Genomic DNA, 57,671 nt, shown 5'->3' with positions numbered 1-57,671 from the left:
CCGGCGAAATTACTGCCGCACAGCGCGAGCGAGTTGTCGCCGAAGAAGTACGCGTTCGACCCCGAATCGAAGAACGCCTGCACGGTCGTGCCGTTAAAAACGCTGTTGTTCATGTTGCCGTAGGCATCGGTGGCGAAGGTCTGCGTGGCCGCCAGCGCATTGTTCGACTGCGTGCCGATCCCGAACACCAGCGTGCCGGTGGCCGACGACGCACCGGTGTTCGATACCGGTGGCATCTGCACGATCACGCCGTTGTTGTCGGCTGCGAAGTTGGCGACCGGATTGGCGACCTGCTGGTTGAGCGGCACCGCGGTGCGGGCGCAAGAGGCGCCGCCCGGACACGCGAAATAATTGCTGTAGTTAGCTGCGGTTGCCGCATTCGCGCACGTTGCGCCGCAATCGGTGGGCGACGTGCCGATGCCGAGAATGCCGTTGGCGCCGAGATCGCTGACCGTGTTTTCTGCCGACCCACTGCCGCAACCGGGCGACGGCACCGTGCTCGACGCCTTGTCGCCGATGACCTGTATCGGGATGGCCCCAGCCGTCGTTTCACCGCCGATCTGGACAGTCGCGGTGCGCACCGTGCCCCAGGTGTAGCCGTCGGCGAAGGTCGCGCACTCGGCGAGTTGTGCGCCGCTGGCCAGGGTACTGATCGGCAAGCCACCATTGAGCAGCGAACTATTCAGCACCGAGCTGACCACACGCAGCCCGAACGAACCCGTATCCACCTGGATATTGTTGATGGTCTGACAGTTGGATGTCGTACCCGGCGGGCATAAGGTCACGCTAACCGTCGGAATATTGATGACGCCATTCACACCCTGCCCAACCGCAATGGGCACGGTGTTTGCCGCCGTCGCAGCGACCGGCTGCTGGGTCGGGCTGGCCGGCAGCGAGCCGCCATTCAGCGTGGTCGACGAATTGTTGCTGGAACTGGAACTGTCGCCGCCGCCCCCACCACCGCAGGCGGTCACCACCGACACCAGCGCCACGGCTACGACGGCCTGCATCCAGCCCCTGAACTTCCCAGCAATATGACTTTGCATGGTTCGCATCGTTCGTCCTCGCCCTTACTGGATGTCGGAACCGCTGACGCCGGCCGGCAATGCCGGCGGCAACCAGGCCTGACCGCTGAACGCGCCCATGTGTCCGCCGGAACGGACCACGAGACTGCTCTGATCGACCGCAACGGGGCCACGGCCGCCGCCGCGCGCCGCGCGTGCGGCTTTCGCGCCGGCGACGTACTGCGAGAAATAGCTGCCGAGCAGATCGTTCAGATCCGGCATTTGCGGGCCGCGCCATGCGATGCCGAAGACCGAACCGTCCGCGGCAAGGTATTCGCGCACCACCGTACCGTTGCCGAGCGTAGTCTCACGCACGGTGTAGGACGCCGAAGCCGAAGGGGAAGAAGCAGCGCTGGATGCAGAGCGCATCACGCTTTGAGCCGCCGTTGCCGAACTGGTGGCGGGCTGCACAGTGCGGGAAGAAACCGACGCATCCGTAGGGGGTGTCATCGGAGCGCCGCCCAATCCCGCATAAGCGGACTGCACGGCTGACATCGAACAAGGTAATGCAAGCGCCATAACGAACCCGGCGCGGCGTACGCGACTCCACATGACGAGGCTCCTCCCGAGCTGCTGCTACTCGGCTCGCACCTCGTGCGAGCCGGCTGCATGTATGCAGATCATACGGCACCGTTGCGGTAGCACGCCGGAGGATTGCCTCACCGTGCCGCCGACCAGCGACTGTTTCTCACCGGAAAGCCGTGCCGTTGCTTGAGTTCGTAGTATGCCTGTGGTTTGTGTCGGCAGACAGCAAGCACACGCCGGAGCGTGACTTGCCACTCATACCGGGTCGGCGGGTCCGCGGCCCAGCCTCGCACCCTTGCAGGCGGACGGCCTGCCGGTCAGAAGCCGAGGCTTGCCAGCAGATCGTCGACCTGCGACTGGTCCTGCACCACATCCGTCTTGCCTTCCGGATTGATCTGCGGACCGTTCAACAGATGTTCGGGGCTGCCGGTAGACGACGGCTCGGCCGCCAGCGCCGCCGCGTTCGCCGCGAACTGCTCGCGCCGCTCGAGCGCGATGTTCTCGACCAGCACGCCGAGCAGCTGCTGCTCGATCAGGTACACGACATCCGTGATCTTCTTGATGACCTGGCCGGTCAGATCCTGGAAGTCCTGCGCCAGCATGATCTCCATCAGCTGCGCATTGGTCGCGGTCGTCGCCTCGGGCACGCCGCGCAGGAAGGTGCGCGTGTCGTTCATCAGGGCGCGCACTTCCTCGCGCTCGATCGGCGCCGCGTACCACTGCTCCCAGCGCGCATCGAGTTCGCCGGCGTCTTTCTGCAGCTGCTCCTGAATCGGCTTGGCGACGTCGATCGATGACAGCACGCGCTCGGCGGCCTGCTCGGTCATGTTCGCGATGTACTTGAGACGGTCGCGAGCATCGGGCACGGCTTCCGCCGCGCGCTCGACATGCTTGTCGATCCCGAGCTCACGCATCGAGTCACGCAGCGTGCGCGTCAGTTGTCCGATACGGGCGAGGATGCGGTCTGACGCGAGGTCGCCGCTCTCGTTCACCGCTTCGGCGCCTTGCGCGTTGGTCGGCAGAGTCACATCAGCTCCCGGCTTTCGCCATCTTCTCGAGAATCTTGTTGAGCTTCTCGTCGAGCGTCGCGGCCGTAAACGGCTTGACGACGTAACCGCTCGCGCCGGCCTGAGCCGCCGCGATGATGTTTTCCTTCTTCGACTCGGCCGTCACCATCAACACCGGCAGATGCGTCAGATGGGCGTCGGCGCGGATTTCCTTGAGCATGGCCAGACCGTCGAGGTTCGGCATGTTCCAGTCGGAGATCACGAAGTCGTACGTACCGCTGCGCAAACGCGCGAGGCCGGCCTGACCGTCTTCCGCTTCGTCGACGTTCGAGTAGCCGAGCTCTTTGAGCAGGTTGCGAACGATCCGGCGCATCGTCGGAAAGTCGTCAACCACCAGAATCTTCATTCCCTTATCCATTTCATTCCCTTTGCTTGATCCATGTGCGGCGCATGACCGCCAGTTCTGTCAGATCCGTGTCGACCGGAGTTAGCGCTTTAGCGCTTACTCCGGTCCCATGCAAGGCTGTCGACCGGAGTTAGCGCTTTAGCGCTTACTCCGGTCCCATGCAGGGCTGTCGACCGGAGCTGGCGCTTTAGCCCCTACTCCGGTCCCATGCCTGGCGCTCGGCGTCGAGCCCGCGCATCATACCCGCTGTACGCGATCACCCATCGACGACAGACGCGCCATCACGCGACGGCTCATTTCCGCCAGCGACGCAATTTCGTCCGCGGCGCCGAGCGCAATGGCTTCGCGCGGCATGCCGAACACGATACAGCTCGCTTCGTCCTGTGCAAGGGTATACGCCCCGGCTTTTTTCATGTCCAGTAGTCCGGCGGCGCCATCGCGCCCCATTCCGGTCAGAATTACGCCCACCGCATTCTTGCCCGCATGCTGCGCAGCCGAACGGAACAGCACGTCCACCGACGGACGATGCCGGTTCACCGGCGGTTCGTCCGACAGATGCGCAATATAGTTCGCGCCGCTGCGGGCCAGCAACAGGTGAGCGTGGCCGGGCGCGATATACGCATGTCCCGGCAGCACGCGTTCGCCGTGCTCTGCCTCTTTAACGGTAATCCGGCACAAACCATTAAGGCGTTGCGCAAAAGATTTTGTAAAACCCGGCGGCATATGCTGTGCGATCAGCACGGCGGGGGCATCCGGCGGCAGCGGCACCAGCACTTCGCGGATCGCTTCGGTGCCGCCCGTCGACGCCCCGACAATGATCAGCTTCTCGGTACTGAGCAGCGGATTGTTGAAGAGCGGCGCGGCGGCAACGGGTGCATGCGCCGCCTGCGTGGCCGCGTGCTGCACCGGCGCGGCCTGGCGCACGCGTGCGCGGGCCGCGGCGCGAACCTTGTCGGCGAGCTTTTCCGCGTAGTCGAGCATGCCGTCACGAATGCCGACCTTCGGCTTGGTGACGAAATCGACCGCGCCCAGTTCCAGCGCGCGCAAGGTGATTTCATTGCCGCGCTCGGTCAGCGACGACACCATCACAACCGGCATGGGTCGCAAACGCATCAGCTTCTCGAGGAAGTCGAGACCGTCCATGCGCGGCATTTCGACGTCGAGCGTCAGCACGTCCGGATTGTGCTGCTTGATGAGATCGCGCGCGACCAGCGGGTCGGGTGCGGTCGCCACGACGGTCATGTCCGGCTGGCCGTTGATGATTTCCGTCATCAGGCTGCGGATCAGCGCCGAATCGTCGACGCACAGTACTTTGATCTTTTGCACAGCGCTCACGCCTCCTCTGTAGTTCTGGCGTTGTTTGAATTAATCGGGCGCGGGCTGGCGCCGAACAGTTCGATGCGCGGCTTCGCTGCGCCTGCGCCCGCACTGCCGCCCGCGGTGCCGAACAATTCAAGCTTGGGGCGCGTAGCGGCCGGCGTCGAGAACAACTCAACCCGTTTGCGTGCCGCCGCGAGCCGCTCGGCACGCGCTTCGGTGCTTTGCCGCACGAGCGCCTGTTCGCGCTCGGCCACGCCCGCTTCCTGCTGCAGACGTAATTTCTTCACCATCACCTGGCCGGTGCGCGGCATGAAAGCGACCTTGCGCGGATAGTTACCCTGCAAATCTTCTGCGACGATGCGGATCTTTTCGAGCGCCAGATAGCGGCGCACGAATTCCGAATTGCGATCGCCGATGTTCATCGTCGTCATGCCGGCCAGCACAGCGCCGCCGCCGAACACCTTGGCTTCGAAGCGCTCGCGCCGGCCGCCGGCCTTGATCAGTTCGTTGATCAGCACTTCCATTGCATAGGCGCCGTAGCGCATCGAATCCGACGCGGGCTGGCCGGCGTCCGCGCCGTCGTCGGGCAGCATGAAATGGTTCATGCCGCCAATGCCCGCCGTGCGATCCTGGATGCAGGCCGCAACACACGAACCGAGCACGGTGACGAGCACCATGTCTTCCTGGGTCGTGTAGAACTCGTTCGGCAACAGCTTCACGCCGGGGCGCTGAAAGTGATTGTCGAAGTACAGATTGGTGGCGATCGGCAGGCTGCTGCTCATGCGCTCACCCCGCTCGCCGTTGCGCTGCCGGCGTGGCTCGCGGTGCGCGCCGGCGTACGTGCGACGGCGCCCGCATCACGCGTCAGCTCATAGACGGTCTGGCCGCGCAGCTTGAACGCCTGCGTCACATAGGTGAAGTTTTCCGAGTGGCCGGCAAACAGCAAGCCACCGGATTTCATCAGCGGCTCGAAGCGCGCGAGCACCTGCGCTTGCGTCGGCTTGTCGAAATAGATCATCACGTTGCGGCAGAAGATCGCGTCGAACTGCGAGCGCAACTGGTAATCGCGGTCAGTCAGATTCAGTTGTTCGAAGCGCACCATTGCGCGGACTTCCGGACGCACCTTCACCATGCCGGTGTGCGCGCCGGTGCCCTTCAGGAAGAAGCGTTTGAGCCGCTCGGGCGACAGGTGCTTCACCTGGTCGAACTGATACATGCCGGCTTCGGCTTTCGCCAGCACCTGCGTGTCGATGTCGGTGGCGAGCACGGTGGCCTGACGCGCACCGCTGTCGCCGAGCGCTTCGATCAGCGTCATCGCGATCGAATACGGTTCTTCACCGGTCGAGGCCGCCGAGCACCACACCGAAACCGGCTGCGCGCGGCGCGGCACGAACTCGGCAAGGATCGGAAAGTGATGCGCTTCGCGGAAAAACGCGGTCAGGTTGGTGGTCAGCGCATTGGTGAACGCTTCCCACTCGGCCGGATCGTTTTCCGCTTCGAGCAGATCGAGATACTGTTTGAAGGTCTCCAGACCACGGGCGCGCAAGCGGCGCGCCAGACGGCTGTACGCCATATCGCGCTTGTGATCCGACAGCGAAATGCCGGCGCTGCGATGAATCAGATCGCGAATGCGAGCGAAATCCGCCGACGTGAATTCGAAATCCCGTCCTTGCTCGCCGGCTCTAGCCGGCTCGGCCCGGTCGGGACGTGCCGCTTGCGGAGGTGCCGCTTGCGGAGATGCCGCTTGCGGACGTTGCTGTGCGCGCGTTGCCATCATGTGAGTTCCTGCTTGCAATACGAGCCATCCCGCTTTTCGCCGGAAGGATTGCTTCTGGCGAAAGGGATTGTGTTCGCGGGGTCGCGCCCGCCCGCGAGTTCTGCCAACACGCAGTCGGCCCGCGACACGCCTGGTAAGCGTGTTTCGATGATTCGCCCCTCATGGAGCGAGATGCCGAATGACTGCATGTCTCTGTGCCACTTTCCTAGAACGTTTCCCAGTCCGCGTCCGATCCTGCCGCCGCGGCGCCTGTTGCGGCGGGACGTACAGCGGTTTCGGATACGGCGCGGGCCGTCTTCGGTTTGAGAGCCGGTTCGACACGCGCGGTGTCGGCCCCGTGGGTCGCCGAAGCTGGTGTTGCATGCGTTGCCGTGCTTGCTGCCTTGTTTGCTGCCGGGTGCGCCGTGATGTGTGCGGATGTTTGCGGCGCGGCCTTCGCTGGCTGCGCCTGCTGGCTGCCGCTCTTCCTGCCGTTCGCGCGTGCTGCCGCTTGCGAGGGACGCGCTGCAGCCGCCGTACCGCGCGCCTGGCCGCCGGCTACTTTCCAGACATTCACCACCGCTTGCAACTGGCGCGTCTGCTCTTCGAGCGACGCTGCGGCAGCCGCTGCCTGTTCGACCAGCGCGGCGTTCTGCTGCGTGACTTCGTCCATCTGCACGACGGCGCGATTCACCTGTTCGATGCCGCCCGACTGCTCTTCGGAAGCGGCGCTAATCTCGCCCATGATGTCGGTCACGCGGCGCACCGCCTGCACGATCTCGTCCATCGTAGTGCCCGCCCGGCCAACCAGCGTCGAGCCGCTTTGCACCTTGTCGACCGAGTCGCCGATCAGTTCCTTGATTTCCTTCGCGGCGCTGGCGCTGCGCTGCGCGAGGCTGCGCACTTCGCCCGCGACCACCGCGAAACCGCGGCCCTGTTCGCCTGCACGCGCAGCTTCGACCGCCGCGTTCAGCGCGAGAATGTTGGTCTGAAACGCAATGCCTTCGATCACGCCGATGATGTCGACGACCTTGTTCGAACTGGTCGCGATGTCCTGCATCGTCGTCACGACCTGGCTCACCACGTCGCCGCCGCGCGTCGCGATATCCGACGCATTGACGGCCAGCTGGCTCGCCTGACGCGCGTTCTCGGCGTTCTGCCGCACGGTGCCGGTCAGCTGCTCCATGCTCGAGGCGGTTTCCTGCAACGAAGCGGCCTGCTGTTCGGTGCGTTGCGAAAGATCGGTGTTGCCCATGGCGATTTCGCGCGCGCCGGTGTCGATCGATTCGGTGCTGCTGTGAACCGCCGTCACCATCGTCGCCATGCTTTCCTGCATGCGCTTGATGCCGGCGAACAGGCGGCCGATTTCGTTACGGCTGAACACGTTGATCTGTTCGGACAGATCACCCGAAGCGATCCGCTCGAAGCACGCCGTCGCATCGTGCAGCGGCTGCACGATCAGGCCGCGCAGCGCGAAGCGAATGCCCACCACCAGCAGCAGCGCGATGACGGTGACGCCGATAATCAGCGTGGTCATCAGCGAGATGTTCGATTGCGCGCTTGCCTGCTGGTCCGCTGCAAGCTGCTGCAGTGACTTGACGACGGCGGACGCGGCGTTGTCGTAGGAAACGAACCACGGGCTGATTTTCGTATCGGCGATGGCGTGATAGGCGGCCAGATCGTTCGCCCGCAGTGCGGCGAATTCAGGTTCCATGCCGTCGCGCATCAGGCTCGTGCGACGGGCCACCAGTTCGTCCAGTTGCGCCTGGTCGACACCGGTCTTCGGCGTGTCGAGATAGGTCTGCCAGCTCTGGTTGCCCTTGCCGTACAGCTCCTGCGCGCGATCGAGGACCTTCTTCGCCTGCTCGGTGTCGCCGGAAGCGCTCAGCGCATTGAAGCGGTCCAATGACACGCGCGAACGCAGCAGATACGAAGAAGCATCGTCGAGCGCGTGAATGGCGACCAGATCGCCGCGCGCGATCCGGTCGAGCGACTGGCTCGCGCCGTTCAGCGCGGTTAGACCAAGCGCGCCGACCACGACGGTCAGCGCAACCAGAATGACCCCCACCATCGTTAGCGATGTGCGAATCGACCACCTGCTCAGCATCTCGATGCTCCCTGTTCGATCTGTCTTTCGTACTGGCGCGTAACGATGCTTACGCGCTCAGCGTTTCGATCAGCGCCATTTCGCGGCTGGTCATCAGCTTTTCGATGTCCATCAGGATCAGCATGCGGCCGTCGACGGTACCCAGGCCCGTCAGGTATTCGGTCGTCAGCGTCGCGCCGAATTCCGGCGCCGGCATGATCTGGTCGGTGGCGAGCGTCAGCACGTCCGACACGCCGTCCACCACCATCCCGACCACGCGATGCGCGACGTTCAGGATGATCACCACCGTCTGATGGTCGTACTCGACGCGGCCCAGATGAAACTTGATGCGCATGTCCACGATCGGCACGATGATGCCGCGCAGATTGATCACGCCTTTGATGAACTCAGGCGCATTGGCGATCCGCGTCACGTTGTCGTAGCCGCGGATTTCCTGCACCTTGAGAATGTCGATGCCGTACTCTTCGGCGCCGAGCGTGAAGACGAGGAATTCCTGACCGCCGGCGTCTGCCTGCTGCGCGTCGCGGCGACCATTCGTCGCGTTCGCGACGCTCGAATTGATGGATTGGACTTCTGCCACGTTAGCCCCCAAACGGTTGGGATGAAATAAGTTGAGTGAGTGTTGCGAAAACTGCGTGCCTGACGGATGCCGTTACGGATCTCATGCGAGGCTCATCGCACCGTGCGCATGGCGCGTTTCGCGATTCAGCGCCGCCACGTCCACGATCAGCGCGACACTGCCGTCGCCGAGAATGGTTGCGGCGGAAATGCCATGCACCTTGCGGTAATTCGTTTCCAGATTCTTCACGACCACCTGCTGCTGCCCCACCAGTTCGTCGATCAGCATCGCAAAGCGGCGCCCTTCGGTTTGCATGATGGTGACGATGCCCTGCGTCGGTTCCTGCTTGGCGTCGTCGACGTTGAACACTTCGTGCAACGCGACGAGCGGCAGATATTCACCGCGCACGCGCACCACGCGTTCGCCGTTGGCCACCGTGTAGATGTCCTCGGCTTGCGGCTGCAGCGACTCCATCACGAAGTTCAGCGGCAAAATGAAGATCTCGTTGCCGACCTTCACCGACATACCGTCGAGAATCGCCAGCGTGAGCGGCAGGACAATGCGCGTGGTGCTGCCCTTGCCCGCATGCGACGTGATTTCCACGTGACCACCCATCGACTGGATGTTCCGTTTCACCACGTCCATGCCGACGCCGCGGCCCGAGACGTCCGTGACCTGTTCCGCCGTCGAAAAGCCCGGCAGGAAAATCAGGTTCCAGACTTCTTCGTCGCTCATCGTCTCGCTGACCTGCATGCCCTGCTTCGCAGCCTTGGCGAGAATCTTGTCGCGACGCAAACCGGCGCCGTCGTCGCTCACTTCGATGACGATGTTGCCGCCGTGATGCGCGGCCGACAGCACGAGCTGGCCGGTTGCATCCTTACCCGCCGCACGCCGCGCTTCCACGGTTTCGATGCCGTGGTCGAGACTGTTACGTACAAGGTGAGTCAACGGATCGATGATCCGTTCAATGAGGCTCTTGTCGAGTTCGGTCGCCTGACCGAAGGTGACGAGCTCCACTTCCTTGCCGAGTTTCGCCGCCAGATCGCGCACCAGCCGCGGGAAGCGGCTGAACACGTAGTCCATCGGCATCATGCGGATCGACATCACCGCTTCCTGCAGATCGCGTGCGTTGCGCTCGAGTTGCGCCATGCCGTTGAAAAGCCGGTCGTGCAGCGCCGGATCGAACGTGCTGGTGGTTTCGGCCAACATCGCCTGCGTAATCACCAGTTCGCCGACCAGGTTGATCAACTGATCGACCTTCTCGACGCCGACGCGAATCGAACTGCCTTCCGCGCCGCCTGCTGCTGCGGCCGGCCGTGCCGCCTTGCGATCCTGTTCGGCGGTTGCCGTGGTTGCCGCTGCTGCGCTGCTCGCGGCTGCAGCCGCGGCGGGCGCCGGCGTATTCGCCGCGCTGGAGGCCGAAGCCGCCGAGGTGTCGAACAGTCCGTGCGTAGCGGCTTGAGCGGGCGCAGCGGTGTGGGCCGCCGGTGCCGACGATGCTGCCTGCTCCGCCTCAACTGCGTGTGCCGTCTGTACTGCTTGCGCCGGGGTCGAATCGGCAGCGTCCGGCGTTCCAGGTTCGCCTTGCTGCGTCTCGTCCGCCGGTGCGGTGCCGCGGCCGATTGAGATCTGACTTTCGTCGATCACGAAACAGCACACGGCGATGATGTCGTCGGAGGTCACATCGGTCTGGAGCCACAGCGTCAGATCGCCGCCGCTCTTGACCTGCCCGACGATGTTGCCCAGGTTGCCGAGCTCTTCGGACAGCAGTTCCTGGTCCTTCTCACCTACGCCCCGTAGCGTAATTTTCAGATGGGGGCCGGCTGCATCACCGGCACCCGCGGCTTGCCCGGTCTGTGCCGGTTCGCCGTCAGTCCATTCACCCGCCGCCTGCACCGCCTGTTCGACGACGTGCTCGGGCGGGGTCCCGCCTTGACCTGCTGTTTGTGCTTCTACTCGTGCCGCCGCAACCGGCGCGCTCGATGCCGGCGCCGCGGCCGGTTCACCGCCGAGGCGGCTTTCCGCATGCAACTGTTCGAGCTTCGCGCAGATCGCCTTGGCCACAGCCGTATCCGGCTCGGCGCTCGCACGGTAGTCGGCGAGCTGGCCCGACAACACGTCCTTGGTTTCGAGGAACGTATCGATCATGTCCTTGCGCAGCACGATTTCGTTATTGCGTGCGCGGTCGAGCAGCGATTCCAGAATGTGGGTTGTTTCCGTCAGCGCGGTAAAACCGAACGTCGCCGCACCGCCCTTGATCGAATGCGCCGCGCGGAAAATTGCCGCGAGGTCTTCGGGGTCCGGGTGCGCGATATCCAGATTGAGCAGCAACTGCTCCATCTGCGCGAGCAGTTCGTCCGCTTCGTCGAAGAAGGTCTGATAGAACTGAGTGATGTCGAGTGTCATGCCTGGGTCACCGCGAGAGTTCCTGTCTAGGCTTGGGCTGTCGTGCCGCCGCGTCGAAAGCTTCTATAACTTGTGTAAAGGGGGCGCTGATGGGGCGCTCATGCGTTGTCCGGTTCGGCTAATGCCGCGACCAGTTCGGTCAACATGTCGGGGTCGAGCGGCTTTTCGATCCAGCCGGTTGCCCCCGCAGCCCGCGCCGCCGCCTTGAACGGCTCGCCCGATTCCGTCGTGAGGACGAGGATGGGTGTCGCCTGGTAAGCCGGATTGCCGCGCAGTGCCGTGATCAGATCGAGACCGGTTTTGCCCGGCATGTGCTGGTCCGTCAGCACGAGATCGAACGACATGGCGAGCGCATTTTCGAGCCCTTCATTGCCGTCCGCCGCGAGTGTCACTTCATAGCCGGCCGTCGTCAGCGTCGCGGCGAGGATTTGCCGCATCGATGCCGAATCGTCGATTGCCAGGATGTGCCTGATCATGAAAACCTCGCTGCACTTACGCTATGGATCGGCCCGCCGTCCGCGCCACCTGGGCGCACGGACCGGCCAGCCGATCGCTGTCTGTTACTGGGCCGCCGGCGCTACCGCCGGCACCTTCGGTGCAACCGTCACCGGTTGCGCAAGCCTTTGCAGCAGCGGCTTGGAGCCGGCTGCGTCGTCCGACAAGGTGGTCGTGGTGGAGTCGTCATGGTCAAGCGCCTCCTCCGACTTCTTGTTCAGCACGATGATGCTGATGCGGCGGTTTTCCGGGTCCATCGGGTCCGCCTTGTTCAGGTTCTGGGTCGACGCGAGGCCGAGCACGCGCATCACCTTCGCTTCGTCCATGCCGCCCGCGATCAGCTCGCGGCGCGACGCATTGGCGCGGTCCGCGGACAATTCCCAGTTGCTGTAGCCCTTCTCGCCGCCGGCGTACTGCGCCGCGTCGGTGTGCCCTTGCACGATGATGCGGTTCGGCACGTCGTTCAGCGTGTGGCCGATTTCGCGCAGGATGTCGCGCATGTACGGTTCAACCACGTCTTTCGCGGTCGCGAACATCGGCCGCTTCTGCGAGTCGACGATTTCGATGCGCAGGCCGGTCAGCGTCGAGTCGATGCGGATCTGCTGCTTGAACTGGCGCAGCACCGGGTTCGCTTCGATCGCGGCCATCAGCTTGACCTGCAGGTCGTGCAGACGGACCTGCTCGCGGCGTTCCAGCTCGCCCTGCGACTGCTTGTCCGAATCGTCGTTGCTATGGGAGACCGTACGCTCGGCGCGATTGTTCGTCCCGTCGGTCGAGCGCGTCACGCCCTGCGCGTCGGTCGAAATGTCGCGGCCGCCGCCCTTCAGAATGCTTGAGTCCTCGGCACTGCGATCGCCGCCCCACAACGTGATCTTCAACGGCTGGTTGAAGTAATCGGCGATGCCCTTCAACTGCACGGTGGAAGCCGAACTCAGCAACCACATCAGCAGAAAGAACGCCATCATCGCGGTCATGAAGTCCGCATAGGCGAGCTTCCACGCGCCGCCGTGATGGCCTTTCTTCGCCGGCGCGGAGCGCTTGACGACAATGGCGCGGTCTTTGTCCTTGCTCATCGAATCGGTTCCCGGCGCCCGTTACTTGGCTTTGACGCGGCGCACGTGCTCTTCCAGCTCGGCGAACGACGGGCGTTCAGTCGAGAAGAGCACCTTGCGGCCGAATTCGACGGCAATCGCCGGCGCATAGCCATTCAGGCTGGCAAGAATCGTCACCTTGATGCACTGGAACATCTTGGTCGACTCGGTCACGCGCTGTTCGGCAACGCTCGCGAGTGGCCCGATCAGCCCGTACGAAAGCAGAATCCCGAGGAAGGTGCCGACCAGCGCCTGGGCGATCATCTCGCCGAGCACCGCAGGCGGCTTGTCGGCGGAGGCCATGGTGTGCACCACGCCCATCACCGCGGCCACGATCCCGAACGCCGGCATGGCGTCGCCGACCTTGTTCAGGGCGTGCGCGGGCGCCTCGCCTTCCTGATGATGCGTTTCGATCTCCTCGTCCATCAGACTTTCGATCTCGAACGCGTTCATGTTGCCGCCCACCATCAGACGCAGGTAGTCGGTCAGGAATTCGATGATGTGCTTGTCGGCCAGGATCTTCGGATACTGCGTGAAGATCGGACTCTTCGACGGATCGTCGATGTCGGCTTCCAGCGTCAGCGTGCCTTCCTTGCGCGCCTTGGCCAGCAGGACGTAGAGGAGCGCCATCAGCTCCATATAGACGTCCTTGTTGTACTTCGCGCCCTTGAACAGGGTTGGAATGACGCGCAGCGTCGCCTTGATGGTCTTCATTCCGTTGCCGAGAATGAACGCGCCGACGCCGGCGCCGACGATCATCAGCACTTCGACGGGCTGCAGCAGCGCGCCAAGATGGCCGCCTTCCAGCGCGTAACCGCCGAAAACGGACAAAAGCGTCACGAGTGTTCCCACGAAAATCAGCACTGCCGAGCCCTCACAAAGAAGCGACGGTGACCGTCGTTAATCTGGTTTACGGCAACGGAGCAGAAAACTTTGACGGAAAAGCGGCGCGTCGCTCCGGTGTAAACCAGAGGCGGGTTAAACCGGCCGGGCAAGGCCCGGTGCCGGGTGATCGGGCTGGAAGGCCTGCCGCGTGGGGTTATCGACGCGCATAACGGCGTAGGCACGGCGCAGCGCGGCTTTGCTCGCCGTGGGCCGGCGCCCCCTGCGGCTCAAATTTCGAGCGCGGCGAGGCTTTCGCGGGCCCGGGCGTCGGCAAATTTCTTTGTCTTACCCGCGCGCGACGGCGGCTGGCACAGCCCGCAGACGAACGCATGCTGCGGATCGTGGGCATGCGCGACAAAATGTCCGCCGCACCGGCAGCAGGTCGTCATTTGCAGCATTCCGGAGTCGAAGAAACGCACCAGCGTCCAGGCGCGCGTGAGGCTGAGCACCGGTTCGTCGTCGTGCAACTGGACATGTTCCAGATAGAGCCGGTAGCTCTTCACGATCGACTGGATCGTCAGACAGCCGCCGTGGCCGGCCATGAAACGGTAGATGTTGTAGAACAGCGATGAGTGAAAGTTCGGCTGCCAGGTCATGAACCAGTCGGTCGAAAACGGCAGCATGCCCTTGGGCGGCGACACCCCTTTCAACTCCTTGTACAGCTTGATAAGCCGGTCGCGCGACAGACTGGTTTCCGCTTCCAGCAATTGCAAACGCGCGCCGAGTTCGATCAGCTCGATGGCCAGGGTAATTTCCCTGACTTCCTGCACCACGCTTTTATATGCCATCCGCTTGCATTTCCCCCGTCCTGATCGCCTTATTGGAACAAAAAGCGACCATCAGCCGAGTTGCTCGACTGGCTGGCTTGCCATCAGGATCGCGGAATGCGCCTGGGCCACGGCGCTGGATTTGCCTTTGTCCGCAAGGGCGGACAGCACGGCATGGTCATCGAAACGGAAACGGCACAACACCTGATTGGACGCCGCCAGCTTCACGGTCTGCGCCAACGACAGATTGGCGAGCACGTCGGCCAACTGGTCCGAAATCCCCATGCGAAACATGCCCATCGGCTTGTCTTCGCGCAGCAGACGCTGGGCGAGCAGGAGATAAGACAGGTTGACTTCTCTGATCTCATTGAGCATTTCGCTTGTCGCGCTCATGATTCCCCCGGGTGTATCTGGCTGGTCAGGCCGTTACGAAAACGTTTGCTCGAACGCGCGCACTTAAACCGCACGAATCGGCTCGCTTCTGGTCTTGCGAGCATTGTGTCGAAAGGGGGGACGGACGAAAATCGGACAGACACCCTGCCTGTCTGACGGATAAATCCGTCATTTGTGTAGGAATTTTTCCTACATGGCGGGAGCAAAAACGAGGTGGGACTTGGCGAAGGGGCGCGCAGCTTGGGACTGGCGATGCGTCTTGGCTAATTCTTCAGCAGAACGGTGAGCCAAATGGTGAGTCTTGAGCGACTCACGATCCGCACCTTGGAGCGGTGAGAAAGAATTATAAGACGTTTTCACTTCTGCGCAACACGCGTGGCGTAGGGCCGTATTTCAGTTCCGGGACCGCTCCTTGCTACCGTTTCTTAGGCGTTTGAATACCTATCCCCGTTGGGCTCGTCGGCTATGCGCAGCGCCTCCTGCCGACCTGTAACGCATCATGTTTCGCGCTGTAACAACATTAAGCGTTTGAAAAATAACTCGAATTGGCGCGGCCGATCCTGATAATGAAGCTAAGGGATTACCCGATGCAGGTTCGGATCACCCCCGGGCGGCGGCTTACCGCGCCCAACCGTCCGTCAGGCATTCGCTCCTCGCTCGACCCGAGCGCCGCTGTGCGAAGCCGTTTTGAACAGGAGAAACGCATGCGAATCGCACAAATTGCGCCGCTGTATGAAGCTGTCCCGCCGAAACTCTACGGAGGCACCGAACGCGTCGTCTCGTATCTGACTGAAGCGCTGGTCGACCTCGGTCACGACGTCACGCTGTTTGCGAGCGGCGACTCGGTCACTTCCGCGAACCTGGAAGCCTGCTGGCCTCGTGCGTTGCGCCTCGATCCGACGATCCGCGATGCGCTGGCTCCGCACGTCCTGATGATGGAAAAGGTGCGCAAGGTCGCGCATGAGTTCGACGTGCTGCACTTTCACCTCGACTACATGCCGTTTCCGCTCTTCACCACCATGGACACGCCGTTCGTGACGACGCTTCACGGCCGTCTGGACTTGCCGGAACTGCAACCGGTGTTCGATGCGTTCTCGAATGTGCCGGTGGTGTCGATCTCGGATTCGCAGCGCGCGCCGCTGCCCCAGGCGAACTGGCTGAACACGATTTACCACGGCCTGCCGGAGCAATTGCTCACGCCGCAAACGCACAAGAAGCCGGAATACCTGGCGTTCCTCGGCCGTATCTGTCCTGAGAAGCGCGTCGATACAGCTATCAAGATCGCTGCACAAAGCGGTTTGCCGCTGAAGATCGCCGCCAAGGTGGACAAGGTCGACCAGGAATACTTCAAGAAGGAAATCGAACCGTTGCTCTCCATGGCGCACGTGGAGTTCGTCGGCGAAATCAACGAGGCGCAGAAGCCTGAGTTCCTGTCGGGCGCCAAGGCGCTGCTATTCCCGATCGACTGGTCGGAGCCGTTCGGCCTCGTGATGATCGAATCGATGGCGTGCGGCACGCCGGTGATCGCCTTCAATCGCGGTTCGGTACCGGAGGTGATCGACCATGGCGTGACCGGCTACATCGTCGAGGACGTTCAAGGTGCAGTAGCCGCGCTACAGCGTCTGGACGAACTGTCACGCACTGAGATTCGCGCGCAGTTCGAACGCCGCTTCAGCTCGAAAACGATGGCTCAGAATTATGTGGACGGCTATTCGGCACTGATCGAAGCGACGCGCCGCCCGATGTTGCGCCAGGTCGCGGTGGGTTGAACGGTGACTTGAGCACCATGCTTAAGCGGCTGACGTTTTTTATGCGCTCAGCCGCTTAAGCGGTGCTTCTGCCGCTTACGCCGTTTTCCGATTCGCACGCCAATCATGAGTAAATTTGCCTGGTGAATCGTTTGCGCGAGCGGTTAGCTAGAGTTAACCCGCTTCGACTACGGAAAAGCCGCCTCTCAAGGGCGGCTTTTTTTAATGCAGCCGTGGATGCGCTCCCATCCCGGATTAGCGCAATGCGAATAAACAACCCGCCACCGATCAACCTTCAGTTGGCTTTCGCCCGAACCGCTGGCATTCAGGCCGCGCCAATCAGAAAGCGTTCGCGATTCTTGCCGACAATCCACTTTGGCGGTTTGCCGCGCCCGCTCCAGGTATTACCCGATTTCGGATCCTGGTACTTGGCCGGCAGTGGCGCCTTCTTCGGCGGGCGGCCACGCTTGGCGGCCACCGCAAAGCCAAGGTCTTGCGCGGTCAGACCGTATTCAGCGATCTTTTGGCGGATGTCGGCGACAACATTGTCGATTTCAGTACGCCGGGCTTCATCTGCTTGTGCCTGCAATTTGGCAATCTGCGCCTTGAGGTCTGCATATTGAGACATATCGGTTCTCCCCTTTTTAGAACTCATTCGCTCGCAGACTAGCTGCAATTATAAAAATTCGCAATGGACAATAATACCGATTTAGGAAGAAATCCTCTGATAATTATTAAGCTTCGATGAATTGTAAAACGCAATTTTTATCCGGAAATAATAGGTAAAGGCGACTCCACATTGACAATTCTTGACACCTAATCTGGCTGTCTTTCCCTAGAATTACGCGCTCAATGGCTTGAACCCGCGCTTAGCATTCATGCCGCTTCCCGCGTCGAACATTTTAGGATTACCAATCATGCAGTTGTCAAAGCGCCTTGCTGCCGAGCTGTTCGGCACCTTCTGGCTCGTGCTCGGGGGCTGCGGCAGCGCCGTCCTCGCCGCTAACTTCGCCGGCCCGGTCCACGGTCTGGGCATCGGTTTCGTGGGCGTCGCGTTCGCATTCGGGCTGACCGTCCTGACCATGGCGTATGCGATCGGCCACGTCTCCGGCTGCCACCTGAATCCGGCGGTAAGCGTCGGCCTGACCGTCGCCGGCCGCTTCCCGGCCCGCGACCTGCTGCCGTATATCGTCGCGCAAGTGATCGGCGCGGTGCTGGGCGCGCTGGTGCTGTCGTTGATCGCATCGGGCAAGCCGGGGTTCGACCTCGTCGCCAGTGGTTTCGCAAGCAACGGTTATGGTGAACGCTCGCCGGGCCACTACTCGCTCGCGGCCGCGTTCATTTGCGAAGTGGTGATGACCGGCTTCTTCCTGTTCGTCATCCTCGGCGCGACCGACAAGCGCGCGCCGGCCGGTTTCGCGCCCATCGCCATTGGGCTGTGCCTGACGCTGATTCACCTGATCTCGATTCCGGTCACCAATACGTCGGTCAACCCGGCTCGCTCGACCGGTCCGGCTCTGTTCGTGGGCGGTGCGGCGGTGGATCAACTGTGGATGTTCTGGGTCGCACCGATTATCGGCGCAGTGATCGCAGGCGTGCTGTACCCGCTCGTCGCCGAAAGCCGCCGCGGCAATTCGCAGGAACTGGCACTCGACTAATCAGCGAGTGCGCCGGGTGTGCCGGGTGTGTGCATATCCCAGGCAGTCAAAGCGGGCGCTACGGCGCCCGTTTCGTTTTTGTGCGCACGATGCGCGGGTGACCCAGTGGCCGCGAATGGCCCGCTGCTAGAATCGTGCGACTTCCCAAGCTCGCACAGGTGCTACCGATGACCCGTTTCCGCGGATTCCTGCATGGCGTCGCACTCTCCATCGGCAGTTTGTGTGCTGGTCTACTGGCATTACCCGCGGCCCATGCGGCGGACAGCAATACCGAAACACTCGTATTCGTGCGTCACGGCGAGAAACCCGCCAAGGGTTACGGCCAGCTCAACTGTCAGGGCCTCAATCGCGCGTTGGCGTTGCCGGCAGTGATCGCCGCCAAGTTCGGCAAACCGGATGCGATCTACGCGCCCGATCCCGGCCAGCAAAAGGATGACAGTGGCCATCCCTATTACTATGTTCGGCCGCTTGCGACCATCGAACCGACCGCCATCCAGTTCCAGATGCCCGTGCAAACGCCGTACGGCTTCGCCCAGATCGACCAGCTCGGCACAACGCTCGTCAATCCGGCCAATCGCAATAAGCTGATTGTCGTTGCGTGGGAGCACAAGCTGATCGTGAAGTTGTTGCGTCAGATGATGAGCACGCATGGTGGCAATGCCGCCGATGTCCCCAACTGGCACAGCGACGACTTCGACAGTATTTATATCGTTCACCTCGACTGGCAAAACGGTACGGCCCGCGCCACATTCAAACTTGACCACCAGGGGCTGAACGGCCGCGCTGCGGATTGTCCATGCGCGGCACTGCCGGGTGCGCCTTCTGCGGCTGCGGCGGGCGCTTCGGCAAGCTCGGCTGATTAATTGAGTAATACAGATGTAAGCCGTCATTACGGCCACGGCTGTCCGATTTCGGCATGGGGCGGCGGCAACGGGACGGCAATTTCTCCCAAGAGGCCGTAAAGCCTTATATGGCAGGGCTTCGAGCCGAAAGCGCGTCCTGCGTGCCGGGTTCGAAGGTTCCTTCTATAGCCTTTCAAATCCTGCACGACGCTTGCAGTCCGTAACATCTCGTCGCAGCAGCCCGCCACCGGAATGCGTAGATTGCTCCTGTGCGACAAACATACGTCGCCTCACAGGAGAACAACATGAAACGCATCGTCACTCACTTGCTGGTTGCTGCTGGACTCGCAGCGGGCGCATGCGGTGTCGCGCAAGCGCATACGGATCTGAATATTGGCCTTTCGCTCGGGGCACCGGTTTATGCGCAGCCTGCACCCGTCTACGTAGCACCCCAGCCGGTGTATTACGGCGGCTGGGACCATCGCTACGACCGCGGCGGCTATTATCGCGACGGTCATCGGGATAACCGCGGTTGGGGTCATAACGGCCGCCGCTGGGGTCACGATGACCGTGGCGATCGCCGCGGCGGATGGCGCGACTAATCCTGGCGCCCGGTAGGTCGTAGGGCGCGCCGACACGCGAACAACCGGCCCGCATCCACTAAAAAGGATACGGGCCGGTCTGTTTTCAGGACGTCAGTTCGCCGTCGAGCGAGAAAAGCTTGTGCAGATGATGCGCGACGCCCGCTTCGAAGTTGTTGCCGATACGCGGCACGTTCGGCAAACGCGTGATGAGGTCGGGGTTGGCATTGTTCATCATGAACGGATGCCCGGCGGTCTCCAGCAGGTCGATATCGTTCATGTTGTCGCCGAACGCCACGCATTGCGAGGCGTCGACACCGAGGCGCTCGAGCACGATCTGCAAGGCACGCCCTTTCGATACGTTCGACGTCATCACTTCCAGGCAATCCGGCAGCGAATAGGTAACGTACAGCGCGTCGCCGAATTCGCGCGCCAGGTTGGCCGAGATCTGTGCGAGATCGGCGGGATCCCCGATGTAAAGAACCTTGGCGATATCGACGCCGTCATGCTTCGGCAGATCGCTCACCTCGTAGGTGAAGCCGGAATCCTGATGGAATTTCAGCAGGTCGGGCGCATCCCGGTCGATTAGCCACGCCTGGTCGGCGAACAGGTTGACGATCACGCGGCCATGCGCGCCGGCGATTTCGGGCTGCACCAGCCGCTGCACGATGGCCGGAGGCAGATCATCGGCGTGAATCACCGTGTTGTCTGGCGCATGAATGCGGGCACCGTTCGACGTGATCAGATAGGGATTGATGCCCAGCAGGTCGCGAATGCCCGCCACGTCGCAGTAGTGGCGCCCCGTGGCGATCACGAAGTGCAGTCCGTCGCTTTCCAGCTTACGCACGGTGGCGATCGTGAACGGGTCCACCTGGTGGTCGGCGTTGAGCAGCGTGCCGTCGAGATCCGTGGCAATGACTTTATACATAGTGTGAGCAGCCGGGCAGCGTCAAAGGATGCATTTTACCGTTGCGCGCCGCCTCCGCGAGATTGCATCCGGCGCGCCCGGTCGATTCTCAACCGGCGAGGCGAACCGCTTCGCGCTGCGCCAACTGTAATCCCCCATGTGCCGAGTCCGCCAACGGCTCGCGCAGGCGGCCTTGATAGAGCTGCGGCACATACTCGCGCAAAGGTGCGCCGAGACCGCCGCACAGCGCGACCGGCAAGGTCGCCGAAGGGTCGAGCGCGGCAATCATCTTGCCCACTTCCACGCCGGCCTCGCCGAGCAAATGCGCCGCGAACGGATGCGTGCGATGCGCAATGACGATCGGAGCGAGCCTTGCATAAGCCGTCTGATTGGCTTCGCACAGCCAGACCACCAGACTGTCGCGGTCACACGCGCCGGTATGGGCGAGGAGCGCCTGCGCCAGATCGTCGTCGGGCACACGCCCGTCGAGCGCCTGCTGCGCGTGCACGACGGCCCGCAGCCCGAGCCAGGCACCGCTTGCTTCGTCGCCCGACGGATAACCGAAGCCGCCGGCGACCCGGCATTCGCCATTGGCGTCAAGCACGGCCGCCTGACTGCCGGTGCCAAGCGCGACGACCACGCCATGCTCGCCGCCGTGCGCGCCAAGCAAGGTGGTGTACACATCGCTTTCCACCGCAAGCCCGGCTACCGCGGGCGCCTGCGCGCGAAACGCGGCCAGCCAGTCGCGATTGTTGACCCCTGCCAATCCGCAACCGAGTACGCAGCGCGCCCAGTTCAGCGGCACACCGGCACGTGCGAATGCGTCGGCGCAGCCAGCCGCTATGGCCTGCCATGCGCGCTCCACGCCAAGGCCCAGACCCGAGGGCCCGCTCGCCGCCTGCGCCAGTTCACGGCCCTGCGCGTCGCCGAGTACGATCCGCGTGCCACTGCCGCCGCCGTCAATGCCGATCAGAAAGAGGTCTTTATTCATCGAATCGAGTGAGTTCAAGTGGTGAATAACGCATAGCGTGGCAGGTCAGTTTCAATCCCGCAATCGGCCGAATGGCCAGCTTGCAGCACGCGCGGCTTCCGCTATGCTGACGGACGACACGACAACGCGGGAGCGCGAAGGTGACACAGCGATGCAACTGGGTATCGAGCGAAGCGCTCGCACACTACCACGACACCGAATGGGGTGTGCCTTCGCGCGACGATCAGCACTTGTTCGAACTGCTGGTTCTTGAAGGCGCGCAGGCGGGTTTGTCATGGTCGACGATTCTCAACAAACGCACCGGCTATCGCCGCGCCTTCGCCGACTTTGACATCGACAAGGTCGCGCGCTTTACGCAGAAACATGTCGATGCGCTGGTGCTGGACGAAAGTATCGTGCGCCATCGCGGCAAGATCGAGTCAGCCATTACCAATGCGCGTGCCGTCCAGCAGATTCAGGCCGAGCACGGCTCGCTCGCCAACTTCGTATGGTCGTTCGTCGATCAGACGCCGATCCAGAACGATTGGGCGTCGTATAAGCAGGCGCCTGCATCGACCGAGATTTCGGACGCGCTCAGCAAGGGGCTGAAACGCTACGGCTGCAAGTTCGTGGGCTCGACGATCTGCTACGCGTTCATGCAGGCGGTCGGCATGGTGAATGACCATGAGGCAAGCTGCATGTGCCGCGCGCGATGTGCGGCGCTTGGCAAGAAAGGGCGCAATCGCAAAGCCGGCTGAGGCGGCAGTAGTCGCTAGCGCCTGGCGCGGTGGAGGCGCCGCTCGCGTCGCAGCGCAATCATCGGCGCGCCGGTAAAGCCCTTCTACGCTTTTCACGCGGGCAAACAACCGCAGCCGTAATGAGCTTCACGGCCGCGCTAAATGCGCGACGCAAAACGAACACCCCAAAAGCAAAACGGCGATGTGGCTTCTTTCGAAGCTCACACCGCCGTTCGGCGTGCAGTGCGCGAAATGCAGCGCGAAAAAACGTGCTTAGTGCAGCTTTTTCGGCAGCATCTGGCTGCGCAGGCGCTTGTGCAGGCGCTTCACAGCAGCAGCCTTCTTGCGCTTACGTGCCGTAGTCGGCTTTTCGTACGATTGGCGCTCACGCAGTTCAGCGATCAGGCCATTCTTTTCGATTGCGCGACGAAAGCGGCGAATCGCCACTTCGAACGGCTCGTTTTCTTTCAGAAGAATCGTCGTCATGTAATTCCTAACTCAATCACTTGATAGGGGTAAATTGCGTGGCGGATACCGCTCACGCGCCGGCCCTCCGGTCGTTCCGATTCATGGCCAGTAACAGGCAAACGCGGGAAAAATCCCGGCCAAACCACGAATGAAACGAGAGGCATAACGGCCACGGAGGCCGGAAAAGAGAGGTGGGGAGTTCACCGCGGAACGCGGACAGACGTAACGCATACGCCGCGCCTGTTGCCGTTTCGCCAACCTTTCATCAATGAAAAACATTGACGAAACAGGCAAAGATCTCAATTCACTCCCGATGATATCAGGAAACTCCCCATCCTACCAGGGGTTTAGCGATTGCGCCAGGTCCCGTGCGCAATCAGGCGCTCGCCTCGTCCAGTTCCCGGATATCGGCGCCGGTCAACATTAGATGAACAGCGGCGGCGAGGCTTTTGAGCTGCTCGACCGAGGTCGCGCTGGCAATTGGGGCCGTTACACTCGGGCGGGCAATCAGCCATGCCAGTGCGACCGTGGCCGGCGTACTGCCGTGCTGGTCGGCGACCCGGTCGAGTGCCTTCAGAATCCGCAACCCGCGCTCGTTCAGATACTTTTCGACCCGGCTACCGCGCGCCTTGTTGGCCAGATCCGCCTTCGAACGGTACTTGCCGGACAGAAAGCCACTTGCAAGACTGTAATACACCACCACGCCGAGCTGATTGGCGAGCGCCACTGGCTCGATGTCACGCTCGTACTCCGCGCGGTCGTACAGGTTGTACTCAGGCTGCAACAGTTGATACTCGGGCAATCCATTCTGGCGGGACACAGCGAGCGCCTCTTCGACGCGCGCGCCGCTGTAGTTCGATGCGCCGATCACCCGCACCTTGCCCGCCTCGATCAGCTTCTGATAGGCGCCGAGGGTTTCGGCCAAAGGCGTTTCGGTGTCGTCGTCGTGAGAAAAATAGACGTCGATGTAATCGGTCTGCAAGCGCCGCAGCGAATCCTCGACCGCCGCCTGAATGTTCGCCGCCGACAAGCCTTTGCGCTGCGGGTGCTTGGAAACCTTGGTGGCGAGCACGATCCTGTCCCGCTTGCCGCTCTGCCTGAACCATTTACCGATGATGGTTTCCGATTCGCCGCCTTGGTTACCCGGCACCCACACGGAATAGACATCGGCGGTATCGATGAAGTCGAGTCCGGCATCGACAAATGCATCCAGGATCGAAAACGAGGTTGCTTCATCGGCAGTCCAGCCAAATACATTGCCGCCGAACATAAGCGGCGCGACCTCTAATTCAGAACGTCCAATCCGGCGCTTTTGCATGATTTCTCCAAGGTTTGCCACAAGAAAAAACCGAGAATACGCCGTCTTTTCAATAGCTGCAGTGGATCCCCCGAATAAGGCTGCAAGCGGCTTACAGACGGGTGGCCGCCCAACCGGCCGCAAAAACAATTGGGTCGCTATTGCACAAAGTTCCTCAAGTTTTTTTAAGACGCGCCGTCAACCTTCACTGAGGCGGCCAGCAATGAACGAGTGCTTCCGCCGATGCCAACGTGGCGTATTGGGCTCAAGGCTTATTTAGGAGATTTTCATGCTCGGAATCAATAGCAACATCAACTCGCTGGTTGCACAGCAAAACCTCAATGGCTCGCAAAGCGCCCTTTCGCAAGCCATCACCCGTCTGTCGTCGGGCAAGCGCATCAACAGCGCAGCTGACGATGCAGCAGGTCTGGCAATCTCGACGCGTATGCAAACGCAGATCAACGGCCTGAACCAAGGCGTGTCGAATGCGAATGACGGCGTGTCGATGATTCAAACCGCATCGAGCGCACTGTCGTCGCTGACGTCGAGCCTGCAACGTATCCGCCAACTGGCCGTGCAAGCATCGACCGGCACGCTGTCGGCAAGCGACCAGGCAGCACTGCAACAGGAAGTTTCGGCACAGATCTCGGAAGTGAACCGTATCGCGTCGCAAACGACGTACAACGGCACGAACATTCTGGACGGCTCGGCAGGCAGCGTGACGTTCCAGGTCGGCGCGAACGTTGGCCAGACCATCAGCCTGGACCTGAGCCAATCGATGTCGGCAGCGAAGATCGGTGGCGGCCTGGTGCAAACGGGTCAAACGGTCGGCACGGTCACTGTCAGCACGAATGCGGCCGGCACGTACACCAGCACGGGCGCGACGATCACGTCGGTCAACGTGCTGTCGGACGGTAAGGGCGGCTACACCTTCACCGACCAGAACAACCAGGCTATTTCGTCGGGCGCAGTTGCCAACATCTTCTCGGCTGGTACGGCAGCAGGTTCGGGCACGGCAATCACCAACCTGACGCTGAACGCCACCCTGGCTACGGCGATGGGTGCGACCGCTTCCGGCGTTGCAACCGCATCGATCAACCAGATCAACGCGATCAACAACCCGCCGAACGTTTCGAACCTGAACATCAGCACGGTCACCGGCGCGAACGAAGCAATGGTCTCCATCGACAACGCACTGCAGACCGTCAACAACCTGCAAGCAGCGCTGGGTGCCGCACAAAACCGCTTTACGGCAATCTCGACGTCGCAGCAAGCTGAATCGACCGACCTGTCGTCGGCACAATCGCAAATCACGGACGCCAACTTCGCACAAGAAACGGCGAACCTGAGCAAGGCGCAAGTGCTGCAACAAGCGGGTATCTCGGTGTTGGCGCAAGCTAACTCGAACCCGCAGCAAGTTCTGAAGCTCCTGCAATAAGAGCTGACGCAGTAAGGTGATGCGCCGCGCGCGAGTGCGGCGCATCACCGGGTTTCAAACAACGGGAGGCATGCCTCCCGCTGTGCATTCCCATCATGAAGTGATGTAGCATCGCGCACCACCCAATACAGATTCCTAGACGCCTGGAGCTTCCGCATGTCCTCGATCTCAAACACGTCTTCTGCTGCGTCAACCGCCGCGGCCAATGCTGCGCTGCAGTCGGCCGCGCAATCGATCATCAGCGGCTCGACCGGCAATACGTCGATGGACGTGGGGACGCTCGTTACGGCTCTCGTGAACGCGAAGACCGCAGGACAAGCCGCGGCGCTGTCGGCGCAACAAACCACGGATAGCACCACGTTGTCCGCGTACGGCGCCCTGAGTTCCGCGTTGAGCGCGCTGCAGGCGAGTGTCGCGAACCTCGCCAACGGCACCACGCTGTCGACGTTCGCGGCAACCACCACCGGCACCGGTCTGACGGCGACGGCAGGTGCGGGCGCCGTGGCCGGCAGCTACTCGGTCGCGGTGACGCAAATCGCCAGCTCGCAGGCCTTGTCGTCGGCAGCCTTCGGCGCCACGACCCAGTTGGGCACCGGCACGCTGACGGTTTCGCTCGGCAGCCAGTCGATGAATATCAACGTCGACAGCACCAATAACACGCTCTCCGGCATTGCCGCTGCGATCAATTCCGGTAGCGGCAATCCCGGCGTCACGGCGACCATCGTAACGGGCTCGGATGGCGCCCACCTTGTGCTGCGCGCGGCGAATTCCGGCGCAGCCAACGTCATCAACGTCTCGACTAGCAACATCACCACCGATACCGGCCTGTCGAGCCTCGGTGTGACCTCGACCGCGAGCACCACGGGCGGCCAATCGTCAATCGTATCGGCGAATTCGAGCAACGCCTGGACGCAAAGCGGCTATGCCCAGGACGCGGAGTTCACGGTCGGCGGAATCGCAGCCAGCAGTTCAAGTAACTCGGTAACGAGCGCCATTGCCGGCGTCACGCTGAATCTGGCCGCGGCGTCTGTGGGCACCACGCAAACGCTGAACATCGCTGCGGACACCACAGCGGAAAGCACCGCGATCAACAATTTCGTCAGCCTCTACAACACCGTCGTCACGACGATGTCGACGCTGACGTCATACAACGCCTCGTCCACTTCGCAAGGCCCGCTGTTGGGCGACTCGACGATACAGACGATCCAGAACACGCTGGCCAACATCGTCGGCGGCGCGGTCGGCTCGGGCGCCACGGGCACCACGCTGGCTGCGATCGGCATTACGCTGAAGGACGACCCGGCGGACGGCACAATGGTGGTCGACAACACGGCGCTGAGCACCGCGCTGACGAGCAGCCCGGCAACCGTCGCCTCGCTCTTCAACTCGACCAACGGCATCGCCGAGCAGTTGAACACCAGCATCACCAACTTCACGCAGACCGGTGGGCTGATCGATACGCGCAATACCGCGCTGAACACCGATCTGAAAAGCATCACCACGCAGCAAAGCGCGCTCGCTGACTACACTGCTCAACTGACGAGCCAGTATCAGGCGCAGTTCACCGCGCTCGACACGCTGATGGCGACGATGAACAACAATTCGCAATACCTGACCGCCCTGTTCGGCGGCGCCAACAGCGCAGGTGCGCTGGCCTCCGCCAATAACACCTAAGTCCATGGATCCGATCGAAATGAACCAGACCGAACTGATCGAACGGCTGCTGTCGATGACCCGGGAAATCGAACAGGCCGCCTCGCTGGCCGATTGGCCGGAAGCGGCCCGCCTGACCGAAGCGCGCTCGCCGCTGCTGATGTCGCTGTCGGCGGATCAGGAACCGGCGGCGCTGGACATGATCCGCCGGATCCAGGCCATCGACGACGCACTGCTCGCCGATGCGGAAACCACCCAGAACGAACTGCACATCGAGTTTGAAGCGGCGATCGGGCGCACCAAGGCCGCTGGTGAGTATCAACGGATCGCCCGGCTGTAAGCAGGCTAAACGGTCCGGCAGCCGAGCCGAACAGGCCGAGCCGCAAGATCGAACGACAAAACGGCCGAACCGCGCCGCAGCACTGAACTGCAGTCCCAGACAATAAGAACTACGCGCTGAAGCAAGGGCGCGCTCGTTCCCTCAGCCCGCCTCGTGCGGGCTTTTTTCTTGGCGTCCGGCCTCCCGCCCCCCCCTCTCCATACGCTAAACAGGCGGCTTTTTCACCGTCATCTCCGCGCATCGGAAACACCCGCCCCGTCGCACAATTTCCGTCATAGACCATTCTGCGCTGAGACCATGACTCTCCTGTACGAGCAGCCGACCGCTGAGCCCTTGACGCCCGAACAACAGCTCGAGCATGACATCGCGCTCGTTTTGCAAACGGCGCTGGAACACCATCACAAGGGTGAGTTCGACGACGCCGAGGCGCTGTACCGGGCGATTCTCGACGCACGACCGAACCACGCCGACGTGCTTTACAACTTTGCCGTACTGTTCGTCCAGACCGGCCGTCCGGCAGATGCATTGCCCCATTTCGAGCAAAGCCTGGGGCTCCAGCCGCATAACGGCCAGTATTGGGTGGGCTACATCAACGCGTTGATCGATGCCAACCAGGTAGCCGCCGCATGGCTGGCATTGGAAATGGGCCAAAAGCAAGGTTTAAAGGGACCGGCGGTGGACGGTTTGATCACGCGAATGTCGAATCCGGACAAGGTCATCCCGACGTTCCAGGTGCCGGCTGAAAAACCGACGACGGAAAACGGGACTGTCACTGAAACCAGCGCCCCGGCGACGCAAACGCCCACCGTCGCGGGCAAGTCCACCATCGCATCAGGCAGGCGAGTCAGCCAGCAGGAAACGACACGCTTCACTTCGCTATACAACAAAGGCCAGATCACTGAAGCAGTCAAACTCAGCCGCTCGCTTACCGAGCGCTTTCCCGCCGACGGTAACACGTGGCGCTGGCTTGGGATCTCGCTGCACCGCCTGGGCCGATACGACGATGCGCTTGCCCCCTTGCGCCGTGCAGCCGAACTGCTGCCAGAAGAATTGGAAAGCCGCACCGTGCTCGCAGATACGCTGCGACTGAAAGGCATGTCAAAGGACGCGGAAGAAGTCTGCCGAGCTATCATCGCGATCAACCCCGAGTATGCCGAAGCACAGCGGATCTTCGGTATGGTTCTGGTACATCAGGGCCGCGTGGCGGAGGGTCTGGCCGCGGCACGGCGCGCAGTCGAACTGGCGCCGGACAATTCCGGCACGCATAGTGCACTGGGCGTGTTGCAACTCGAGCTGGGGCTGGTGACTGAGGCAGAGCGTAGCTTCCGCACGGCGGTGGAGAAAAACCCGAAAGATGCGATCGCCGCCGACAACTTCTTATTTACGTTGGCTCACAATCCTGAGATCGATCAGGACACGCTGTTTGCCGAGCACATTAAATTCGCCGAGATTCATGAGGCGCCCGTGCGCTCGCAGTGGCCGCGCCACGTCAATAAGCGCGCGCCTGATCGCAAACTGAAAATCGGCCTTGTTTCCGGCGACCTGTTCCGTCACGCCGTGTCGTCCTACCTGCTTCCGATCGTGGAGCACCTGGCGAAAGACCCCAGCCTCTCCCTGCATATCTACACCAACCACATTGTCGAAGACGACTACACGCAATTGCTGCGTGGTTGCGCCGATGAATGGCATCAGATTACCGGTATGCCCGACGCGCACCTGGCCAACAAGATCCGCGACGAGCGAATCGACATTCTGTTCGATCTTTCGGGACACACGGGCCGCAATCGTCTTCTCACCTTCGTGCGCAAACCTGCGCCGATCCAGGTGAGCTGGCTAGGCTATCCGGCTACCACCGGCCTAAGCGCGATGGACTATTACCTGGTGGACCGATTCGGCGTGCCGTTCGGCAACCCGGAACGCATGTTCTCGGAAAAGATCGTCCACTTGCCGGCGAACGCGCCGTTTCTGCCGGAAAAGAGCGCGCCGCCAGTCAACATCCTGCCGGCCATGCACAACGGCTATGTGACCTTCGGCAGTTTCAACCGGCTGAACAAACTGCGCCCCGACGTGATCGCCCTGTGGGCTGAATTACTGAATGCGCAGCCGTCATCGCGAATGCTGCTCGGCGCAATCGGTTCCGACGAAGACGAACAGTTGCTGATCACCTGGTTCGCCAACGCAGGTATCGCGCGAGAACGCCTCATGTTCCGCCGACGTTCAAGTATCCCGGTCTACCTGCAACAGCATTTCCACGTCGACATCTGCCTCGATACGTTCCCGTACACGGGTTCGACCACGGTTTTGAACTCGCTGTGGATGGGCGTGCCGACCCTGACGATCGCCGGCGATACACTCCCGAGCCGTGCTGGCGCGACCTGGATGTCGCACGTTGGGCTGCAGGAATTTCTTGCAACGGATAAGGCGGACTTCGTCGCAAAAGGCGTCGCGCTGTCTTCCGACATTCCCGCGCTCGCGGCTCTGCGGACCGGTCTGCGCGAGCGTTGCATGGCGTCGGCGGCATTCCGGCCCGAGGTGGTGGCCGCAGGTCTGTCGCGGGCATTGCGGATCATGTGGCAACGCTGGTGCGACGGCCAACCGGCCGCTGCCTTTGGCGTCTCGGCAGACGATGCTACCGGTGCCGCAGCCGATGCGGTCGTACTGTCCGAAACAGGGGAAGACAAGTGAACGCAGCCTTACCGCTCGGCGCCGTCGAGCCGCAGATCAACGAACGCATCTACGTCACCCAGCCGCATCTCGCGCCGCTCGAAGAATTCATTCCCTATCTTCAGCAGATCTGGGACAGCAAGGTGTTGACCAATGGCGGTCCGTTTCACCAGCAATTCGAAGCGGCGCTGTGCAAATACCTCGGCGTGCGCCATCTGGCGCTGTTCACCAACGGCACGCTGGCACTGCTCACCGCGCTACAGGCGCTGCGCGTGACCGGCGAGGTTATCACGACGCCTTACTCGTTTGTCGCAACCGCACACTCGCTGGTCTGGAACGGTATCAAACCGGTATTCGTCGATGTCGACCCAGTCACTTTGAACCTCGATCCGGCCAAGATAGAGGCCGCGATTACGCCGCAAACCACCGCGATCATGCCCGTGCATTGCTACGGTAAGCCGTGCGACGTCGAAGCCATCCAGAAGATCGCGGACAACTACAACCTGAAGGTGATCTACGACGCGGCGCATGCTTTCGGCGTGCAGACCGAAGCCGGCAGCGTTCTCGAACACGGTGATCTCGCCGTGCTGAGCTTTCACGCGACCAAGGTCTTCAACACGTTCGAAGGTGGGGCGATCATCTGCCAGGACGCGAAGACAAAGCAGCGCATCGATCATCTGAAGAACTTCGGTTTTGTCGATGAAACGACGGTCGTCGCATCCGGCATCAACGGCAAGATGAGCGAAATCAACGCCGCGTTCGGACTGCTTCAGCTTCAGCATATTGACGAAGCGCTGGCACGGCGCGCGCAAATCGACGCGATCTATCGCGAACGGTTGCGCGATGTACCGGGCATCCGCTGTCTGCCGAAGGCGGGCGAAAAAGTGGCGAACCATTCGTACTTCCCGATTCTCGTCGGCCCGGACTATCCGATCAGTCGTGACGCGCTGTATCAGAAGTTTCGTGATCACGATATCTATGCGCGCCGCTATTTCTACCCGCTGATTTCCGACTTCCCGATTTATCGCGGGCTGCCGTCCGCGCGCCGCGAAAACCTGCCGGTCGCGCATGCCGCCGCGCAACAGGTACTGTGCTTGCCGATTTTCCCGGCACTGACGGACAACATGCTCGATCGCATCGTCGGACTCGTTGCGGATTGCTGAACGTCATGAAGCTCGCGATCATGCAGCCCTACCTGTTTCCGTACATCGGATATTTCCAGCTGGCTGCCGCAGTCGACAAGTTCGTCTTTTACGACGACGTGAGCTTTATCAAGAACGGCTGGATTAACCGCAACCGGATGCTGCTGGGCAACGAGGTTCGCTACCTGACCGTCCCGCTTGCGGGTGCAAGCCCGACACTCAAGATCAACGACGTCCTGATCCAGCCGCGTGAGCGCTGGCTGCGCAAGCTGCTTGAATCGATTCGTCACGCCTATGCGAAAGCGCCCCAGTACCCGCACATCAGCAAATTAATCGAGCAGATCCTGTCGGCGCCGTTCGCACATATCTCGCTGCTCGCGTCGCACACCATAACGGAAATCTGCCGGTATCTGGAGATCGACACCGAGTTCGTCGCCTCGTCGACCAGGTACGGCAATGCGCAGCTAAAAGGAGCTCACCGGGTAATCGATATCTGCGCAAAAGAGCACGCGCTCATCTATGTGAATCTGCCGGGCGGCCGGGCACTTTACGACAGCGAGACGTTTTCCACTCGCGGCGTGGAACTCGCTTTCATCGAACCGAATCTGTGCCCTTATCCGCAGTTCGACGATGCCTTCCATCCGGCTCTATCGATTCTCGACGTACTGATGTTCAACAGCAAAGATCGCGTCCAAGACATGCTTTCCGTGCAGGTGCATGCATGACCGCAGATCAGCCACGCGCTATTGGCGGATATTTCGAACTGGAGTTGCCGCCGGCCCGGTCGCTGCTTCATGATGGCGCACTTTGTTTTCAGTCTTCGCGAGCGGCGTTTCTGGCGCTGCTTCGCTCGCTGCGCCCCACCGCCGTCTGGATGCCCTGGTACATTTGCGATGCCATGGTCGAGCCGCTGCGCATGGCCGGCACAGCCGTCAAACGCTATCGGCTCGACCCGGATTTGCGAGTGCAATCCGTCGACCTCGCACAGGGGGAGTGGCTTGTCTACGTGAATTACTTTGGTCTGTGCGAGCATCAGGTCGACGCCGTGCTCAGCCGATTTCCACGCGAACGCGTCGTGATCGACAATGCCCAGGCCCTGTTCGCGCAGCCTCGCGATTGCCTCGCCACGCTGTACTCTCCACGCAAATTCCTCGGCGTGCCCGATGGCGGGTATCTCGTCACACAGCAGCCGATCGACATGCCAAATGCAATCGACCATGCCTCAGTGCAACGTTGCGGGCATCTTCTGAACCGGCTCGCGCAAGATGCCGAGGCAGGTTATGCAGACTACGCGGCAGCCGAAGAAAGCCTGAAAAATCAGGAGCCGCTGCAGATGTCGCAGCTGACGCGGCGCATGCTCGCGGGTGTCGACTACGATGCCGTGCGTGCGAGGCGGGTCGCGAATTTTGCTTATCTGCACGAGAAGCTGAAGCGCTACAACCGCTTCACGTTTCACCATTGCGAAGAGGCAGTGCCGCTGTGCTACCCCTATCTCGGCGCCCCCTCGGGACTTCGCGAAGCGCTTCGGATCCAACGCGTCTACACGCCCGGCTATTGGCCGGACGTCGCGGCCGCCGACGGGGTACCGGATTTCGAACGCGATCTTCCTGACTCGACGCTTTTCCTGCCGTGCGATCAGCGGCTCACGCGTGATGATCTGGCGCCGATCGTACAACGCATACTGGACCGACTCGCATGATCAGCAACGCGATACTCCTGCGCGAAATCGCGCGCGGCGACCTTGCGACCATCAACGCATGGCGGGCCGATCAGGCGCTGGTTGGTCTGCTCGGGGGCGCCTTCCGCCATGTGGGTCCCGAAATCGACAGCAAATGGTTCGATAGTTACCTCAGTTCCCGCGCGAATAACGTTCGTCTGGCGGTTTGCCTCGCCTCTACCCAGGAACTGGTCGGCGTGACGTATTTGCTGGGGATCGACTGGGTGAACCGCTGCGCGGAGTTCTCAATCCAGATCGGCGCAGAGTCGGCGCGCGGCCGGGGAATCGGCGAGGCCGCCACGCGCTTGACGCTTGAGCATGCATTCAGCGACCTCAATCTGCACCGTGTTTCATTAACCGTACTCGCGTCCAATGCTCGCGCCATTGCGCTTTATGAGAAAGTGGGTTTCCGCGCCGAAGGCCTGATGCGGCAGGCGGCTTTCAAAGGCGGCCGCTATCTCGACGTTATTCCGATGGCCATGCTGGCCGCCGATCGGTCCTGAGCCATTCACCTTTTCCCGTTGCCTCGCTCCATCATGAATACGATCGACGCTCGACACGACACTGCGCTTGCAACGGCAGGCTGGACTGTCATCCCTCAAATTATTCACCCCGATTTGCTCGACGCGCTGGTCGACGCGCTGGCTCCTTCCCTCGCGTTGCGCAACGAGATCCGGCAACGCAACGGCGTGCAGGACAACAGCGCTGGTACCTTGCACCACCTGTTAATGGATAGCGAGTGTTATGTCGAACTGCTGGCGGAGTTCGCCGTCCTGGAGCCCGTTTTCAAACGGTACTTCGACGGCAACTTTGTCCTCAATTCGTACGGCGGCGTCATCAACGAGCGCGACTCGCGCTCCTACGTACAGAACGTACATCGTGATATCCGGTTCGGCTCGGACACGCGGCGCTTCATGCTGAACGCTCTGGTCATGCTCGACGATTTCACGCTGGACAATGGCGCGACGCATGTCCTTTCACACTCGCAAAACGTCCAGCAACAACCCGCCGACGAAACGTTCTACGCGCAAGCGGCACGGGCGACGGGCGAGCGCGGCTCGGTCCTGCTGTTCGACTCACGTATGTGGCACGCGACAGGACAGAATGCCACCAGCGCGCCGCGCCGCGCTTTGACATTGACGTTCACCAGCCCATTTTTCAAGCCGCAGCTCGACTACGCGCGGCTGTTCGGCTATCGCAATCTCGACCGGTGCAACGCATGGATGCGTCAGGTACTTGGTTTCAACGCCCGAGTCCCGGAGTCGCTCGATGAGTTTTACGTTCCCGTCGAGCAGCGTTTCTATCAACGTGGACAGGATTGACTAGATGAGCAGAGACTACAACGCGGAAGCGAAAGATCATCCCGACCATCGCTACGCCTACGACTTCGACTATCTGATGCATGAATACATGCTTCGGACATTTGCGCCGTTCCTTGCCAATGGCAATGCGCTCGAACTGGGTTGCTTCGAAGGCAATTACACGCGCTTGCTCGCCCAGCGCTTCGACGCGCTGGAAGTCGTCGAGGCGTCGGCAGACTGCATCGCGGTTGCATCGGAAAAGGTGGAAGACTCGGTCAAATTTCATCACTCGACATTCGAGACGTTCGAACCGACGCGGCGCTACGACAATATTTTTCTGATCCATACGCTCGAACACCTCGATCATCCTGTCGAGGTTCTGAGCCGGATCGGTAGCTGGCTGTCCGAGGGTGGCCGGCTGTTCGTAGCTGCGCCGAACGCGCGTGCCGGGTCGCGGCAGATCGCGGTCAACATGGGCTTGATCGATCATCACGCGGCCGTCACCGCGGCGGAAGCGGCGCACGGCCACAGGGTAACCTACTCGATCGACACGCTTCGGGCCGATCTGCGCGCGGCGAAGCTCCGCCCGGTCACAGAGGGCGGAGTCTTTTTCAAGGGTCTTGCCAACTTCCAGATCGACGCGGCGTTACAGGCCGGCATCATATCGAGAGCGTATCTGGATGGTTGTTTTGAGCTGGGGCGCATCTACCCCGACTTGTGCTCCAGCGTATACGCGATCTGCGAGCGCGGTGCCGACAACTAATCGGTTCGCGAGCGAATCGTCTGCCCGCGCTGGACGCCACCGGATCGCCTGAGGCCGACTCGACGGACGCCGCCGCACCTTGAGCCGATGAAGTGGGAATGGATGGTTCCCACGCCCGACCGTTTTCACCGCCTGAACCGCCCGCCCCCACCGCCAAAGTGCCGCTGCGGCTGAAACTGCCCACTCGCGCGCGCATTCCCCAAATCATGCCCCTGCCTGAGCGAGTCGAGCCGCTGGGTCTGGCTGGCGTTCGGCTGAACCGGCTGCCAGCCGTCGGCGCTGTGCTGCTCCCAGCCACCGCCCTGATCATGCCGGTAGACGTTGCCATCGCTGCCTGCATAGACATTGCCGTTATTCCACGCGACCGCGCGCCCCGTGTCCTTGTCGCCCACAATGCCTTTCGTGCCCGCCTGGTGATCGCCTGAATACGCGTTACCGGTCACGCCGGCTTCGGCCGCGCCGTAGCGTCCCGTCTGCGCGTTGTAACCGGCGCGCTGCCGGCCCGCCGCATAGTCGCCGGTAGCTTCGTTGCCCACCACGCCGCCGCGCGCCGCCCCGCTGCGCCCCGTCGACGGATTGCTGAATGAGCCTTGCCGCCCGGCAGCGAAGTTGCCGTTGTACGCGTTCTCGACCGCACCACGGCTCGCCTGGAAATGACCGCCGGTGTACGGATTGAAACCGGATGCCGCCGACCCGGCCCAGCTATTGCCGGTCCAGCCGTTCCAGCCGCTCGCGTGGGTCACGGTGCCCTGGCCCCAGCGGCCGTAGATATTGGCCTGGTTGACGTTCGCATATTGCCAGCTCCACGGGCCGCCGCCCCAATACGGTCCCCAGTACGGTGATGGCGCGCCCCACGTGGCGCCGATCGCAAAGCCAAAGGCGAAGCCCACCGTCGTGCCGAGCGCGAAGCCTGCGCCGTACCCATAGGTGGCCGGATAGCCGTAGTAAACCTCGCCGACATACGGCGCGTACACATAGCCCGTGCCGTACACGACGGTGCCGTCCGCATTGACAACCACGCCCATGTAGCCCGGCGTGTAGCCGACCACCACCGTATCCGGCGTCGCTGAATAGACGTGGACGTAGGTCACGTAATGCACTGGTGAGGCTGTGGGAATCGTATAGATCGCGGCCGGCACGGTATCGGCGACATGCCACGGTCCGCTCGCCGCGCTCGCCGTGAACCAGATGCCGTTAGCGACCGCGAAGAATTGCGAAGGCGCGGTCTGGATCACCGGCGTCGCCGTGTTCACCGCGTACGACAACGACGTGCCGGCAATACCGACAAACTTCGGTGCGCCGTCATAGGCAACCGTCAACGTGGTGGTCTTGCGCGACACCGTCGCCGTCTGCGGGATGGTGGCGGCGATCGCGGCCTCTTTCGCTTGTGGCGTGCCCGGCACAGAGACGAGCGCGTTCGCATGCGGGTCGTCGGCGGCGATCTTCGAGAAGTCGGCAGGCAGGCTCTTGCCGTCGACGAAAGTCCAGGGGCCGGAGAGGCTCGCCGCGCTGAACCAGCGGCCCGACAGCAGCAAATAGTAATGGTTGTCGCGCGGCTCGACGAAGAGCGCGTGGTCGGCGTTGGAGACGGAGAGCAGATTCACGCCTTTCACCGGTTGCAGCGCCGGCTTACCGTTCGTCACCACGAGCTCGGCCGGTTGCGCCGCGACTACCACGTCCGGCGCTTGCGCCGGCTTCTTGCCGTCGGCCGGCAGCATCGGATCGGACTTCAGATTCGTTTGCGCGTTCTTCGCCGCGGCGACCAGCTCATGCGGCGGCGTAGGGTTCAGATGCCATGGACCGCCGAGCGCTGTCGCGCTATACCAATAGCCCGCGGCGTTCAGATGCAGCGTACCGTTCGCGTCCTTGAGCAGCATCGCCCGTGTGTTGATCAGGCGTTGGTAGTGCGTATCGCCGAGCGCACGCCAATTCGCATCGCCGTCGACCAGCACGAGCAACGTGGGACGTTCGGCGAAGAGGATGTTAGGTACGTTGTTCTGCACCGCGAGGCCGGGTTCGCCGCCCTCGTGGGTGCTGGCGTAACTGGCCTGCAGTTGTTCGAGCGAGGTCGTCAGGCCGTCTTTCGGGATGCGCGCCTGCAGGGCTGTCTTGACGCCGGCGGCTGCGGACGGCGTAGCCGGCATGTCGACCTGGTCGAACACGATATCGCTCAGTTGCACCGTCGAGTTGGTCTTGTCGACTTCAGCGCGTGCCGTGAAATGCGCGACGCCGTAGTTCGGCGTTGCACCCTTCGCACCGACCGCGAAAGCGGCGCGCCCCTCGATCCGGGTGCCCTGCCACACTTCTACCTGCGGCTGATAGAGTTCGATACGCTGCTGTGCACTATCGAAGTCGCGCGGCCAGACCGGCGGCAGCGGCTGCGCGGGGGCCGCGGCGAGCGCCTGCCCGGGCGTGGCAAGTGTCACCGCAAGCGACGTGCAGACGCCGGCAAGCAACAACAAAGACCGCTTCATCGTAGTTTTCATCATGCATCGCTCCATGAGCATTGACGGCGGATAGACCGGTCAACGGACGCAGCGGGCTCCGTGCTAACGCATCAAGTCTTCGCTACGGCCATCGCTTCGCCGGCCCCGTTTTTTGCGCGCAACAACTCGGTCAGGATTTCTATTGACCGCCCCTCGTCTGCCGTCAGGTCAACAAGGAAACGGTCGTTATTCTTTTGCAGCCAGTCCATCGACATGTCCCACCATTCGAGTTCAAGAAGTTTCTCACGGATACGCTCGGAGAAACGGAATCGAACGAGGCGTGCAGCGCCGCATTTCCCGGCCACTTCGATGCATAAGCACGATTCACGGATCGTTCCCGCGCGAGAGGTTTCGGTCGCCTGCTGACCGCCCCCTCGCGCACACGCCTGTTACGGCGTCACAATGTTGAACATCGGGTTAAAGCTGTCCAGCATGCTGAACAGTTCAGTCACCTTCTGCGAATCGCCGGTCACCTTGGCCTTACCCGACTGCGTCTGCTTGTCGAGCGTCTGGCCGCCCATCAGCAACGATGCGAACTCATCCTTGCTCATGGTCAACGTGGCGTCGGCATTCGGCAGCGTCGCGTCCGGCGTGTAGATCAGCACCGAATTGCGCAACTCGATGGCGTACTTCTCGCCATTGCCGAGATCCCAGTTGATCGTGGCTTGCTTGCCATTTGCTTTCGGACCGTTCAGGCGGATACCCATGTAGTCCAGCAGCAACGACGGATTCATCGCCGCCACCGCATCCGGCGTCACAGTGTTCACGCCGGCCACCTTCGGCACGCCATTGCGCAATTCGTACGCGCCCATCAGGTATTCGTTGCGCCACGTCGGGTTTTCGGTCTGGTAGCCGAGCTGCTCCAGCGCGTCCGCTTCGAGATTGCGCGCCGCCTTGTTCTGCGGATCGGCAAACACCACCTTGTTCATCGCGGTCGCGACCCAGCGATAGTTGCCCTTGTCGAAGTCCTGCTTCGCCTTCGCCATTACGGCATCCGCTCCGCCCATGTAGCGCACGAATTCCTTCGATTCTTCTTCCGGCGGCAACGGATGCAGGTTCGCCGGATTCGAGTCGTACCAGCCGAGATACCGCTGGTACACGGCCTTCGAATCGTGATTCACCGAGCCGTAGTAGCCGCGGTTGTACCACTTCTTGCCGATGGAGTCCGGCACCTGAATCTGCTCGCCGATCTCGGTCATCGTATAGCCCTCATCCGCGAGGCGCAGCGATTGATCGTGGATGTACTTGAACATGTCGCGCGTACCGGCGATATAGCTGACTGCCCGTTCCCGCCCCCACGTCGGCCACTGGTGCTGGGAAATCACGACGTCGGTCTTGTCGCCGTAACGCACGATCGCTTCGTTCAGCACCTTCCACCAGTTGACCGCGTCGCGCACTTGCGCGCCGCGCAGCGTGTACAGATTGTGCAGCGTGTGCGTGGTGTCTTCGGCGGTATCGAGCAGCTTGAATTGCGGCATGTAGATCAGCATTTCAGACGGTGCTTCCGTGCCCGGCGCCATCTGGAATTCGAACTGCACGCCACCGACGGTACGCGTCTCACCCGTCTTGCTGATCGTGTCGGTCGGCGCAATCAGACCGAGCGTACCGAACGAGGTGGTCTTGCCGAGGCCCGCATCGACCTGGCCGCGCGGGCTGGCCGGCAGGAACGCACCATATTGATAGAGCGTGCGGCGGCCCATGGCATTGCCGGCGAACACGTTTTCGCTGACGGCTTCGGCGAGGAAGCCTTCCGGTGCGATGATCTTCACCTTGCCGCTCTTCACGTCCGCTTCGTCGACCACGCCCCTCACGCCGCCGTAGTGGTCGGCGTGGCTGTGGGTATAGATCACGGCCAGCACCGGTTTTTTCGGACGATGCTGGTAGTACAGGTCGAGCGCGGCGCGCGCAGCCTCTTTAGTGACCAGCACGTCGATGATGATGATGCCGTTGTCGCCTTCTACGATCGTCATGTTCGCCAGATCGAGGCCGCGCACCTGATAGACGTGGTCGGTGACCTTGAAGAGGCCATTGAACATGTTGAGCTGCGCATTGCGCCATAAGCTCGGATTCACGGTATCCGGTGCCGGGCCTTCGAGGAACTTGTACTTGTTCAGACTCCAACTGATGCCGCCGTCGTCGGTCTTGATGACGCCGTTCGGAATCGTCGCGATGAAACCGCGTTGCGCGTCTTCGAAATCCTGTTTGTCGTCGAACGGCAGTTGCTTGTAGATCTCGGCGTTTTCCTGCTTTGTGATGGCCGTTGCGTCCTTGTTAGGTGCAGCGGTTTGCGAGAGGGCTGCGTGTGAGATGCAAAGCGTAGCGACAGCAAGTGTGACAGCGGTGAACCGCTGACAGCGTTTTTGTTTTTCCATCGTCATTTCCTCGAATCAACAAAACATCGGCAACAACATGTCGAACTAAACAACTTTGAACCGCAGCAGCGCGGTGTGACGTTCCAGCAGATTTCAGCTTCGCGGTAGGCTGGTTGTTGTCCTGGAACTTCGTATCGGACATACCGCGCAGCCACACATACGGCTGCGCAAAAAAGGAATGACTGCGCCCGTCGACTTTGATGGGCGCAGGTGTGTCGACGGGAAGCGGCACGCGCAACGAACGACGGATCGCCAGATGCACGCCCCGTTACTGGAAGGTGGCGCTGATCGACAGCTCCACTGCATTCCCCTTTGGCCGGTTGCTGACGTTGAACTCATTGACCCAACGCAGCGATGCCGACACCGGCGTTTTCTGGACCTTGCCCGACCACGTGACCATCGGTCCGATACCCACCGAATGCCCTTGATTGCCGCCGGTGACATCGGCCAGTCCGCCGCTGTCATGACCGAGTTGCTGGATATAACCGCCCACCACGCCCACGCCCCAGCCACCGCCGAAGCGTTTGAGCGCCAGCAGGTCGAGCACGCTGACCGGTGCGTTGTGATAATGCGTGTCGTTGTTCGGCGTGTAGAAGCCGACGCCGTAGTTCAGTGAGAGCTCGATCTCTTCTTTCGGGAACAGCTTCGTGTAGGAAACCGTCGGCGTGAAGGTCCACGTATTCTGTCCAGCATTGGCGAGCCGGCTCGAACTGTAAGCCCCCGTCGGCGCGTAAATCTGCACGCTGAACGCGATGTGATCGGTCTTGGTCAGGTGATAGCCAGCCACCACCGGCGTGAAGAAAAGATCGGCAAACTGCGTGTTGTGATCATTCGGCAAACGGCCGTGAAACGACGAAATGTCGGTGTACTGGAACGGCACCCCGAATGAAGACGCGAAGTTCCAGCCACCCAGCGTAATGCCCCACGTCTTGACCGCGTTGACGATGGCGTACACCGCCGTGACGTCGACGCCCGCCGTGAGTTGCCCAGCGATCGGAATCGTTTTGCTCGCACCGAGCGAGCCTTCGTAATAGATCGTGGTGGCCGACACGATCCAGTCGTCCGTGGGCGGTACGACACCCGCATAGGGCGTGATCTGCTGGCCGGTAATCGGCCTGCCGATGCCACCTTCCGTGGCCCACCCTTGCTGCGAGAGACCCACGCCAGCAGTGGTAAGAAGCGCACCCGTGCACAACCTGGCGAGTGACCTGCTTGCGGACAAACGGTTTGGGCGACTCATAGTCATCCTCATGAAATTGATCTTTCGCATTCTCACTCTGCGGAACAAGGTATTGACGCACTGCGGCAGCAAGCCGCACACATTCCCAACGGGGTGTTTCTCACAGTTGGCGCACAATCGGCGGCGGTGTCCAGCTGCCGTCGAGCGCCGGCTGCTGCGGCCAATAGGCGCGTATGTATAGCGAAAACGCTTCGTTGGCAGGCGCCGGCAGCCAGTTGGAAAGTTTGTCGTCGCCGGGACTCGTGTTCTGCACGTAGAGTGTCAGCGAGCCGTCGGCATTGAACTTCAAGTCCTTGTTCTTGGTGCCGAGCGAGTAGCGGTTCTGCGCATTAGGCGAAAAGAAGTGATGAGCGTTGTACAGGGTCAGCGACCAGAATCCTTTGACCGGCGGCAAACTATCTTTGGCAAATGTCACCGTGTAGTGCGCATTGCCGTCCAGGCGCTGACCGGATGCGTCGGCATCGGCGTAAAAATACTTGGTCTCGTTCGGTTTGTTGACGAAGATGTTCGATTTCGCCACCGCCGTGCGCGTGAAATAGTCCGTGCCGAATGCGGCGCCGTTACTGATGGTGTTCCAGTTGGCGGGCAGCCGTTTTCCGAAGGTGTTGAAGTTGAACAGAGGCGTGACCAGATCTGCCTCAGCCTTGGCCCCTTCGTCGACAATTGCCGCCTTGATCGCCGGATCTTTCTGCGCCGCTGCGATCAGCGCGCGCGCCTGCGCATAAAGGGCTTCTTCGCCGCGTTGCGGCGGCGTCTCGTCGAGCACCGTCGGCAGTTCGTCCCAGAACCGGTTTGGATCGACCCACTTGATCTCTTCGGCGTTGCCACCCGCCGCATCATCGGTTGGACCGAAGCTCGGCAGCTTCGACCAGTCGGTTTCCTTGATCTTGCCGTCGTATTCGGCGAGCGGGTACAGGCCAACCTTCGCGATTACCGACTGCACGGCCACGCGATCTTCAGGTGTGTCGTCCATAAACACGCGCGGAATGAAGCTGCCGACGCCGGTCGACGAACGGAACACCTGGCGGATGCCCTTCGGCACCTGGCCATGCCAGTCAGGACCCGCTAACAGATAGAAGCCTGGACGCGTGCCGTACATCTTGCCGAGACTCGCAAACCCGTCGGTACGCAAATCGACGGCCTGATAAACCCAGAAGCGTTTGCCGAAATCAGGCACCTGCACGACCACCGGCGTCCGGTTCAAATCGAGGATCGCGGAACCGTAGACCACGTCCTGATTCGGACATGCGACAAAGCGCTCCTGCGGCTGGATATAGTCGCGCAACATAGACAGGTGATTGGGCGGTGCGACCGGCACGATGCCGCCATTCAGGCCCGGCTGCGGTACCTGCCTCATCGCCAGCAGGCGGCCGTAGACGTTCACCATTGGCCACGCCCAGAAGTAGGTCTGGCGCGCCACCAGTCGTGCATATTCTTCAGAGATCGCGTAGCCGGCCACGGGGCCCGGCACGGACGGGGCGGTGGCCGTTGTATGGCCCGGCTGGTCCGGCTGCTGCTTTGCCAGAATGGGCGCGGCGACCGAGGCCAGCACGGCAGCCGTGACCCATGTCGCGGTTTTCCTGTTCATATTGTCCTCGGGTTTGTCCATGCGCGGCCTAGCGCTTTTGCGGCTCGGGAAATTTCCAGGTGCCGTCGAGCACGGTCTGGTCAGGGCCGTAGATCCGCATGATGAGGTCGTATGCACCCGCGGGTGCCGGTAGCCAGTTCGATGCCTTATCTGTGCCCGGCGACGTGTTCTGCACGTAGATATCCAGCGAGCCATCCGCGCCGTATTTCAAACCCTTGGTGCGGTCGCCGATCGAGTAACGGTTGATCGGATTCGCGACCAGGTGGCGCGCGGGCAGGTCGTATAGCGTCATAGACCAGAAGAATTTCGCGGGCGGCAGCTCCGTTTTGTCGAAGTGCAGGACATACGGCTGCGAGCCGACCAACTGCGCGTGTTCGCCGTTCACTCGCGTGCCGACATACACCGCTTCTTCCTTTGTATTGCCGTAAATCCCCATCGCCGCAGCGACGGCGCGCGTGGTGTAGTCGTCTTTCAGATCCGCGCGGCTGCCGAACAGGTTGAATGAGCTGGTGGTGTGTTTTTCCGCATCGGCCAACGCGGCTTTGCCGTCGGCGACGCCCGCTTCGAGCGCCGCGCGGGTTTCCGGTGGCAACGTGGCCGGATCGAACGGTGCGCCCGGTGCAATGCCGATCTTCGCGAAACGCGCCATCAATTCCTGCTCGGACGGCGCGGGCGGTTGCGTGAACTGCAGCAGGAAGTTCAGATAGGCGATGAAATCGACCGACGTCGCCTTCGCTTCATCCCACTTCGGAAAATCGAGCTTCGCGACGGCTGGGGGTGCCGCCGTATGCTCGAAGGCGGACAACGGCGTGAGCTTGTATTGCTTCTGGATCGCCTGAACGTTTTTTACGTCGCTCGCGCCGTTGAGCGCTGTGCGGCCGAGCGTCAGGATCAGGTCCGTTTCGGAGCGGAAGACCTTGTCGATGCCCTTTGGCGTATCACCGTGCCAGTTGGGTCCGGCGAACAGGTAGTGGCCCGCTTCGTTGCCCGTGGTGCGCGAACCGACGTACGCGAAGTTGTACGTGAACAGGTCGATCCACTGGAACACGTAGTAGCGCTCTTTCGGCACCGCAGGCACCGTTAGCACCCACGGTTCGCGACGCAGATCAAGCCATGCCCACGAGTACGGCGTGTCGTTATTCGGCGTGACGATTTCCTTGTTCTCGGGACCATACGGCTGCGAGTAATTGCGGAACTTGCCAAAGCCGCCCACGTAAGACTTCGAACTGGCGTCGAGCGCCTGCTGGTACAGCGTCTTGTAGTTGAACAGCATGGGATACGCGTAGAGGAACGCATCCTTTGCGATCGCGCGCGCTTCGTCCGGTGAGGCCATAACGGCCGCGGATGAAGCGGCGGCTTGGGCACCAGCTTGCGTGGCCGGCAACATCGTCAGCAACAGACCCGCGACGACTGCGCCGATCTGCAGGCGTTTCATAAACGTCATGTTTACTCTCCAGGTCGTTGTCTACTTGCCGAACGTCATGTTCAGGCCGGCGAAGATCGTGAACTTCGGCACGCCCGCGCCGGAATGGGCGACGGAGTACTGCGGTTCAATGAACGCGTTAAAGATCGTCGAGCCGCCCTTCCACGCCTTACCCGCGCCGAGGCCGACCGGAATGTAGTAGCTTCCGTGTTGCAGATCGAACGTCCAGATGCCCGTCGAGCGGATATACCAGCCGCCCGGCAGGTTAAAGATGCCGAATGGCTGCGCCGTGAGCGACTGCGTGGTCGGCCGGCTGCTTTGCCCCGCGAACGAGTGTTGCCACTGCACCAACCCGCCGAGGAGCCGCGCCTTGGTCGCACTGACGGCGACTGCGGCAAGACCCGCCTGCCACTTGCCTGTGCCGAGGCTCGGGTCGGTGGCCGTCGGCATGGTCACGAGCGGACCCACGCCGACCTGCACGTCGCCTTGGGAGAGCAGGAAGATGTCGAACAGATTCAGGTCGCCAAGGCCGGTGTTGTAACCGCCGCCTAGACCGGGCCGCGTGCTGACCGGCACCGTGGCGCGGAAAATTTCCGGCACACCGATCAGACTGTTTGGGCCGATCGGCACGGTGGGACGCAAGAGCAGATCGTTGGTATGCGCACTCGCACCGAACACGCTCGGGGTGTAGTAGTTCTGAATGTTGAACGAGGCAGCCAGATTAAGCGGGTTATTACTCTTGTTGGCTTCGTCAGCAGATGCCTGGGCGAACGCCGGCGACAACAACACCGAAGCGGCGTATAACGCCGCCGATCCAACCGCGCATTTACAACCCATTCCCGCACCTCGTCTATGGGCGTTTCTTATAGGCGAACGCACTCCTTTTCCAATCGCAAATAAAGCCAAATAAATAGCATTCGCAATTTCTAATTAAATCGAACTAATCGCAGACACGTGCTCACTCACCCGGCAGCCACGCTGCGGCCAGGGAAATATGCAAGACATAAAGGCGCGCGATTAAATCGCGCTAACGCTCTCGAATAAGCTGGAAAGACGGTACGGCCGGATACGGGGCTTGCATGGACGCTCCTTCAAAATAAAGAGACGCCGCACCAAACGAGGCATGCGGGGGTAGAAAGTGCACAACCTAGAATGTCGTTGCGGAATACTAGCAAACGTTCCTGCAAATTACAGAGATAAATTTGTAACGCGGACGAAAGCTCGGAAATTTCCGCACGAATTAGATCTTTATCGCCATTCCTATTGCATATTTTTGTCAGATTCCTGGGCATTTGTTCACTCGATTCACAAGAAATCGGGGAACTGCCTATGCCATTGCAAATTACCGGCATTGATGCCGCCACTCAAAAAAGCAACAGAACGGCTGCAACAATCACCGCGCCCCATTAGACTGGCGCTCGTTCAAAGTTTGACCCACCGCTTTTGATGAGGCTTTCATGATTCGCACGATGCATCGGTACTGCATTGCTTTGGCCGTTGTGGTTCTTTCAGCTTGTACCGTGACGCCGCGCCATGACGCCACCGAGTCATCAGCCAGCGGGTCGACCGCTGCAGCCCTCGCGTCCTGGAACGACACCGCGACCAAACGCTCGATTGTCGATTTCGTCACGCTGGTCACCACGCCCGAGTCGAAAGATTTCGTCGCACGTGCTGACCGGATCGCCGTGTTCGACAACGACGGCACGTTGTGGCCGGAGCAACCCGCCTCTGTACAACTGGTGTTCGCGCTGCAACGGGTGAAGACGGTGGCCGGGCGGCATCCGGAATGGAAGCGGCAGGAACCGTTCCGCTCAATTCTGACAGGCAATTTGAAGAGTGTCGCGACGAGCGGCGACATTGGCTCGATGAGACTGCTGGCGGCGGCGCATGCCGGCATGACTAGCGAACAATTCGCCGCGCTCGTGCACGAATGGTTCGACTCCGCGAGTGATCCGCGCTTTAACCGCCCGTATGCCGACCTCGCTTATCAGCCAATGCTCGAGTTGCTCGCCTATCTGCGCGCCAACGGCTTCAAAACCTATTTGGTGACGGGCAGCGACGTCGAGTTCGTCCGCGATATGGCGCAGCGCGTGTACGGCATTCCGCCCGAGCAGGTGATCGGCAGCACCGTTAAATACAAGTACAGCCAGACGAGCGGCGTCATCGCGTTGACCCGGCTTGGGCAGGTCGACACGCTCGTCGACGGAGCGGCCAAACCGCTCGCCATCGACCGCGTGATCGGCAGACGTCCGGTGATCGCGTTCGGCAACGCGGACGGCGACGTGCCGATGCTCGAATGGACCTCGGCCGGCGACGGCCCGCGCTTCGCCGCGCTACTGCATCACACCGACGGTGAACGGGAATATGCGTACGACCGCACGGCGAAAAGCGGCAAGCTCGACAAGGGTCTGGATGAAGCCGGTGCGAAAGGCTGGGTCGTTGTGGATATGAAGGATGACTGGAAGACGGTGTTCAAGCCGGATAGTGCGGCAACGGGTGGGGCGTCGTCGAATTAAGAGGGGCTTGCCGGGAAGGCCACGTTAGTCGCAGTCTTCGCTGCGTTTGTTACGCGGCCGTCCCGGCCTTCATCTCTCACCACTCGTCAGCGGGTCAGCGTAATCACCAGATAGCTGGCGTACAGCACGCCGCACACCAGCAGCGCCCACACCGGCACGCCACGCTCACGCACGTTGATCCGCAGCCATGCGGCGGCGGCGAGCGTAATCACAATGCCGGTCACCACTTCGATACGCGGCGTCCACGGCGTCAGCAGAATGCCGATTGCGGGCAACAAGGTGCCTTGAAACACCATCGCGCCGGTGATGTTGCCGAACGCCAGCGTGTCCTTGCCACGGCGAATCCACAGAATGCTGTTGACCTTCTCCGGCAGTTCGGTGGCGATCGGAATGATGAGCAGCGAGAGCAGTAGCGGTGAAACGCCGAGCGCCTGCGACACGCCTCGCACACCGTGGATGAAGCCTTCCGCGCCCCACACCAGCAACGCAACCGCCAGCACCAGTTGCACCGCGATGGTCGCAAGGTTGGTAGGCAAGCCCAGACGCGACAGCAGCATCTTGCCCGGCGCTTCAGTGCCGTGACCGGCGTCGACCAGTTTGTTCGATGCGCGGAATGTCATCACCACATAGGTGATGTACACGCCGACCAGCGCTGCGCTGAACAGCGCCCGCACGGCCATCTGTTCATGCGGCACGTACATCGCCGCGGCCGCCAGCACGAAGGCGCACAGGAAGTAGTTCAGATCGCGCGTGAAACCCGTGCGTTCCGGCGTGACCCAGCCGCCGGCGCCGCGCGAGCCGAGAATCGCGAGCGTCATCAGAAAGGTGGAAAGGGTGGAGAGCATGAGCGGCGCGCCGAGAATCGCACCGACGCCGATCTCCTGATTGACCGCGCTATCGGTCGTGCCGCCGGCAATGGCGAGCAGCGGAACGAGGGTTTCGGGCAACGCGGTCCCAACCGCCGCGAACAGCGAACCCGTCACGCCCTCGGAGATTTTCAGGCGCTCGCCGAGATGTTCGAGCGCGTTGGTGAAGAGTTCGGCCGCCACCAGAATGACGACCAGCATGATGGCAAGTTCGAACAGAAGACCGGTCATGCGCGGCTCCCGGCAAATCCACAGGAAAAGCGGCACGAGGGACGGCCAAGCGGGGAGACTGGCAGGGCACAACGATGTTTCACAGGGCAACTCCGCGGTCGAACGTAAGTAACGAACCCATGACGCACCGCGACCCGTCCGACCAGAACGAAGCAGTGCGCCAATGGTCTCGCCAAACCGACCCGGTCGAACGCGCCATGACCCGCAGGCCAAGTATGTTGACGCGCTCTCCTTCAATGGATGAAGGAAGGCTACTCCCCAGTGACCGGGGGATTCTAACGGGATGAGCGGCTTTCAACAAGCTTGGAATCTGATGCATGGATCCGGCGCCTGTCGGCTTTACTTCACGAACCTGGTGAAGCAGGCTCAGGCCCGCGAGCGCCCGACGGCCCCGCTGGTAAGATCACTCACCGTCTACGACAGCAGTGAGTCCTCACATGAATTATCAGAATCGCCAGTGGTTTTACGTCAGGCGTCCGGAAGGACGCGTTAGCGATGAGCATTACGAGTTGCGCGAAAGCGAGCTTGACGACAATTTGTCCTCTAATGAAGTGCTCATTCGGGCGCGCATTATTAGCGTCGACCCATACATTCGCATCCAGCAGCACGAACGCAATACTTACGACGTGCCGCATCCGCTCGGGATCGTCCAGCGGGCGGGCGTGGTGGGTGAAGTGGTGGCGTCGGCGAGCCCGCTTTTCAAGCAGGGCGACTGGGTGTCGGCGTATAGCGGCTGGCAGTTGTACGCCAAGTGCCATCACAGCGAGTTGACCAAGCTGAACCCCGACGCGGCGCCGGTTTCGACGGCGCTCGGCGTGCTCGGCATGCCAGGACGCACCGCGTGGTTCGGTTTGATGGAAGCGGGCAAGCCGCGTCCGGGCGACACGCTGGTGGTGTCCGGTGCGGCGGGCGCGGTCGGCTCGCTGGTTGCGCAGTTCGGCAAGCGCGCCGGATGCCGCGTGATCGGGATCGCGGGCGGTCCGGACAAGTGCGCGTTTCTGACTGACACGCTCAAGCTCGACGGCGCGGTCGACTATCGGGCGCATCCCACGCTCGAGGGCTTGCAGGCGGCGCTTCAAGCGGCCACCGGAGGCGTCGACGTCTATTTCGACAATGTGGGCGGCATGGTCACCGATGCGGTGATTCCGCTCATCAAGCGCCGCGCGCGGATCGTGATCTGCGGCGCGATCGCTCAATATGACGGCGGGCTGGACACGCCGGACCTCGCGCCGCGCTTTCTGCAGCACATGCTGTTTCAGCGCGCGACAATCCAGGGGATTCTGGCGCGCGACTTCGTGTATCGGATGGATGAGATGCTGCAGACCGTCGCACCGTGGGTGAAGAACGGGGAGATCGTTTACCAGGAGACGTACGTCGATGGGTTTGACGCGTTGCCGGATGCGCTGAATAGTCTGTTCGAAGGGAAGAATCTGGGGAAGTTGTTGGTGCGGGTGTGAAGGGGTGACGGCGAGTCAAACCCGGCCGAGGCCGGGTTTGCTCTTTATGGATTGTTCATTTCCGTTTGCTGCGTCTTTGCAGCATGGCTTCGGTCTCTGCCGCGGCCATGTACCTACCGGCGATCCTGTAGTCATAGTCCGGCGTAATGGTGATCTGTCCGAGTCGATAGTCGATGCTAAACAGGACCTGGTGTCCGGGCAGGAAGCCGGCGTGTTCGAGCATGGCGTCGGTCACCTGCATCCAGGGAAAGGCCGTACGTCTGCCTTGTTCGTGCGGGCGGTCTGCTTCAAGCGCCACGGATATACGCTTGACGTGTTCGTCGCGTGCGCGACGTGGTTTAAGATTGGCGTCAGCCATGGTCAACTCCTTCGGTGAGTTGGTTGCGGTTAGCGGGCCGTATGGGTTGCCGCCCATGCGGTCCGCGCTTCTTCTACTGCGTCAAATCTCCTTCCCTATTGCTGGGTCTTTGCCAGCACCGTATCAAGCATCTCGGATACGAAACGTTGGCGCGCCTTCGGTAGCTGGCTGATCGCCTCGAGTTGCTTTTGCAACCTGGAGGACGGACTGCGTTTACGGCGTCGGGTGACGTTCTGCCCCAGCAGTTCATCGGATGAAAGCCCAAGCGTTCTGGTTAACTCCGGTAGCAATGAGACCGGTAGTCGCAGACGGCCGCCTTCGTAGTGAGCGAGGGTCTGTTGGGCAACGCCAAGCTGCTCGGCGAGTTGCTGCTGAGTGAGCTCGTGGATCTTGCGAGCACCGGCGATACGCGCGCCCAACGCCTTGAAAAACTGCTCGTCTTTCGGGTTCATGGCTAAATTCAGCGGTGGAAGTCCAGCCATGATGATAGCTCCGATTGACGAATTCGTGGGTCGTTTTACTCTGAAATAGAGTGCGATGAAACAGAATTATTTTGTGCAAACTTTCTTGACAGTTTTTTAGCTGAAGGACGGATTCATGGCATGCGCACGTGAGAAGAACTGGAAACGCTAGGGTTAGTTTCTATCAGGATTAGTACCCGCAAGTCGGCCAAGTCCCTCACGCGTCCTACGGCACATTTGACGCACAAACAAACGTATGGCGACTGCCCTTATGCGGCAGTCCGCTGCCTCGTGGCAGAGGAGCAATCGCCTGCGACGCGCGCTCGCGCAGCCCATTACCAGCGTGCGTTACGCGTATCGTGCGCCACGCGCGTTATCGCGAATCGGCGTACGGGAGCATGTGGGCGCGTGCACGGCGCAGGAGTGCCTGCAAATAGCTAGATCAAAATTAGATCCGATTCAAATTACGTCCAGCGCCATTACACTCCATGCTTTCGACAGGAGATCGTAATGAGATTAACAGCATTACTTGTCGCACTGGCTCTGACTGGTTGTGTATCGCAAGAGGTTGCGTACACGCCGCGAGGAGACGCGAGGAATCCCGAGGCAGTAATAGAGCAGGTGCTGATGGAACAGGATGAGGATCGCCGACCCGATTACGTTCGGACTACCCGCGAGTATGTGGAGTACGGTCGGGGCGCTACAACCAAGTTCAACGAATTCACGGACAAGACCACAGCACACCGAAACGTAACCCGGCTGTACTTCCGGTCAGTTGCCACAGAGAAGGTTTACACCAAGCGGAACAACGTGATCGTCCAATTCCGTAACAGCGCGGGTACGCTGCTGGCCCAAGTCGTCACGGATAACCTAGACAGCGGGCGGCGTCTGGTGGATGCGGTTGAGACAATGAAGGGCAGGGAACACTAGTACTGGCGGGATCACGAGGCAAATCCGAGGCACTGAGTTGTCTCGTGGGTGCCTCGCGGTGGTGATTTTATACTGGCTGTGGATTTACGCTACTGATGTCGCGAAGTACACCCTACTCGTGTCGTTTACGGAGTTTTTCAACCAAATTTCAGGGGAGACGGCCGCGTCAGAAGGCCGTTTTAAAGAGGTGTGCACCCTATCGATGTCGCACATCGACCTCAATGCACTCCACAGGTGTCGCACGTGGCATTTCTCTCAAAGCCCCGTCAGGCAAGGCTGTGCAGAGGTGGTCAGCCGACTTCCTTGCGTCAAAACGCTGAAACTGCAGCCCTAGCCAAGCCGTCGCGCACTTCAGGCGCGCCTGCATACATGAAGCGACGCGCTTTATACCTCGTCGTCTTCGGCCAATCGGCCTTTCAGGCTAGCAAAACCGACATTTACTGTATATAAATACAGTACCCCGCCTTCAATCAAGCGTCAACTCCGTCGAGGCCTTCGAGCAACGTGACCGTCTGGCGGGCATGGATTTCAGTCGTGAGCGGAGGCTTAAGATGTTGGCCATTGCCCGCAGACTCGGCGTTTCTGTGCAATGAAGTAGCATAAGTTTTTCGTGATGGCGTATGACATGTCATTCTTGACCCAAATCAACTCGCTCCTCGTAAAACGCGCTGTTTCGGTAGAAGACCTCAGCGCCTTACTCGGTATCGCACGCGCGAGTTTGCGTGCAACGCTGGCCGGGAAGCGCGAGCCCAGAAGCTCCACCTTGCACGCACTTGCCGCCGGATTGGACGCGGAATGGACGCTTGTGCCGCGCGAGCACCTTCTGGAGGTCCATCAGGTGCTTAAGGGAAAGGGCACCGGTCCAGACTATTCGGCACCGAGCGCCGCCGATTTGTATTTAAGAGAGCTCGCGCGCCGGGGACAACTGTGATTGTCGTTCGACGTGAACTTGCAATCTAATCGACTTGAACCCTTCCTGCTATCAACCACTCGACCTCCCCGGCCGGATAACCTTCCGGCCGCCCCCTTGCCAGCAAGTCCACCGCGTCCCGCATCCGCATCACAGTCCCTTCGTCGCTCGCCCCCACGCTCCCCGCCCTCATTGATTCCACCAGCTATTGCGCGCAAGTCACCCGGTCCATCGTCCGGCGCTACCGCACAAAACTGTCGTCAGAAATCTGCAGGTCCCTTGTGGCCACTTCAATATCGTTGGCCGCGTCAGTCAGGACGCAGCCAGGCACGGCGGCGGGACGTTTCGTGATGTGAGTGAACTCAAACATTCGGTCGGACTCAAGTTGGCAGCGTTGGATGTTTTCATCGCTAAGACAGCGATATCGTTTATTTCTCTCCCAGCCAGCGTAAATCTTGCGGCTGACGACCGTCAGGGGAAAAAGCCGCGGCGCCCGACGCCTGGCATTTTTGTGAACTCCAGTGGCAGCAGGACTGGCTTGAGTTCGACCGATGGTTCTTCGTTTTCGAGAACGACAATCTGTCCGGGGCCGACCCAGTCTGCGAGCCAGCTGTAGAACCGCATGTTTACAGTGGTCATAGGTACGTCCGGGTCTCCCTGCTTCCTGTCTGAGAAAGGTTTCAAGGGCGAGTCGATAACCACAAAGCCGGGATGGGGACGTCCAACCTTTTCGGCATACTGCAGCAGCGCGACATAGTAGGCGGCCAGGAACAAGGCCCGTACTCCCTGTCCAAACGACGCACGTCTCCTGCCGTCGACCTTTATGTCAAATGCCGCGGCATCAAACGTAACCTGCCTAATCGACTCGAAGCCCCAAGCATGAATGAGCTGTAGCACGAGGTCCGATAGCTCTAATCCATCTTGCGTCAACTGTCGCTCGATGCGCGAGTTCTTCCCGACGCTGACCGCCTCAAGTTTTGCGGCCTCGACCGTCAGACGAGCAATTTCCTCGAAAGCACGTGCCTGTGTATAAAGTTCAGTCCGTCGTCTGGCGAGTTCGGTTGCCGACACCTTAAATTCGTCAATGCCAGAGTCAATCATGCGCCGCTCGCGAGCGCTCTGTGATTGCAAGGCCGCTTGTAGTTCTTCGCGTTTTGCCACAAAAGAACGGAGTTGCTCTATCTCGTAGCTCAATGCGGCGGCGAGCCCGGTTCGCTGCTTATCGATTTTGGCTGCTTCGGCAGCGATGGCGCGTCGCTGCTTGTCCGCAACGTCGGGGGATGCCAGCGACGCTTTCGTCTGGTTCGGTAGCGTTGTGCCGCACAGTGGGCATGGCACGTCATCGAGGAGGAAATAGACGGCGGAACCTTCGTCGAGTGATACCAGCCGTTCAAAGTCGCTATCGTATTTCCGCTGAAGGAGCTTGAAACGGTTAACAAGGCCGGCGCTCTGTGCAAGACCAGTCTCGCAACTACGCAGTTCCGCGCTCGTTTGCGCCAACTCGCTGCGGACCGCTTCGAGAGCCTGAGCCCGAGATTTTTGCTGCTGGGACAAGGCTTGTAGCGTTTCGTCGACACGCGCCAACGCTTCCTCAACGTCCTTTTTCGGGGTATCGGGCGGCAAGTCTGCGCGCAGCGATTCAATCATTCCACGCATCGCGTCTGCTCCACCTCCTGCTGCACGCCGGGCATCGGTGCTGATTCCAATCTCAATAGCTGTATCGTCGACACCGCCAAGCATCAGGGCGAGGGCCGCGCTTCTCTCCATACGAGCATTGGAGTCTCCGAGGACGCTCTCCTTGGCGACGATAGATGTCTGCGAGAGCATTGACCAATGTCGCAAGGGTCCCGCGGAAATCACACCTTTCTTTCCTGCCTTTTTGAATACAACACTCTCGCTGACGCCAATCAGGCGTTTCAAAAGCTCGTTGCAGTCAACCTTGAGCTTACGAGCGGTTGCGGTGCCCTCGATATGCGCCCGGTAAACTGCTTCGGCGCCTCCCTGTATGCCGCGTACGATGGTGAATATGTCGCCGTCCTGTGGCTTCGGCGGCAAGTCCCCCAGGTCCAAGGCCGCTTGATGTTCCGTTTCATCGAGAAAGTTCTCGGAGCCACGCCCAGTTTGAATCTCGAGATAAATGGATTGGTAGCCCTTCGCCTCTGGAATCTCCTCCGGCGCGGTGTCGCCGCCGAGGCAGTAAGCGATGCACTGAAAAACGTAGGATTTTCCGGTCTCGCTGGGTCCATAGATTGTTGTGGAGGGCCGCGACAGGTCGAAGGTAGCTGATTCCTTCTCAGGTCCGGTAACCACTAGGCGTAGTAATTTGAAAGCCATGGTCAGTTCAGCAGGTCGCCAATTTCTGCGCCCCAACGCCGCCCTTCAGTGTCGAATCGTTGAGACAGCGCATCCGACGACACGTCGCCGAATGTGCCTGCGACCCAACTGGCGCGCAGTTCTAGCTCGCGCGCGTACCGGGAGGTGAACGCGTTGACAAGCTGTCGGCAGCGCGGGCCTGCCAGATAGACGATTCCGTCATCGTTGAAATCGGCAGTCACAACGCCCTTCGCGCTCATTAGATAAAGCCCCTCTTCAATGCGGTCTCTCCGGGTGTAAACCTCGCTGCTCCGCTGCGGCACTGGCGTATGGAGACTCGGCGGACCCTTCAGGTCGGCAGAATAGACGAGCGCATAGTCTAGAAGGACGAGCTTCTGGAGGTCGGCGACGCGCGGCCGCAGCGCGTGCAGGATAAACGCCATCCTGATTCCGAGTTCAAATGCTGAATTGAACGGAGACGGGTTCATGTTATTTGACCCACTTAAGTTTGCCAGCATTAGCCAGGTGATGGCATGCCCCAGGCATATCGGGAGAACGCAAACTCTCGCTGAGCGGACTGTCAGCCATTTTCAACTGGTAAGAACGCTCCGTGGCCGCACAAAGTCGCTCAAGCCCGGTTTTATGGATGGGCAGGCCTACAGCGCTCTTGACCGTAGTTAGCATTGTCGCGAGGAACACATCGAATTCGCCGGGGAAGATATCCCGGCTGAATCGCTTCAGACCTTCGGCACTGTAGAACTCTGAGCGGCACGCCGAAAAATGCTCTTCATAGTCACTGCCAGTCAGTCCGTTGCTGTCGACAGAATGTGCAGCATGCTCGCTGTACACGGCGAGAAGAGCCTCGACGTACTTCTGCTCACGCTTTGTAGGCGACTTCGGGACCGCTGGGTCATCGAGACGCTTCGGTCTGATTCCGAATCGCCTGAAATGCGCAGACTGGTTCTTCGCGTGCGTCTCAACCAAAGTCCGCGCAGACATTTCCTTAAAGCGTGAAAAATCGAAGGATTCAACCACAGCCTTGATTTCGGGCGTCAGATTCTTTTTCAATCCTCGATTGCCGTCAACCCATGCCTGCAAGAAAACAGCTTTGAAGTCCTCGGGTTCGGAAACCAGCAGGTCATAAAGGTCGACGCCGCAGTCATGCGGAGCGCATATAAAGTATGTGCTGGGCTCGGGATAGCTCTTGCGCGCGAGGTGGCTGAAGAAGCCGGCCATCTCAGGAAAGAAGTCGGACGGCGCCACCGGGCCCTTGTAGTACTTGCACTGATAAAGGTCCCAGCCGTGTTGCTTTCGCGGAAGCGTAACAATTGCCTCCACGTCTCGCCCCTTGTCACCAGGCATCCCCAGCCGCTTCACGGTTTGATACGTGTTGCCCACCAGCGGCAGGCAACATTCCTCGACGAAAATCTCCCACGATGTGGAGTCCATCAATCTTAGCTGGGCGACTGGAGCGTGGGCTCCAGCTTGAATCACATAGCTTACCGCCCTGGTGTCGGTCGAAGCTTTCCGCCTTTTAGGAGCAGCATTGCCAACACCAGGTTTGTTCTTTGCCACCGCAGTCTGCCCCTGAGTAGGTTCTGTAGTCGTTTGTATGAACTAACGTCCGCTCGGCCTCCGCCCTCTCAGGCGTCGCGGACAGTCAGCAACTCTGCCTGGACTGCGTTGGTAAGAATGGAGCTTATCCCACGAGCCTTTTCTCCAAGAAGCTCGACACGAAAGCGCGCCCTCGTCAGAGCTACGTAAACGCGTTGATGGGAGGAGTAACTCAAATAGTTTTGGCTGTCTTCGTAAGAACTCCCGCCCTTCGGTGGCACTCGGCCGCCGTCTACGCCCACGAGAATCGCCGCGGAAAATTCCAGTCCTCCCACAAACTCCGGCGCGGTTAGGAGAAAGCGTCCAGATTGCCGTGCCCGATTGACAGCATCAAGGTCTCCGCGGCTCTTAATCACCTCGACCGGCTTTTTCGAAGCCTGCGCGCGCAGTTGAAGTTCTCTAAAGATGTCGTCACCAAAGGCAATGATTACGACGTCCGCCTTCGAGCCGTCCATCTCCCTTGCGAGCAAGTCCGCACGTGTGAACGCGCCGTTCAGCATTGCTTCGCTCGACGGATATTGCAACATCAGAGGGGGCTCGGTTTTACGCTCCTCCTCGGAAGTGAAAGCACTCACGGCCGCAGTCAATGGGTCATGAAAGTTGGTAAAAAGCGTAGCACCTGAGGACGTGACGGAAAACGCCAGATTCACGATATCCGGCGAACACCTAAATATCGACTTTACCGGCGTTCGAGCCGAGTTTTCGGCATTTGCCGCCGGGTCGAAAACAAGGTCAAAAGCGTCATCGGTCCAACCCCGGTCGCCAAGTGCCTGGGAGCGGTCGACTGAGTAAGCGATTGGCTGTGCCGCGTCGTCGCGCGTCAATCGATGGAACACCGACAATTCATTCAGGTTGAAGAGGTGCGTTTCATCGATGAAGATGCTGTCGTATCCCTCGCGACTACGTCTGCGCCGCCAAATGGGCGTATTGAGCTGCGAAATTGCGCTCAAAACGACGTCGTCAGTATCGAACTGCGCGGACGAGACAAGTTCACGTTGATACCTGTCGTACATGAGAAATGTGAAGGACCTGTCACCCTCCGATGCAACAGGCATCCCCACCTTCAAACGCTGGAGCTTCTTATACTTGTCGAGGTCTTGGTCAGCGCGGCCCTTTATCTGGACGCTGATTTCATGTCGCAGCATGTCCGCAAGAACCCATCGGTCTGTCTGCAGAAGGAATTCAATGAACTCCGTCGTCATGAAGGGACGGTGAGACTCAAGTTCTTCGGCAAGCACACTATCCACGGCCTCCCGCGCATACAACATTTGCACCTGCTTGGACTCGTAAGCGTCGCGGTCGACCAGCTCGGATTCGGAAATTTCCCGATGCAATAAGTCCGCGCAAAGGGCTTGGAGCGTGGTGACCCGGAGCGTCTGCGCTGCGCCTAGAGCAGGTTTTTCGGACGTGTAGAACCCGTCGAGGTCGTTGATTGCGAACAGACTTTCAATGGCCCGCTTTGTCGCCTCGCTATGTGCAATGAATAACGCTCGATGGTCCGTTTGCTCAAGTTTCGAGTCGTTTAGTGTTTTCAGGCATTTCAGAACGAGACAAAGGGTCTTGCCAGTCCCAGCAGGCCCTTCGATTCGGTGGGGAACGTCGAGGTGCCTGTTCACAAATTCCAACTGCCCGGTGGTCAATATCGTGCGCCACCCGTCCAATCCAGCCTGAAATGCAGGTCGTTCGTGATTGGACGCATCCAACTGTGTCACCGCGAGCACTTGATTACCCGGGCGCGCTTGGGGGTTCAAACGCGTAATCACTTCGCCGGCAACAGCGATGGCGTCCGCCTTTCCCTCAACTGCCTTGCGGAAGTTCGTGACACGAGGAACCTCGGCAACCCCCTCCCCTTCTTCACTTGAGAATTTATAAACTAATAGTGCCGAACCTGCTTCACGC

53 protein-coding genes and 1 riboswitch (2 of these 54 cut by a window edge) are annotated in these 57,671 nt (G+C 60.9%); of the genes, 19 read left to right on the top strand and 34 right to left on the bottom strand.

Translation table 11 applies throughout. The annotated features are described in order from the left end of the window. From PQQ95_RS01755 to flhD, 15 genes are all read right to left on the bottom strand, one after another. On the bottom strand, window positions 1-1,055 hold the 5' portion of the coding sequence (locus tag PQQ95_RS01755) for a DUF3443 domain-containing protein (RefSeq protein ID WP_408434190.1). Its footprint begins 262 nt before the window's first position; 1,055 of the gene's 1,317 nt are visible here — the first part of the coding sequence; it begins with the start codon at window positions 1,053-1,055; its stop codon lies off the left edge, out of view. A 15-nt stretch (window positions 1,056-1,070) separates the two neighbouring features. After that, window positions 1,071-1,616, bottom strand: coding sequence for a DUF2844 domain-containing protein (locus tag PQQ95_RS01750; RefSeq protein WP_408434187.1), 546 nt, complete (start codon window positions 1,614-1,616; stop codon window positions 1,071-1,073). Between the two features lie 290 nt (window positions 1,617-1,906). Further along, the gene (gene cheZ, locus PQQ95_RS01745) at window positions 1,907-2,617 is read right to left on the bottom strand and encodes a protein phosphatase CheZ (protein ID WP_408434184.1); all 711 of its coding nucleotides are present in this window, start codon (window positions 2,615-2,617) and stop codon (window positions 1,907-1,909) included. Window position 2,618: 1 nt separating this feature from the next. Next, window positions 2,619-3,014, bottom strand: a complete 396-nt coding sequence (gene cheY, locus PQQ95_RS01740) for a chemotaxis response regulator CheY (protein WP_054038493.1) — start codon at window positions 3,012-3,014, stop codon at window positions 2,619-2,621. 225 nt (window positions 3,015-3,239) lie between these two features. Beyond that, window positions 3,240-4,328 (bottom strand): protein-glutamate methylesterase/protein-glutamine glutaminase, encoded by a 1,089-nt coding sequence (locus PQQ95_RS01735; protein WP_408434181.1) that lies wholly within the window; start codon window positions 4,326-4,328, stop codon window positions 3,240-3,242. Window positions 4,329-4,333: 5 nt separating this feature from the next. Further along, window positions 4,334-5,104, bottom strand: a complete 771-nt coding sequence (cheD, locus tag PQQ95_RS01730) for a chemoreceptor glutamine deamidase CheD (protein WP_408434178.1) — start codon at window positions 5,102-5,104, stop codon at window positions 4,334-4,336. Beyond that, on the bottom strand, window positions 5,101-6,099 hold the full coding sequence (locus PQQ95_RS01725) for a CheR family methyltransferase (protein WP_408434175.1): 999 nt from the start codon (window positions 6,097-6,099) through the stop codon (window positions 5,101-5,103). Before PQQ95_RS01725 ends, cheD begins: the two co-directional genes overlap by 4 nt. Window positions 6,100-6,304: 205 nt before the next feature. Then, the gene (locus PQQ95_RS01720) at window positions 6,305-8,185 is read right to left on the bottom strand and encodes a methyl-accepting chemotaxis protein (RefSeq protein ID WP_408434172.1); all 1,881 of its coding nucleotides are present in this window, start codon (window positions 8,183-8,185) and stop codon (window positions 6,305-6,307) included. Between the two features lie 49 nt (window positions 8,186-8,234). After that, on the bottom strand, window positions 8,235-8,765 hold the full coding sequence (gene cheW / locus PQQ95_RS01715; protein ID WP_054038497.1) for a chemotaxis protein CheW: 531 nt from the start codon (window positions 8,763-8,765) through the stop codon (window positions 8,235-8,237). A gap of 81 nt (window positions 8,766-8,846) precedes the next feature. After that, the gene (gene cheA / locus PQQ95_RS01710) at window positions 8,847-11,150 is read right to left on the bottom strand and encodes a chemotaxis protein CheA (RefSeq protein ID WP_408434169.1); all 2,304 of its coding nucleotides are present in this window, start codon (window positions 11,148-11,150) and stop codon (window positions 8,847-8,849) included. Between the two features lie 98 nt (window positions 11,151-11,248). Continuing rightward, on the bottom strand, window positions 11,249-11,626 hold the full coding sequence (locus PQQ95_RS01705; protein ID WP_408434166.1) for a response regulator: 378 nt from the start codon (window positions 11,624-11,626) through the stop codon (window positions 11,249-11,251). 84 nt (window positions 11,627-11,710) lie between these two features. Continuing rightward, the gene (gene motB, locus PQQ95_RS01700; RefSeq protein WP_408434163.1) at window positions 11,711-12,718 is read right to left on the bottom strand and encodes a flagellar motor protein MotB; all 1,008 of its coding nucleotides are present in this window, start codon (window positions 12,716-12,718) and stop codon (window positions 11,711-11,713) included. Window positions 12,719-12,739: 21 nt separating this feature from the next. After that, the gene (gene motA, locus PQQ95_RS01695; protein WP_073427790.1) at window positions 12,740-13,600 is read right to left on the bottom strand and encodes a flagellar motor stator protein MotA; all 861 of its coding nucleotides are present in this window, start codon (window positions 13,598-13,600) and stop codon (window positions 12,740-12,742) included. A gap of 248 nt (window positions 13,601-13,848) precedes the next feature. Continuing rightward, window positions 13,849-14,409, bottom strand: a complete 561-nt coding sequence (gene flhC / locus PQQ95_RS01690; RefSeq protein WP_408434161.1) for a flagellar transcriptional regulator FlhC — start codon at window positions 14,407-14,409, stop codon at window positions 13,849-13,851. Window positions 14,410-14,460: 51 nt separating this feature from the next. Beyond that, complete coding sequence (gene flhD / locus PQQ95_RS01685; RefSeq protein WP_006050893.1) at window positions 14,461-14,781, bottom strand: flagellar transcriptional regulator FlhD; 321 nt, start codon at window positions 14,779-14,781, stop codon at window positions 14,461-14,463. Window positions 14,782-15,485: 704 nt separating this feature from the next. Here flhD and PQQ95_RS01680 point away from each other — a divergent pair. After that, window positions 15,486-16,550, top strand: coding sequence for a glycosyltransferase family 4 protein (locus tag PQQ95_RS01680; protein WP_408434158.1), 1,065 nt, complete (start codon window positions 15,486-15,488; stop codon window positions 16,548-16,550). 304 nt (window positions 16,551-16,854) lie between these two features. Here the strand turns inward: PQQ95_RS01680 and PQQ95_RS01675 are convergent, their stop codons facing one another. Next, entirely contained in the window at window positions 16,855-17,157 is a 303-nt protein-coding gene (locus PQQ95_RS01675) for an H-NS histone family protein (protein ID WP_115781349.1), read from the bottom strand. Between the two features lie 289 nt (window positions 17,158-17,446). Here PQQ95_RS01675 and aqpZ point away from each other — a divergent pair, with 289 nt between their 5' ends. From aqpZ to PQQ95_RS01660, 3 genes are all read left to right on the top strand, one after another. Then, window positions 17,447-18,187 (top strand): aquaporin Z, encoded by a 741-nt coding sequence (aqpZ, locus tag PQQ95_RS01670; RefSeq protein ID WP_408434155.1) that lies wholly within the window; start codon window positions 17,447-17,449, stop codon window positions 18,185-18,187. Between the two features lie 167 nt (window positions 18,188-18,354). Beyond that, entirely contained in the window at window positions 18,355-19,050 is a 696-nt protein-coding gene (locus PQQ95_RS01665; protein ID WP_408434153.1) for a histidine phosphatase family protein, read from the top strand. A gap of 284 nt (window positions 19,051-19,334) precedes the next feature. Next, on the top strand, window positions 19,335-19,631 hold the full coding sequence (locus tag PQQ95_RS01660) for a PXPV repeat protein (RefSeq protein WP_408434150.1): 297 nt from the start codon (window positions 19,335-19,337) through the stop codon (window positions 19,629-19,631). Between the two features lie 85 nt (window positions 19,632-19,716). On the opposite strand, the gene PQQ95_RS01655 is transcribed toward PQQ95_RS01660, so the two are convergent. Both PQQ95_RS01655 and PQQ95_RS01650 read right to left on the bottom strand, forming a co-directional pair. Next, entirely contained in the window at window positions 19,717-20,538 is an 822-nt protein-coding gene (locus PQQ95_RS01655; RefSeq protein WP_408434147.1) for a Cof-type HAD-IIB family hydrolase, read from the bottom strand. 88 nt (window positions 20,539-20,626) lie between these two features. Continuing rightward, window positions 20,627-21,508 (bottom strand): glucosamine kinase nucleotide-binding domain-containing protein, encoded by an 882-nt coding sequence (locus PQQ95_RS01650; protein WP_408434145.1) that lies wholly within the window; start codon window positions 21,506-21,508, stop codon window positions 20,627-20,629. Window positions 21,509-21,648: 140 nt separating this feature from the next. On the opposite strand from PQQ95_RS01650, the gene PQQ95_RS01645 reads away from it, so the two are divergent. Beyond that, window positions 21,649-22,245, top strand: coding sequence for a DNA-3-methyladenine glycosylase I (locus PQQ95_RS01645; RefSeq protein WP_408434142.1), 597 nt, complete (start codon window positions 21,649-21,651; stop codon window positions 22,243-22,245). Window positions 22,246-22,497: 252 nt separating this feature from the next. Here the strand turns inward: PQQ95_RS01645 and rpsU are convergent, their stop codons facing one another. Both rpsU and PQQ95_RS01635 read right to left on the bottom strand, forming a co-directional pair. After that, entirely contained in the window at window positions 22,498-22,710 is a 213-nt protein-coding gene (gene rpsU / locus PQQ95_RS01640; protein WP_006050883.1) for a 30S ribosomal protein S21, read from the bottom strand. A 358-nt stretch (window positions 22,711-23,068) separates the two neighbouring features. After that, complete coding sequence (locus PQQ95_RS01635; protein ID WP_408434139.1) at window positions 23,069-24,010, bottom strand: aldo/keto reductase; 942 nt, start codon at window positions 24,008-24,010, stop codon at window positions 23,069-23,071. Between the two features lie 268 nt (window positions 24,011-24,278). Between PQQ95_RS01635 and PQQ95_RS01630 the strand changes: the two genes are divergently transcribed. The 10 genes from PQQ95_RS01630 (at window position 24,279) to PQQ95_RS01585 (ending at window position 35,007) form a co-directional block, all read left to right on the top strand. Next, complete coding sequence (locus PQQ95_RS01630; RefSeq protein ID WP_408434136.1) at window positions 24,279-25,427, top strand: flagellin; 1,149 nt, start codon at window positions 24,279-24,281, stop codon at window positions 25,425-25,427. Between the two features lie 156 nt (window positions 25,428-25,583). Further along, a complete protein-coding gene (gene fliD, locus PQQ95_RS01625; protein WP_408434133.1) occupies window positions 25,584-27,101 on the top strand; it encodes a flagellar filament capping protein FliD in 1,518 nt (505 codons plus the stop codon). 4 nt (window positions 27,102-27,105) lie between these two features. Continuing rightward, entirely contained in the window at window positions 27,106-27,420 is a 315-nt protein-coding gene (fliT, locus tag PQQ95_RS01620) for a flagellar protein FliT (RefSeq protein ID WP_408434131.1), read from the top strand. A 297-nt stretch (window positions 27,421-27,717) separates the two neighbouring features. Further along, the gene (locus PQQ95_RS01615; protein ID WP_408434128.1) at window positions 27,718-30,105 is read left to right on the top strand and encodes a tetratricopeptide repeat protein; all 2,388 of its coding nucleotides are present in this window, start codon (window positions 27,718-27,720) and stop codon (window positions 30,103-30,105) included. Then, a complete protein-coding gene (gene vioA / locus PQQ95_RS01610; RefSeq protein ID WP_408434125.1) occupies window positions 30,102-31,247 on the top strand; it encodes a dTDP-4-amino-4,6-dideoxy-D-glucose aminotransferase VioA in 1,146 nt (381 codons plus the stop codon). Before PQQ95_RS01615 ends, vioA begins: the two co-directional genes overlap by 4 nt. 5 nt (window positions 31,248-31,252) lie before the next feature. Then, on the top strand, window positions 31,253-31,951 hold the full coding sequence (locus tag PQQ95_RS01605) for a WbqC family protein (protein ID WP_408434122.1): 699 nt from the start codon (window positions 31,253-31,255) through the stop codon (window positions 31,949-31,951). Continuing rightward, complete coding sequence (locus PQQ95_RS01600; protein WP_408434120.1) at window positions 31,948-32,925, top strand: hypothetical protein; 978 nt, start codon at window positions 31,948-31,950, stop codon at window positions 32,923-32,925. The genes PQQ95_RS01605 and PQQ95_RS01600 overlap by 4 nt, the downstream gene beginning before the upstream one ends. Further along, window positions 32,922-33,446, top strand: coding sequence for a GNAT family N-acetyltransferase (locus PQQ95_RS01595; RefSeq protein ID WP_408434117.1), 525 nt, complete (start codon window positions 32,922-32,924; stop codon window positions 33,444-33,446). Before PQQ95_RS01600 ends, PQQ95_RS01595 begins: the two co-directional genes overlap by 4 nt. 33 nt (window positions 33,447-33,479) lie before the next feature. Further along, window positions 33,480-34,265, top strand: a complete 786-nt coding sequence (locus tag PQQ95_RS01590) for a phytanoyl-CoA dioxygenase family protein (protein WP_408434114.1) — start codon at window positions 33,480-33,482, stop codon at window positions 34,263-34,265. Between the two features lie 4 nt (window positions 34,266-34,269). After that, a complete protein-coding gene (locus PQQ95_RS01585; protein WP_408434111.1) occupies window positions 34,270-35,007 on the top strand; it encodes a class I SAM-dependent methyltransferase in 738 nt (245 codons plus the stop codon). Window positions 35,008-35,132: 125 nt separating this feature from the next. Here the strand turns inward: PQQ95_RS01585 and PQQ95_RS01580 are convergent, their stop codons facing one another. The 7 genes from PQQ95_RS01580 to PQQ95_RS01550 all read right to left on the bottom strand — a co-directional run bounded on the left by PQQ95_RS01580 (window position 35,133) and on the right by PQQ95_RS01550 (window position 44,953). Then, window positions 35,133-37,493, bottom strand: a complete 2,361-nt coding sequence (locus tag PQQ95_RS01580; RefSeq protein ID WP_408434541.1) for a carbohydrate-binding family V/XII — start codon at window positions 37,491-37,493, stop codon at window positions 35,133-35,135. A gap of 71 nt (window positions 37,494-37,564) precedes the next feature. Then, entirely contained in the window at window positions 37,565-37,702 is a 138-nt protein-coding gene (locus PQQ95_RS01575) for a hypothetical protein (protein WP_408434109.1), read from the bottom strand. Window positions 37,703-37,882: 180 nt separating this feature from the next. Beyond that, on the bottom strand, window positions 37,883-39,865 hold the full coding sequence (locus tag PQQ95_RS01570; protein WP_408434106.1) for an alkyl/aryl-sulfatase: 1,983 nt from the start codon (window positions 39,863-39,865) through the stop codon (window positions 37,883-37,885). A 268-nt stretch (window positions 39,866-40,133) separates the two neighbouring features. Further along, window positions 40,134-41,105, bottom strand: coding sequence for a SphA family protein (locus tag PQQ95_RS01565; protein ID WP_408434103.1), 972 nt, complete (start codon window positions 41,103-41,105; stop codon window positions 40,134-40,136). A 100-nt stretch (window positions 41,106-41,205) separates the two neighbouring features. Further along, window positions 41,206-42,693 carry a DUF1254 domain-containing protein gene (locus tag PQQ95_RS01560; RefSeq protein WP_408434101.1) on the bottom strand — a complete coding sequence of 496 codons (1,488 nt, stop codon included), beginning with the start codon at window positions 42,691-42,693 and terminating at the stop codon, window positions 41,206-41,208. Between the two features lie 28 nt (window positions 42,694-42,721). Then, window positions 42,722-44,137, bottom strand: coding sequence for a DUF1254 domain-containing protein (locus PQQ95_RS01555; protein ID WP_408434098.1), 1,416 nt, complete (start codon window positions 44,135-44,137; stop codon window positions 42,722-42,724). Window positions 44,138-44,158: 21 nt separating this feature from the next. Then, entirely contained in the window at window positions 44,159-44,953 is a 795-nt protein-coding gene (locus PQQ95_RS01550; RefSeq protein ID WP_408434094.1) for a hypothetical protein, read from the bottom strand. Between the two features lie 620 nt (window positions 44,954-45,573). On the opposite strand from PQQ95_RS01550, the gene PQQ95_RS01545 reads away from it, so the two are divergent. Next, window positions 45,574-46,632, top strand: a complete 1,059-nt coding sequence (locus PQQ95_RS01545) for an HAD family hydrolase (protein WP_408434091.1) — start codon at window positions 45,574-45,576, stop codon at window positions 46,630-46,632. Window positions 46,633-46,718: 86 nt separating this feature from the next. Here the strand turns inward: PQQ95_RS01545 and PQQ95_RS01540 are convergent, their stop codons facing one another. After that, on the bottom strand, window positions 46,719-47,729 hold the full coding sequence (locus PQQ95_RS01540) for a sodium:calcium antiporter (protein WP_408434088.1): 1,011 nt from the start codon (window positions 47,727-47,729) through the stop codon (window positions 46,719-46,721). 100 nt (window positions 47,730-47,829) lie between these two features. Further along, window positions 47,830-48,001: riboswitch (yybP-ykoY riboswitch) on the bottom strand. Window positions 48,002-48,166: 165 nt separating this feature from the next. On the opposite strand from PQQ95_RS01540, the gene PQQ95_RS01535 reads away from it, so the two are divergent. After that, window positions 48,167-49,186 (top strand): NADP-dependent oxidoreductase, encoded by a 1,020-nt coding sequence (locus PQQ95_RS01535; protein ID WP_408434085.1) that lies wholly within the window; start codon window positions 48,167-48,169, stop codon window positions 49,184-49,186. A 55-nt stretch (window positions 49,187-49,241) separates the two neighbouring features. Here the strand turns inward: PQQ95_RS01535 and PQQ95_RS01530 are convergent, their stop codons facing one another. Both PQQ95_RS01530 and PQQ95_RS01525 read right to left on the bottom strand, forming a co-directional pair. Continuing rightward, window positions 49,242-49,544 (bottom strand): hypothetical protein, encoded by a 303-nt coding sequence (locus PQQ95_RS01530; protein ID WP_408434083.1) that lies wholly within the window; start codon window positions 49,542-49,544, stop codon window positions 49,242-49,244. A 95-nt stretch (window positions 49,545-49,639) separates the two neighbouring features. After that, window positions 49,640-50,026: a helix-turn-helix domain-containing protein gene (locus PQQ95_RS01525; RefSeq protein ID WP_408434080.1), complete on the bottom strand. Its 387-nt coding sequence runs from the start codon at window positions 50,024-50,026 to the stop codon at window positions 49,640-49,642. Window positions 50,027-50,515: 489 nt separating this feature from the next. Here PQQ95_RS01525 and PQQ95_RS01520 point away from each other — a divergent pair, with 489 nt between their 5' ends. Both PQQ95_RS01520 and PQQ95_RS01515 read left to right on the top strand, forming a co-directional pair. Beyond that, window positions 50,516-50,935, top strand: coding sequence for a hypothetical protein (locus PQQ95_RS01520; protein WP_408434079.1), 420 nt, complete (start codon window positions 50,516-50,518; stop codon window positions 50,933-50,935). A 625-nt stretch (window positions 50,936-51,560) separates the two neighbouring features. Beyond that, window positions 51,561-51,866 (top strand): transcriptional regulator, encoded by a 306-nt coding sequence (locus PQQ95_RS01515; protein WP_408434077.1) that lies wholly within the window; start codon window positions 51,561-51,563, stop codon window positions 51,864-51,866. A 450-nt stretch (window positions 51,867-52,316) separates the two neighbouring features. On the opposite strand, the gene PQQ95_RS01510 is transcribed toward PQQ95_RS01515, so the two are convergent. From PQQ95_RS01510 to PQQ95_RS01495, 4 genes are all read right to left on the bottom strand, one after another. Then, complete coding sequence (locus tag PQQ95_RS01510) at window positions 52,317-54,179, bottom strand: AAA family ATPase (RefSeq protein WP_408408922.1); 1,863 nt, start codon at window positions 54,177-54,179, stop codon at window positions 52,317-52,319. A gap of 2 nt (window positions 54,180-54,181) precedes the next feature. Then, window positions 54,182-54,646, bottom strand: a complete 465-nt coding sequence (locus tag PQQ95_RS01505; protein WP_408408920.1) for an ABC-three component system middle component 2 — start codon at window positions 54,644-54,646, stop codon at window positions 54,182-54,184. 1 nt (window position 54,647) lies between these two features. After that, complete coding sequence (locus PQQ95_RS01500) at window positions 54,648-55,733, bottom strand: ABC-three component system protein (protein ID WP_408434074.1); 1,086 nt, start codon at window positions 55,731-55,733, stop codon at window positions 54,648-54,650. Window positions 55,734-55,801: 68 nt separating this feature from the next. Next, a protein-coding gene (locus tag PQQ95_RS01495) for a UvrD-helicase domain-containing protein (RefSeq protein ID WP_408434072.1) crosses the window boundary here: on the bottom strand, window positions 55,802-57,671 show its 3' portion. Its footprint extends 443 nt past the window's final position; only the last 1,870 of its 2,313 coding nucleotides appear in the window; the start codon falls outside the window, past its right edge; the stop codon is at window positions 55,802-55,804.

Origin of the sequence: Paraburkholderia caffeinilytica (assembly GCF_046030355.1) — a bacterium.
GTDB classification, from domain to species: Bacteria; Pseudomonadota; Gammaproteobacteria; order Burkholderiales; family Burkholderiaceae; genus Paraburkholderia; species Paraburkholderia caffeinilytica_B.
The sequence above is the reverse complement of the archived record's forward strand: the minus strand, read 5'-3'. Positions and strand labels throughout refer to the sequence as shown.

Coding starts and splice junctions, on each gene's coding strand:
- PQQ95_RS01580 (WP_408434541.1), bottom strand. CDS start 37,493: ATGAAAACTACGATGAAGCGGTCTTTGTTGTTGCTTGCCGGCGTCTGC.
- PQQ95_RS01680 (WP_408434158.1), top strand. CDS start 15,486: ATGCGAATCGCACAAATTGCGCCGCTGTATGAAGCTGTCCCGCCGAAA.
- PQQ95_RS01650 (WP_408434145.1), bottom strand. CDS start 21,508: ATGAATAAAGACCTCTTTCTGATCGGCATTGACGGCGGCGGCAGTGGC.
- PQQ95_RS01675 (WP_115781349.1), bottom strand. CDS start 17,157: ATGTCTCAATATGCAGACCTCAAGGCGCAGATTGCCAAATTGCAGGCA.
- PQQ95_RS01540 (WP_408434088.1), bottom strand. CDS start 47,729: ATGACCGGTCTTCTGTTCGAACTTGCCATCATGCTGGTCGTCATTCTG.
- PQQ95_RS01520 (WP_408434079.1), top strand. CDS start 50,516: ATGAGATTAACAGCATTACTTGTCGCACTGGCTCTGACTGGTTGTGTA.
- PQQ95_RS01750 (WP_408434187.1), bottom strand. CDS start 1,616: ATGTGGAGTCGCGTACGCCGCGCCGGGTTCGTTATGGCGCTTGCATTA.
- PQQ95_RS01565 (WP_408434103.1), bottom strand. CDS start 41,105: ATGAGTCGCCCAAACCGTTTGTCCGCAAGCAGGTCACTCGCCAGGTTG.
- rpsU (WP_006050883.1), bottom strand. CDS start 22,710: ATGACGACGATTCTTCTGAAAGAAAACGAGCCGTTCGAAGTGGCGATT.
- PQQ95_RS01655 (WP_408434147.1), bottom strand. CDS start 20,538: ATGTATAAAGTCATTGCCACGGATCTCGACGGCACGCTGCTCAACGCC.
- PQQ95_RS01505 (WP_408408920.1), bottom strand. CDS start 54,646: ATGAACCCGTCTCCGTTCAATTCAGCATTTGAACTCGGAATCAGGATG.
- PQQ95_RS01560 (WP_408434101.1), bottom strand. CDS start 42,693: ATGAACAGGAAAACCGCGACATGGGTCACGGCTGCCGTGCTGGCCTCG.
- PQQ95_RS01575 (WP_408434109.1), bottom strand. CDS start 37,702: ATGGACTGGCTGCAAAAGAATAACGACCGTTTCCTTGTTGACCTGACG.
- PQQ95_RS01595 (WP_408434117.1), top strand. CDS start 32,922: ATGATCAGCAACGCGATACTCCTGCGCGAAATCGCGCGCGGCGACCTT.
- PQQ95_RS01720 (WP_408434172.1), bottom strand. CDS start 8,185: ATGCTGAGCAGGTGGTCGATTCGCACATCGCTAACGATGGTGGGGGTC.
- PQQ95_RS01615 (WP_408434128.1), top strand. CDS start 27,718: ATGACTCTCCTGTACGAGCAGCCGACCGCTGAGCCCTTGACGCCCGAA.
- fliD (WP_408434133.1), top strand. CDS start 25,584: ATGTCCTCGATCTCAAACACGTCTTCTGCTGCGTCAACCGCCGCGGCC.
- PQQ95_RS01530 (WP_408434083.1), bottom strand. CDS start 49,544: ATGGCTGACGCCAATCTTAAACCACGTCGCGCACGCGACGAACACGTC.
- PQQ95_RS01665 (WP_408434153.1), top strand. CDS start 18,355: ATGACCCGTTTCCGCGGATTCCTGCATGGCGTCGCACTCTCCATCGGC.
- PQQ95_RS01515 (WP_408434077.1), top strand. CDS start 51,561: ATGTCATTCTTGACCCAAATCAACTCGCTCCTCGTAAAACGCGCTGTT.
- PQQ95_RS01550 (WP_408434094.1), bottom strand. CDS start 44,953: ATGGGTTGTAAATGCGCGGTTGGATCGGCGGCGTTATACGCCGCTTCG.
- PQQ95_RS01660 (WP_408434150.1), top strand. CDS start 19,335: ATGAAACGCATCGTCACTCACTTGCTGGTTGCTGCTGGACTCGCAGCG.
- flhD (WP_006050893.1), bottom strand. CDS start 14,781: ATGAGCGCGACAAGCGAAATGCTCAATGAGATCAGAGAAGTCAACCTG.
- PQQ95_RS01525 (WP_408434080.1), bottom strand. CDS start 50,026: ATGGCTGGACTTCCACCGCTGAATTTAGCCATGAACCCGAAAGACGAG.
- PQQ95_RS01725 (WP_408434175.1), bottom strand. CDS start 6,099: ATGATGGCAACGCGCGCACAGCAACGTCCGCAAGCGGCATCTCCGCAA.
- PQQ95_RS01630 (WP_408434136.1), top strand. CDS start 24,279: ATGCTCGGAATCAATAGCAACATCAACTCGCTGGTTGCACAGCAAAAC.
- flhC (WP_408434161.1), bottom strand. CDS start 14,409: ATGGCATATAAAAGCGTGGTGCAGGAAGTCAGGGAAATTACCCTGGCC.
- PQQ95_RS01570 (WP_408434106.1), bottom strand. CDS start 39,865: ATGGAAAAACAAAAACGCTGTCAGCGGTTCACCGCTGTCACACTTGCT.
- cheA (WP_408434169.1), bottom strand. CDS start 11,150: ATGACACTCGACATCACTCAGTTCTATCAGACCTTCTTCGACGAAGCG.
- PQQ95_RS01545 (WP_408434091.1), top strand. CDS start 45,574: ATGATTCGCACGATGCATCGGTACTGCATTGCTTTGGCCGTTGTGGTT.
- PQQ95_RS01510 (WP_408408922.1), bottom strand. CDS start 54,179: ATGGCTTTCAAATTACTACGCCTAGTGGTTACCGGACCTGAGAAGGAA.
- motB (WP_408434163.1), bottom strand. CDS start 12,718: ATGAGCAAGGACAAAGACCGCGCCATTGTCGTCAAGCGCTCCGCGCCG.
- PQQ95_RS01585 (WP_408434111.1), top strand. CDS start 34,270: ATGAGCAGAGACTACAACGCGGAAGCGAAAGATCATCCCGACCATCGC.
- PQQ95_RS01705 (WP_408434166.1), bottom strand. CDS start 11,626: ATGATCAGGCACATCCTGGCAATCGACGATTCGGCATCGATGCGGCAA.
- PQQ95_RS01555 (WP_408434098.1), bottom strand. CDS start 44,137: ATGACGTTTATGAAACGCCTGCAGATCGGCGCAGTCGTCGCGGGTCTG.
- aqpZ (WP_408434155.1), top strand. CDS start 17,447: ATGCAGTTGTCAAAGCGCCTTGCTGCCGAGCTGTTCGGCACCTTCTGG.
- cheY (WP_054038493.1), bottom strand. CDS start 3,014: ATGGATAAGGGAATGAAGATTCTGGTGGTTGACGACTTTCCGACGATG.
- PQQ95_RS01600 (WP_408434120.1), top strand. CDS start 31,948: ATGACCGCAGATCAGCCACGCGCTATTGGCGGATATTTCGAACTGGAG.
- cheD (WP_408434178.1), bottom strand. CDS start 5,104: ATGAGCAGCAGCCTGCCGATCGCCACCAATCTGTACTTCGACAATCAC.
- PQQ95_RS01535 (WP_408434085.1), top strand. CDS start 48,167: ATGAATTATCAGAATCGCCAGTGGTTTTACGTCAGGCGTCCGGAAGGA.
- PQQ95_RS01605 (WP_408434122.1), top strand. CDS start 31,253: ATGAAGCTCGCGATCATGCAGCCCTACCTGTTTCCGTACATCGGATAT.
- fliT (WP_408434131.1), top strand. CDS start 27,106: ATGGATCCGATCGAAATGAACCAGACCGAACTGATCGAACGGCTGCTG.
- PQQ95_RS01590 (WP_408434114.1), top strand. CDS start 33,480: ATGAATACGATCGACGCTCGACACGACACTGCGCTTGCAACGGCAGGC.
- PQQ95_RS01635 (WP_408434139.1), bottom strand. CDS start 24,010: ATGCAAAAGCGCCGGATTGGACGTTCTGAATTAGAGGTCGCGCCGCTT.